This window comes from Paenibacillus sp. BK033, assembly GCF_004345425.1.
Taxonomy (GTDB): Bacteria; Bacillota; Bacilli; order Paenibacillales; family Paenibacillaceae; genus Pristimantibacillus.
Genome location: NZ_SLVP01000004.1, coordinates 344091 through 401567 on the forward strand (window position 1 = coordinate 344091; position 57477 = coordinate 401567).

The 57477-nt window shown below is 54.2% G+C and carries 53 protein-coding genes (1 of these 53 cut by a window edge); 37 read left to right on the forward strand and 16 right to left on the reverse strand.

Going from position 1 to position 57477, the window contains the following annotated elements; all coding sequences use genetic code 11:
* Positions 1-778: the 5' end (the start) of a multicopper oxidase family protein gene (locus EV294_RS16435; protein ID WP_132308626.1), read on the reverse strand. Its footprint begins 1316 nt before the window's first position; only the first 778 of its 2094 coding nucleotides appear in the window; its start codon is at positions 776-778; its stop codon lies off the left edge, out of view.
* Positions 779-1223: 445 nt separating this feature from the next.
* On the opposite strand from EV294_RS16435, the gene EV294_RS16440 reads away from it, so the two are divergent.
* Positions 1224-1553 (forward strand): hypothetical protein, encoded by a 330-nt coding sequence (locus tag EV294_RS16440; RefSeq protein ID WP_132308628.1) that lies wholly within the window; start codon positions 1224-1226, stop codon positions 1551-1553.
* Positions 1519-2337, forward strand: a complete 819-nt coding sequence (gene yidC, locus EV294_RS16445; RefSeq protein WP_132308630.1) for a membrane protein insertase YidC — start codon at positions 1519-1521, stop codon at positions 2335-2337. Before EV294_RS16440 ends, yidC begins: the two co-directional genes overlap by 35 nt.
* Positions 2338-2478: 141 nt before the next feature.
* Here the strand turns inward: yidC and EV294_RS30310 are convergent, their stop codons facing one another.
* Positions 2479-2655 (reverse strand): hypothetical protein, encoded by a 177-nt coding sequence (locus EV294_RS30310; RefSeq protein WP_165930701.1) that lies wholly within the window; start codon positions 2653-2655, stop codon positions 2479-2481.
* A 184-nt stretch (positions 2656-2839) separates the two neighbouring features.
* Between EV294_RS30310 and EV294_RS16450 the strand changes: the two genes are divergently transcribed.
* The 4 genes from EV294_RS16450 to EV294_RS16465 all read left to right on the forward strand — a co-directional run bounded on the left by EV294_RS16450 (position 2840) and on the right by EV294_RS16465 (position 5681).
* On the forward strand, positions 2840-3538 hold the full coding sequence (locus EV294_RS16450) for a pirin family protein (RefSeq protein ID WP_132308632.1): 699 nt from the start codon (positions 2840-2842) through the stop codon (positions 3536-3538).
* A 59-nt stretch (positions 3539-3597) separates the two neighbouring features.
* Entirely contained in the window at positions 3598-3933 is a 336-nt protein-coding gene (locus EV294_RS16455) for a hypothetical protein (protein ID WP_132308634.1), read from the forward strand.
* Between the two features lie 186 nt (positions 3934-4119).
* Positions 4120-4350 carry a cold-shock protein gene (locus EV294_RS16460; RefSeq protein WP_132308636.1) on the forward strand — a complete coding sequence of 77 codons (231 nt, stop codon included), beginning with the start codon at positions 4120-4122 and terminating at the stop codon, positions 4348-4350.
* Positions 4351-4463: 113 nt separating this feature from the next.
* On the forward strand, positions 4464-5681 hold the full coding sequence (locus tag EV294_RS16465; RefSeq protein ID WP_132308638.1) for a multidrug effflux MFS transporter: 1218 nt from the start codon (positions 4464-4466) through the stop codon (positions 5679-5681).
* A gap of 468 nt (positions 5682-6149) precedes the next feature.
* Here the strand turns inward: EV294_RS16465 and EV294_RS16470 are convergent, their stop codons facing one another.
* On the reverse strand, positions 6150-7208 hold the full coding sequence (locus EV294_RS16470) for an anthranilate phosphoribosyltransferase (RefSeq protein ID WP_132308640.1): 1059 nt from the start codon (positions 7206-7208) through the stop codon (positions 6150-6152).
* A gap of 13 nt (positions 7209-7221) precedes the next feature.
* Entirely contained in the window at positions 7222-7803 is a 582-nt protein-coding gene (locus tag EV294_RS16475; RefSeq protein ID WP_132308642.1) for an ANTAR domain-containing response regulator, read from the reverse strand.
* A 344-nt stretch (positions 7804-8147) separates the two neighbouring features.
* Between EV294_RS16475 and nirB the strand changes: the two genes are divergently transcribed.
* The 6 genes from nirB (at position 8148) to EV294_RS16505 (ending at position 16858) form a co-directional block, all read left to right on the forward strand.
* A complete protein-coding gene (nirB, locus tag EV294_RS16480; RefSeq protein WP_132308644.1) occupies positions 8148-10589 on the forward strand; it encodes a nitrite reductase large subunit NirB in 2442 nt (813 codons plus the stop codon).
* 13 nt (positions 10590-10602) lie between these two features.
* A complete protein-coding gene (gene nirD, locus EV294_RS16485) occupies positions 10603-10917 on the forward strand; it encodes a nitrite reductase small subunit NirD (protein ID WP_132308646.1) in 315 nt (104 codons plus the stop codon).
* A gap of 117 nt (positions 10918-11034) precedes the next feature.
* Positions 11035-11904 carry a formate/nitrite transporter family protein gene (locus tag EV294_RS16490; RefSeq protein ID WP_132308648.1) on the forward strand — a complete coding sequence of 290 codons (870 nt, stop codon included), beginning with the start codon at positions 11035-11037 and terminating at the stop codon, positions 11902-11904.
* On the forward strand, positions 11904-12674 hold the full coding sequence (cobA, locus tag EV294_RS16495) for a uroporphyrinogen-III C-methyltransferase (RefSeq protein ID WP_132308650.1): 771 nt from the start codon (positions 11904-11906) through the stop codon (positions 12672-12674). Before EV294_RS16490 ends, cobA begins: the two co-directional genes overlap by 1 nt.
* Positions 12675-13062: 388 nt before the next feature.
* Positions 13063-14811: an ABC transporter ATP-binding protein gene (locus EV294_RS16500; RefSeq protein WP_132308651.1), complete on the forward strand. Its 1749-nt coding sequence runs from the start codon at positions 13063-13065 to the stop codon at positions 14809-14811.
* A 22-nt stretch (positions 14812-14833) separates the two neighbouring features.
* Complete coding sequence (locus tag EV294_RS16505; protein ID WP_132308653.1) at positions 14834-16858, forward strand: ABC transporter ATP-binding protein; 2025 nt, start codon at positions 14834-14836, stop codon at positions 16856-16858.
* Positions 16859-16967: 109 nt separating this feature from the next.
* Here the strand turns inward: EV294_RS16505 and EV294_RS16510 are convergent, their stop codons facing one another.
* Positions 16968-18716, reverse strand: a complete 1749-nt coding sequence (locus EV294_RS16510) for a methyl-accepting chemotaxis protein (protein WP_132308655.1) — start codon at positions 18714-18716, stop codon at positions 16968-16970.
* Between the two features lie 290 nt (positions 18717-19006).
* Between EV294_RS16510 and EV294_RS16515 the strand changes: the two genes are divergently transcribed.
* Positions 19007-19876: a hypothetical protein gene (locus EV294_RS16515; protein ID WP_132308657.1), complete on the forward strand. Its 870-nt coding sequence runs from the start codon at positions 19007-19009 to the stop codon at positions 19874-19876.
* Positions 19877-20087: 211 nt separating this feature from the next.
* Here EV294_RS16515 and EV294_RS16520 read toward each other — a convergent pair whose 3' ends face one another.
* Positions 20088-20651: an FAD-dependent oxidoreductase gene (locus EV294_RS16520; protein ID WP_132308961.1), complete on the reverse strand. Its 564-nt coding sequence runs from the start codon at positions 20649-20651 to the stop codon at positions 20088-20090.
* A gap of 208 nt (positions 20652-20859) precedes the next feature.
* On the opposite strand from EV294_RS16520, the gene EV294_RS16525 reads away from it, so the two are divergent.
* Positions 20860-21336 (forward strand): MarR family winged helix-turn-helix transcriptional regulator, encoded by a 477-nt coding sequence (locus EV294_RS16525; RefSeq protein WP_207918156.1) that lies wholly within the window; start codon positions 20860-20862, stop codon positions 21334-21336.
* Positions 21333-24521 (forward strand): MMPL family transporter, encoded by a 3189-nt coding sequence (locus tag EV294_RS16530; protein WP_132308659.1) that lies wholly within the window; start codon positions 21333-21335, stop codon positions 24519-24521. Before EV294_RS16525 ends, EV294_RS16530 begins: the two co-directional genes overlap by 4 nt.
* Before the next feature lie 408 nt (positions 24522-24929).
* Here EV294_RS16530 and chrA read toward each other — a convergent pair whose 3' ends face one another.
* From chrA to chrS, 3 genes are read right to left on the reverse strand one after another with little or no spacing between them, the layout of a single operon-like run.
* Positions 24930-25466 carry a chromate efflux transporter ChrA gene (gene chrA, locus EV294_RS16535; protein ID WP_132308661.1) on the reverse strand — a complete coding sequence of 179 codons (537 nt, stop codon included), beginning with the start codon at positions 25464-25466 and terminating at the stop codon, positions 24930-24932.
* On the reverse strand, positions 25466-26125 hold the full coding sequence (chrB, locus tag EV294_RS16540) for a chromate efflux transporter ChrB (protein ID WP_481856076.1): 660 nt from the start codon (positions 26123-26125) through the stop codon (positions 25466-25468). Before chrB ends, chrA begins: the two co-directional genes overlap by 1 nt.
* 1 nt (position 26126) lies before the next feature.
* Entirely contained in the window at positions 26127-26609 is a 483-nt protein-coding gene (chrS, locus tag EV294_RS16545; protein WP_132308663.1) for a chromate efflux transcriptional regulator ChrS, read from the reverse strand.
* 210 nt (positions 26610-26819) lie between these two features.
* Here chrS and ggt point away from each other — a divergent pair, with 210 nt between their 5' ends.
* The 5 genes from ggt (at position 26820) to bcp (ending at position 32152) form a co-directional block, all read left to right on the forward strand.
* Positions 26820-28400, forward strand: a complete 1581-nt coding sequence (gene ggt / locus EV294_RS16550) for a gamma-glutamyltransferase (RefSeq protein ID WP_132308665.1) — start codon at positions 26820-26822, stop codon at positions 28398-28400.
* Between the two features lie 34 nt (positions 28401-28434).
* Positions 28435-29622 (forward strand): amidase, encoded by a 1188-nt coding sequence (locus EV294_RS16555; protein ID WP_132308668.1) that lies wholly within the window; start codon positions 28435-28437, stop codon positions 29620-29622.
* Between the two features lie 3 nt (positions 29623-29625).
* Positions 29626-30480, forward strand: coding sequence for a fumarylacetoacetate hydrolase family protein (locus tag EV294_RS16560; protein ID WP_132308670.1), 855 nt, complete (start codon positions 29626-29628; stop codon positions 30478-30480).
* A gap of 109 nt (positions 30481-30589) precedes the next feature.
* Positions 30590-31663, forward strand: coding sequence for an asparaginase (locus EV294_RS16565; protein WP_165930702.1), 1074 nt, complete (start codon positions 30590-30592; stop codon positions 31661-31663).
* A gap of 27 nt (positions 31664-31690) precedes the next feature.
* Positions 31691-32152, forward strand: a complete 462-nt coding sequence (gene bcp / locus EV294_RS16570) for a thioredoxin-dependent thiol peroxidase (protein ID WP_132308674.1) — start codon at positions 31691-31693, stop codon at positions 32150-32152.
* A gap of 65 nt (positions 32153-32217) precedes the next feature.
* Here the strand turns inward: bcp and EV294_RS16575 are convergent, their stop codons facing one another.
* Positions 32218-32601, reverse strand: coding sequence for a VOC family protein (locus EV294_RS16575; RefSeq protein WP_164775512.1), 384 nt, complete (start codon positions 32599-32601; stop codon positions 32218-32220).
* A 152-nt stretch (positions 32602-32753) separates the two neighbouring features.
* On the opposite strand from EV294_RS16575, the gene EV294_RS16580 reads away from it, so the two are divergent.
* A complete protein-coding gene (locus EV294_RS16580; protein WP_132308676.1) occupies positions 32754-33713 on the forward strand; it encodes an aldo/keto reductase in 960 nt (319 codons plus the stop codon).
* Positions 33714-33752: 39 nt separating this feature from the next.
* On the opposite strand, the gene EV294_RS16585 is transcribed toward EV294_RS16580, so the two are convergent.
* Both EV294_RS16585 and EV294_RS16590 read right to left on the reverse strand, forming a co-directional pair.
* Positions 33753-34850, reverse strand: a complete 1098-nt coding sequence (locus tag EV294_RS16585) for an S-layer homology domain-containing protein (protein WP_132308678.1) — start codon at positions 34848-34850, stop codon at positions 33753-33755.
* A gap of 180 nt (positions 34851-35030) precedes the next feature.
* Positions 35031-36902 carry an LTA synthase family protein gene (locus EV294_RS16590; protein WP_132308680.1) on the reverse strand — a complete coding sequence of 624 codons (1872 nt, stop codon included), beginning with the start codon at positions 36900-36902 and terminating at the stop codon, positions 35031-35033.
* 242 nt (positions 36903-37144) lie between these two features.
* Here EV294_RS16590 and EV294_RS16595 point away from each other — a divergent pair, with 242 nt between their 5' ends.
* On the forward strand, positions 37145-38053 hold the full coding sequence (locus tag EV294_RS16595; RefSeq protein WP_132308682.1) for a M15 family metallopeptidase: 909 nt from the start codon (positions 37145-37147) through the stop codon (positions 38051-38053).
* Positions 38054-38134: 81 nt separating this feature from the next.
* On the opposite strand, the gene EV294_RS16600 is transcribed toward EV294_RS16595, so the two are convergent.
* On the reverse strand, positions 38135-38290 hold the full coding sequence (locus EV294_RS16600) for a DUF1540 domain-containing protein (protein ID WP_132308684.1): 156 nt from the start codon (positions 38288-38290) through the stop codon (positions 38135-38137).
* A 126-nt stretch (positions 38291-38416) separates the two neighbouring features.
* On the opposite strand from EV294_RS16600, the gene EV294_RS16605 reads away from it, so the two are divergent.
* Entirely contained in the window at positions 38417-39382 is a 966-nt protein-coding gene (locus EV294_RS16605) for a nucleoside hydrolase (protein WP_132308686.1), read from the forward strand.
* On the opposite strand, the gene EV294_RS16610 is transcribed toward EV294_RS16605, so the two are convergent.
* Positions 39383-40699, reverse strand: a complete 1317-nt coding sequence (locus tag EV294_RS16610; protein ID WP_132308688.1) for a deoxyguanosinetriphosphate triphosphohydrolase family protein — start codon at positions 40697-40699, stop codon at positions 39383-39385.
* A 154-nt stretch (positions 40700-40853) separates the two neighbouring features.
* On the opposite strand from EV294_RS16610, the gene cls reads away from it, so the two are divergent.
* The 7 genes from cls to EV294_RS16645 all read left to right on the forward strand — a co-directional run bounded on the left by cls (position 40854) and on the right by EV294_RS16645 (position 47884).
* Positions 40854-42302 (forward strand): cardiolipin synthase, encoded by a 1449-nt coding sequence (gene cls, locus EV294_RS16615; RefSeq protein ID WP_132308690.1) that lies wholly within the window; start codon positions 40854-40856, stop codon positions 42300-42302.
* Between the two features lie 451 nt (positions 42303-42753).
* Complete coding sequence (locus EV294_RS16620) at positions 42754-43140, forward strand: Fur family transcriptional regulator (RefSeq protein WP_132308692.1); 387 nt, start codon at positions 42754-42756, stop codon at positions 43138-43140.
* Complete coding sequence (locus EV294_RS16625; RefSeq protein ID WP_165930703.1) at positions 43125-43892, forward strand: winged helix-turn-helix domain-containing protein; 768 nt, start codon at positions 43125-43127, stop codon at positions 43890-43892. Before EV294_RS16620 ends, EV294_RS16625 begins: the two co-directional genes overlap by 16 nt.
* A gap of 139 nt (positions 43893-44031) precedes the next feature.
* A complete protein-coding gene (locus EV294_RS16630; protein ID WP_132308696.1) occupies positions 44032-45468 on the forward strand; it encodes a catalase in 1437 nt (478 codons plus the stop codon).
* A 103-nt stretch (positions 45469-45571) separates the two neighbouring features.
* Positions 45572-46552, forward strand: coding sequence for an aldo/keto reductase (locus EV294_RS16635; protein ID WP_132308698.1), 981 nt, complete (start codon positions 45572-45574; stop codon positions 46550-46552).
* Positions 46553-46661: 109 nt separating this feature from the next.
* Complete coding sequence (locus EV294_RS16640) at positions 46662-47147, forward strand: CcdC family protein (RefSeq protein WP_132308700.1); 486 nt, start codon at positions 46662-46664, stop codon at positions 47145-47147.
* Between the two features lie 191 nt (positions 47148-47338).
* Positions 47339-47884 carry a glutathione peroxidase gene (locus EV294_RS16645; RefSeq protein ID WP_132308702.1) on the forward strand — a complete coding sequence of 182 codons (546 nt, stop codon included), beginning with the start codon at positions 47339-47341 and terminating at the stop codon, positions 47882-47884.
* A 388-nt stretch (positions 47885-48272) separates the two neighbouring features.
* Here EV294_RS16645 and EV294_RS16650 read toward each other — a convergent pair whose 3' ends face one another.
* Positions 48273-49025 (reverse strand): glycosyltransferase, encoded by a 753-nt coding sequence (locus EV294_RS16650; RefSeq protein WP_132308704.1) that lies wholly within the window; start codon positions 49023-49025, stop codon positions 48273-48275.
* A gap of 7 nt (positions 49026-49032) precedes the next feature.
* Positions 49033-49293, reverse strand: coding sequence for a hypothetical protein (locus EV294_RS16655; RefSeq protein ID WP_132308706.1), 261 nt, complete (start codon positions 49291-49293; stop codon positions 49033-49035).
* A gap of 152 nt (positions 49294-49445) precedes the next feature.
* Here EV294_RS16655 and EV294_RS16660 point away from each other — a divergent pair, with 152 nt between their 5' ends.
* From EV294_RS16660 to EV294_RS16690, 7 genes are all read left to right on the forward strand, one after another.
* Positions 49446-50807, forward strand: coding sequence for a sodium-dependent transporter (locus EV294_RS16660; RefSeq protein ID WP_132308708.1), 1362 nt, complete (start codon positions 49446-49448; stop codon positions 50805-50807).
* Between the two features lie 102 nt (positions 50808-50909).
* On the forward strand, positions 50910-52571 hold the full coding sequence (locus EV294_RS16665) for a glutamine--tRNA ligase/YqeY domain fusion protein (protein WP_132308967.1): 1662 nt from the start codon (positions 50910-50912) through the stop codon (positions 52569-52571).
* 229 nt (positions 52572-52800) lie between these two features.
* Entirely contained in the window at positions 52801-53208 is a 408-nt protein-coding gene (locus EV294_RS16670) for an RDD family protein (RefSeq protein WP_132308710.1), read from the forward strand.
* A 222-nt stretch (positions 53209-53430) separates the two neighbouring features.
* Entirely contained in the window at positions 53431-53931 is a 501-nt protein-coding gene (locus tag EV294_RS16675; RefSeq protein WP_132308712.1) for a GNAT family N-acetyltransferase, read from the forward strand.
* A gap of 80 nt (positions 53932-54011) precedes the next feature.
* Positions 54012-55076, forward strand: coding sequence for a histidinol-phosphate transaminase (gene hisC / locus EV294_RS16680; RefSeq protein ID WP_132308714.1), 1065 nt, complete (start codon positions 54012-54014; stop codon positions 55074-55076).
* The gene (locus tag EV294_RS16685; protein ID WP_132308716.1) at positions 55076-55507 is read left to right on the forward strand and encodes a hypothetical protein; all 432 of its coding nucleotides are present in this window, start codon (positions 55076-55078) and stop codon (positions 55505-55507) included. The genes hisC and EV294_RS16685 overlap by 1 nt, the downstream gene beginning before the upstream one ends.
* Positions 55508-55721: 214 nt before the next feature.
* Positions 55722-57401, forward strand: coding sequence for a ribonuclease J (locus EV294_RS16690; protein ID WP_132308718.1), 1680 nt, complete (start codon positions 55722-55724; stop codon positions 57399-57401).
* The last annotated feature ends 76 nt before the right edge of the window (positions 57402-57477 follow it).

The window sequence follows — 57477 nt, forward strand, 5'->3', positions numbered from 1 at the left end:
GCTTAGCCGATGCGGTAACCGCGCCGCTATGATGGTTATGGGCAAGCATCGTACCCGTTCCGTTATCCATCGGCCCTTCCGTCATGGAGATCGTCTCCGGCAGCTTGCTGGCCGTAAGTCCGCCATAAAACGGAATGCTCCCTAATGCCAGGACAATAGCCAATACAGTCAGCCGGCGCAGGAATCGAATCAAGGGCCGGTTAACCGGCTTTGTTCCGTTCAAGCTGACTCTCGAGCTTCGGTTAAGATGGGTAAGCCATAGGACCATGCCCGCGATAAGGAGCAGCACCAGCGGGATAGTGCCGTTCATAACGTCGAACGGAATCGTGGTCGTAAACGTCCAATACATGCCGGTTAAGGAACCAAGCGCCACGAATTGATAAGGCGCCACAAGCACCGGCTGCGAAGCCCGGCTCAGCAGTCTCACGTCAAGGGGCGAGTCGGTCTTGCGCATGGTCGCCTGCCGGATGCGGCGAAGGCGGGGCAGAGCGCCAAGCCAGATCATCAGCATGGGAACAATAAGGACAGGCGGAATGAGCAGGCGGTCCCGCCAGAAGACGGAATCCGTAGCCGCCATAAGCCAGATAATGCCTGCAAGAACGCCCGCGCAGGAGATGGACAGGAAGACAGCCCAAGTCGTTAATTTACGTGCTTTTCGGTTCAAATTCGCTTCTGTCCCGCTGAATAACAGGGCGGATGCCTTGTTACCGGCAATCCAGGCGAGCAGCAGGGTAAGAAGTAGGAAGCCCCTTGCAACGCTGATAGCTGCAAAATACATACAATCGATTCCTCCGTCCCGGACGTTGCCGCGGAAAATTGTGCATCGGATTCCAAGAAGCCAAGGAAGCTATCCTGTCCGCGATGTGATAATATAGTCATAGTTCATTGTAGCGCGGGCGGACACCCGTCTTAACCGTCCTGAGAATGGACTCGAACTAGACTTTGGGCCGGGAGAAGAAACGTTTCCGGCTGTTAGCCGTATGTGAATATACAAATCTTTAGCTCATGCTTACGAGGCAAGAATTGCACGAAAAGGTTGAAGTACAACCATTTGAATATACAATTCTTTAGCTCATGCTTACGAGGCAAGAATTGCACGAAAAGGTTGAAGTACAACCATTTGAATATACAATTCTTTAGCTCATGCTTACGAGGTAAGAATTGCACGAAATGGTTGAAGCACAACCATTTGAATATACAATTCTTTTAAGGAGGTGAATGCATTGTTAGAGCTGCAGGATTTAATCCCGTATTTTTTCTCGATCAGTATTTTATGCTCGATGGCTTATCTGGCTTATTTTGCCCATCAGAGCGTTGACGCGGAGTTTAATACCTTGCTGAAGCGGGTCGTATGGGAGCCGATTGTTCCGATCGTCGTCGTCATCAGCAGGCTGGAGAGGATCCAGCATTGGCTGGCCCGAAGGATAAAGCGCAAAGAAGCGCCGGATGGTGAATTAGCGGATTGTTGCCCTTCGTTTGTGGAGATTACCGAGCACGCACACAAACGAGGAGGCTATTATGAGCACAAACAATGCATTCACCGCTTTTACTAAAAAATACAGAATTTTCGCAGCCATCGCGATCCTGGTGATCGTCAGCGGCTGCGGCGCCAAGGGAACGATTGATTCGGACACGCCGGGCTTTTTCAACCACTATGTCGTATTTCCGTTCTCGTATCTGATTCAGCACATCGCCTCTTTCTTTGGCGACAGCTACGGCATGGCCGTTATCGTCATGACGCTGCTCGTGCGGATCGTTCTGTTGCCTCTGATGCTGCGGCAGTATAAAGGCCAGCAGGGCATGAAGCAGAAGATGAGCGTCATTCAGCCGGAGCTGAACAAGCTGAAAGAGAAGTACAAAGAGAAGACGCCCGAGAACCAGGCCAAGCTGCAAAAAGAAACGATGGAGCTCTACAGCAAGCATCAGTTTAACCCGATGGCGATTGGCTGTCTGCCCATGCTGATTCAAATGCCGATCCTGACCGGCCTTTATTATGCGATCAAGATGACGCCGGAGCTTGCCCAGCACTCGTTCCTGTGGTTCCAGCTTGGCACGCCGGATCATATTCTGCCGTTCCTGGCCGCGGCGATTTATTACGTGCAGTTCCGCGTATCGCAGATTGGCGTGGACTCCGCCCAGCAGAAGCAAATGGCGATGCTTGGCTTGCTCTCGCCGGTCATGATGGGGATTTTCTCCTTCAGCGCTCCGGCTGCGGTTCCGCTGTATTGGGTTGTCGGGGGAACGTTTATGATCATCCAGACCCTTGTATCGAAGAAGCTTTACCCGACGCTGCCTGCGGCGGGAGCTAACGAAACGCCAGCGGTTTCTGCAAAATAATGCTTCGCGTGAAATAAAGAGAAAGGACGCATAACCTGTATGTGCAGGCGAATGCGTCCTTTTATTTTCCCGTATATGGCGATATTTCGCCGTAAGGGGCTGTTTACCTCACTCCGTAAATGCTATACTTGATATAGCTCCTTACCGCGAGCCGTCAGCCGGTCCGCTGGGAGGCGGCGCTGTTGCGCCCTTTTTCGGATACCTATCGATCAGTTTGCTTGATGCGTCCGGCAAGACGGTTTGCCGCATCTCCTCTGTAAATAAGCCGAAATTCGGATCGATATCTCTCTCCGTAACGAGATCATCCTTGTTGTCCATCGCCCGTTCACTCCCTTTTTTCAGCTCCTGCCGTTAGATTGCCCTATATTTAAACTTACCATTACGATTACATAAGGTCTTTGCGAGCCTGTCCGGCGTATTTTTGGTATACCTGCCTGCCTGAGGTTACAATAAAAGGAGGATATGGCTCGGAATATGGATTGAAAAAGGAGGCGTTTTTTCGATGATGAAACATTTTCCGGCAAGTGCCCGCCATTCTGTCGATTTGGGATGGCTCCGCAGCGCGATGAGCTTCTCGTTTGGGGAGTATTTCGATCCCGACAACTCGAGCTTTGGCGTCATGCGCGTATTAAACGACGATACGATTGCGCCGGGTCGCGGCTTTGGCGCGCATCCGCACAGCGAGATGGAGATTGTGACGATTCCGCTAGCGGGAAGACTGAAGCATGAAGACAATCTTGGCAATATTGAAGTAACATCGGCTGGCGAAGTTCAGCGCATGTCGGCGGGAACGGGAATTATTCACGCGGAATACAACGATTCGGATACAGAGGAAGGAAAGTTCCTGCAATTGTGGTTTATGCCGAAAGAACGGGGGCTCGCTCCCTCCTACGAAATGGCCAGCTACGATGAAGAAAAGCTCCAGAATGCGCTGCTGCCGGTTGTAACGCCGGATGGTGCGGGAGATACGGCAAGCATCAATCAGGATATGACGATCTATCTGGGGAGGCTGCAGCCGGGCAGAAGGATCTTTTTTAATCAGAAAACCGGACGCCGCGCCTTTGTTATGGTGCTGGAAGGAAACTTGAATGTGAACGGCATTGCGATGGGACCGAAAGATTCGATCCGCGCGGAATTCGAGCCCGATTTTGTGCTGTCCGCGGAAGAATCCGCGTTTGTTATGCTGATTGATCTGCCATAGGGCAAGGCTTGCGAAATGCGGCTGAAAGCGAGCTATACGCTTTTTAGGAGGGTTCAACCATGAAAGAACAATTACTCATCAAACACGCCGTAGGCGGCCGGACCTTTGTGGATTCATCCAAGCAATCGGTGTCTTACGAGGTCGCGCATGAGGATGGGCAGTGGCTATTCGCCGTTAACGCGCCAAAGCATGCCGGAATAGACGAGATCCTAAAGTGGAAGCAGGAGCTGAACGTGTTTATCTTTCGGAATTACGAAGACGGTCGGCCGACGCTGAAGATTTGGTACTCGGTTGCTTCGGATACGGTTAAATATGATGCGGCAGGGGAAAGGCTGACGTTTACCGCGATCTCCTGCATTGAATATATTCCAAACGAATTCGGCTATAAGCTGTAAATAAAGCTTCCAAACCCTGCATATTACAAGCTCTTTCGCTTCCTGACCGAGGCGGGGGAGCTTTTTTTGCGCCTGCTTTGCCGTTTCTGAATTTCATGTATGAAATTGGCGGTTAAAGGCACTCTAAAGTGGCGGGGTTCATGAAGTCCGTACCAGATTAATCTGTAGAAGGAGGCATACATACCTATGTACAACAGGAAAAAGATTCAAGAAGAAATCCCGGAGGTCATCACGAAAATTTGGTCATGCGCAAGCGAGGACTGCAATGGCTGGATGCGGGCCAACTTCTCTTTTGACCAGACGCCGACCTGCGTCCTGTGCCAATCTCCTATGATCAGCGGGGAGCGGATGCTTCCTTTGATTGTGAATTTGAATGATCCGGTAAAGCTGAGCGCTGTCGTCACTACGGCCGAGTAGTTGGATCGCGCGGGAGGATGCCTATAGAGGCATCCTCTTTTTCGTTTCCTTGACAGGGGTGGGGAACGTCATTAGAATGGTTGCGATAAAACGGTTCGGGAGTGGTTGTCATCATGGTAAAAGGTACGGATGCCTCGCCGGCGCAGGCACCGAGAGCTGTCCTATGGATGGCTTTGCTGCTTGGTTCGCTTTCGGCGTTTGCTCCTCTCTCCATCGATATGTATTTACCGGCATTGCCGGAGCTTGCGGGCGACTTCCGCGCGGGAACCTCGATGTCCCAGCTCAGCTTAACGGCATGTCTGCTTGGCATTTCGCTTGGGCAGCTGTTTATTGGTCCGATCAGTGATGTGAGAGGCCGGCGGAAGCCCTTGTTAATTGGACTTATCGTTTATATTGCGGCTTCGATGCTATGCGTGGCGGCGCCGTCCATCGAGACCTTTGTTCTATTGCGTTTCGTGCAGGGCTTTGGCGGCGCGGCGGGGATTGTCATTTCGCGTGCGGTCGTCCGGGATTTATTCGAGGGAGCGGGAATGACCCGGTTCTTCTCCATGCTTATGCTGGTGAACGGGGTAGCTCCAATCGCGGCTCCGATTGCCGGGGGACAGATTCTGAAATGGACGGAATGGCGGGGCGTGTTTATGGTTCTGACCGTAATCGGCGCGGTTATGCTTGCGGCGGTATGGCTGGGGATGAAGGAATCCCTTCAGGAGAGGAACCGCTCGCAGGGCGGTATCGGCAACATGCTGATGAAATTCCGCGGATTGCTGACGGACCGCGTATTTATGGGCTACGCGCTGACGCAGGGCTTTGTGGTCGCCGCGATGTTCGCCTACATCTCGGGCTCGCCGTTTGTGATCCAGAACCTGTTTGGCGTTTCTCCGCAAGGCTACAGCTTATGCTTTGCCATTAACGGGCTTGGCATTATTGCGGCCAGCCAGATCGCCGGGCGGCTTGCCGGCAAGGTAAGCGCGCCGAAGCTGCTTGTTGCGGGACTTAGCCTAGCGTTTGCGGGCGGTCTCGTGCTGCTGATTGGTATTGTAGCCGGCTGGGGGTTGTTCGCCGTGCTGGTGCCTTTATTCTTCGTGGTTGCCAGCGTCGGCATCGTGCAGACGGCAAGCTTCTCGCTTGCGATGCAGAACCAGCAGCAGGCGGCAGGCAGCGCATCGGCGCTGCTTGGTTTGCTGTCCTTTGTTTTTGGCGCCTGCATGGCGCCGCTTGTGGGGCTTGGCGGCAGCGAAGCCGCGCTGCCGATGGGGATTGTGATCGCCGCGTCGGAGACCGCGGCCGTACTCAGCTATGTGCTGCTCGTACGGCGGGCTCGCTCGCGTTAGGGTGCCGGCCGATAAGGCGGGTTAGCGGCGATAATACCCTGTGGGGGCCTTCTGGACCTGCTTTTGCCCTGATGGCAGACTTTAACGCCCTCGCAGGGTTTTATTTTTTCCCAGCGGCGTTTTATGCCACTTTGGCGGCTGCAATGTTGCGATAAGGCCCCTAAGGGGCCTTAACCATGAAAACTAGCTACACTCTCCTGGCCTTTAAGGTCCCCTAGAGACCTTAAACCGTCCCTAACTGCCGCTGTCCGCCGCCACTAGGTTAAGGCCCGTTAGAGGCCTTAACCTACCTATAGTGTTAGCCTCTGGCTGCGTTGGCGGAGTTAAGAATATAGGATTGCCCGCTTAAGAAGGCGGATTGAAAAAGAGCTTCTGATGGCCGTTCGGGCCTTCAGAAGCTCTTGATTATGACGATCTTAGGGAAGATAGAGGGGGAGGCTGCCCTGCTGCAGCACCGCTTATGTCACGTTACTTTACACCGCCGATTGGGGCGGGGGTTCCTTCGCCAAGCAGGCTGCCGCGCCAAGCCATGTAACGCTTCCATGCGGCGCCGCTGTCGAGCAGCTCTTTGCATTGGTACAATGCCTCTTCGACGGATTCGGCACGGTCGGCCAGGCGTAGCCGAACGGCCGCGTTAAGCAGGACCTGGTTTACGTAGCCGATATGCGCCGTTCCCTGCAGGACAGCCTCTACGTTTTCAACCTGTTCGGCAGCGCTCCATTCCTTTTTCTCCGGCAGCGTTGCTTCCATGCCGAATTGTTCCGGATCGATAACATGCAGCCGCGCCTCGCCGTTCTCCACGATGTACGTGCGGGTAGGACGCTCGATGTACAGGTCCTCGGAGCCCTCCGTCCCTTGCACGATAAGGGCCCGGCGGTATTTCAAATCGGTGAGCAGCTTGCTCATCCGGTCAAAGACGGTATTATGGAAAACGCCAAAGACGAGGTACGGCGAATGCGAGAAATCGATCAGCTTCTCCGCGGTGTTCAGCACCGTGCGCATGCCAAGCTCTTCGCGGATGCTCCGAAGCTCGCCGAGCGGCGGACACCATTCCTCCGTGTCCACGAACAGCACGCCGGTTGCCTTAGCCGCCTGCACGACGCGGTCCCGCGTCAGCTGCGCTTTGCCGATGCCGAGCTCGGCGAGCATATCCGGCAGCGTTACGCCCCATTTCGGCGGCAGCGACTTTGCGCCGTGCAGTGTAACGGGAAGCCCGGCCGAAGCAAGCACGAAGGCCGTAGCGAAGGAAGCGAAGAAGGTTTTTACCCGCCCGTCGTATGGTCCCGCGCAGTCCAGCCCTTCTTGAATGGGAGCGCGGTAGGCGTTGTCCCGGCATACGTGTACGAACGCTTCCAGCTCCTCGACGCTTTCCATCTTAATCCGTTCGGCAATAAAAAAGGCGCCCATCTGGGCAGGGGACGCTTTCCGGTTCATGATCCAGTCGGCCGCTTCCAGCGCCTCTTCATAGGTTAAGTCCCTGGCGCCTCTTTTCCCGCGGCCGACTTCTTTTAATAGTGTGGTAAACATCGTCAGCACCCCTTTATTTCTGCTCTTGCAGCAGCTGATAGACTTTCACGATGGATGTCGCCACATCCACGATCCGCTTCCGCTCGTTCATCGCCTGCTTGCGCAGCAGGTCGTAAGCTTCCGCCTCGGATACCTGCTTTATTTTACATAGGATACCCTTTGCCATGTCAATCCACTTCCGCTCTTCGAGCCGCGCCTCCAGCTGCTTGCGCTCATTCAGCCACTGCTGCCGCTCGAAGCAGGCCTTCGAACCGAAATGAAGCGCCCAGTGGAGCTCCTGCTCGCTCATCGATGGCGCGAGAATACCGTCGATCGGCAGATCGTCCTCGCAAAAGGCGGCGGACATCGTTGCCGTATCGGCGCTGCACCACCAGAGCATGGGGAGCCTCTTGCGCTGCAACAGCCGGTTGCCCCAAGCCTTCACTTCGCCCAACGGCAGATGAAAAATGACGGCATCGGCTTTCGGCAGATGGTTTTTGGCCGTATCATCCGAGCTTGCATACAATACCGAATACCCGTATGCCTCCAGCATTTGCTCCAGCGACTGCGCTTCAGCATTTCCCCCGGCATTGTCGATCACTAACAGAGAACGCATGTCATCCTCCTCTTCCCCTACAAACGAATATCATTTGTTATTATATATAACATGAATTGTGTAAAACTGTCGATACGCACAAATGTTCATTTTTTATGTTAAGTATGTTGACATGAATGTCATGCCATTGTATAGTAGCGGTAACACACCGACAAAGCTTACGGTTTTGAGGTACGAAAATTCAATCTTTCATGAATACAATGGCGTATTCATTTGAAGCGGCAATGAAGCCTGACTTCGTCTTTTGCGGGAATGCACAAGTGCGTCCTCGCGGAATCCGAAGCAGGCTTTTTCTATTTTTCCATACAGATTAGAGGCTGGAGAGAGTGGAGAGGAGAATGACAATGGCGGATCGGAAGAAATTGGTGCTGGTTGGCAACGGAATGGCGGGGGTGCGGGCAATCGAGCATTTGATCAAGCTCGCTCCGGATGCATATAGCATTACGATTTTCGGAGCGGAGCCGTACCCGAACTATAATCGGATTATGTTGTCCTCGGTCCTTGCGGGCGGAACGGACATGAAGGATATCGTCATTAACGACTGGGACTGGTACGCGGACAATCATATCCAGCTGCATGCCGGACACACGGTCACGAAGATCGATACGAAGCGGAAAAAAGTGTATTCCCAGCAAGGGATTGAAGCGGACTACGATGTGCTCGTGATGGCGACGGGCTCGAATCCGTTTATGCTGCCTCTGCCTGGCGCGAACAAAGAAGGCGTAATCGGCTTCCGGGATATCCGCGACACCGAGATTATGCAGGAGACTTCTCAAAAGTATAAAAAAGCAGCCGTAATCGGCGGCGGCCTGCTGGGGCTTGAAGCGGCGCGGGGGCTACTGAATCTGGGGATGGACGTCCATGTTGTTCATATCAACGGCATTCTGATGAACCGCGAGCTGGATGAGCCGGCGGCGCGGATGCTGCAGCGCGAGCTCGAAGCGCAAGGCATGAAGTTCCTGCTGAGCAAGCAATCGGCCTCCATTACGGGCAGACGCCGCGTAAAGGCTCTGCAATTCGCGGACGGCAGCGAGGTTGAAGCGGATCTTATCGTGATGGCGGTGGGGATCCGCCCGAACGTTGATTTAGCGAAGGCTTCCGGCATTGAAGTCGGCCGCGGGATTATCGTTGACGATTTCATGCGGACGAATATTCCGGATGTATACGCCGTTGGCGAATGCGCCGAGCACCGGGGGATCGCCTACGGCCTTGTCGCTCCGCTGTATGAGCAGGGTGCCGTTTTGGCGAAGCTGCTGGCCGGCATTGAGACGGAAGGCTACCAAGGCTCCGTTACTTCAACGAAGCTGAAGGTATCCGGTGTCGACGTGTTCTCGGCAGGCCAATTCAACGAAGGACCGGGAACAAGAGCCCTGCGTATTCAAGATGATGTAGCGGGCACATACAAGAAGATTGTGATCAAAAACGGCAAGCTGGTGGGGGCGGTACTGTTTGGAGATACTTCCGACGGCGCCGAGCTGTTCTCGATTATGAAGAAGGGCGAATCGATCGAAGGCAAGGAGAAGGAGCTGCTGCTCGGCTTCTCGCCTGCGGCAGGAGGAGGCGCTTCCTCCGCGGCGGACCGGCTGGCGGCGATGCCCGACGATGAAATCGTCTGCGGCTGCAACGGCGTATCGAAGGGCGCTATTGCCGATGCCGTTCAGAATAAAGGCTGCAATACGATGGCCAGTCTCAAAGGCTGCACGAAAGCTTCCGCTTCCTGCGGCGGTTGCAAGCCTCAAGTGGAAGGCTTGCTGAAGCTGTACGCCGGCGATGCGGCAGGCGCTCCGGTAAAGGAAGGCATCTGCGGCTGCACGGAGCATTCCCGCGACGAGATTGTTGCGGCAATCAAGGAAATGCGTCTCATGACCGTCAAGGAAGTCATGAACGTGCTGGGATGGAAGAACGAAGGGGGCTGCACGAAATGCCGCCCGTCGCTGAACTACTATCTTGGCATGCTGTGGCCGGGAGAATACGAGGACCAGAAGGAATCGCGCTTCACGAACGAGCGCTACCACGCGAACATTCAGAAGGACGGCACCTATTCGGTTGTGCCTCGCGTCTACGGCGGCGTGACCACGCCGGCCGACCTGATCAAAATCGCTACCGTCGCCGAGAAGTACGAGGTACCGATGGTGAAGTTCACCGGCGGACAACGGCTTGACCTGCTCGGCGTGAAGAAGGAAGACCTGCCGAAGATTTGGGAAGAGCTTGATATGCCTTCCGGCCATGCCTACGGCAAGACCCTCCGCACGGTAAAAACCTGCGTCGGCAACACCTTCTGCCGCTTCGGCACGCAGGACTCGATCGCCATGGGGATCCGGATGGAGAAAGCCTACGAGCGAATGACGGCTCCTGCGAAAGTAAAGCTTGCCGTATCCGGCTGTCCGCGCAACTGCGCGGAAGCAACGATCAAGGATCTTGGCGTTGTCGCCATCGACGGTGCTTGGGAGCTTCACGTCGGCGGCAACGGCGGCATACACGTCCGCGCGACCGAACTGCTCTGCACCGTGAAGACGGAGGATGAAGTGATGGAATGGTCCTCGGCTTACCTGCAATATTACCGCGAGAATGCGACATGGAACGAACGTACCGCGCAATGGATTGAACGCGTTGGCCTGGATCATGTCAAGAAAGCGCTGGAGAAACGCGAGGACCGTCTGGCCTTGGTCGAACGTCTGGAGAAGACGCTTAGCTATACAACGGATCCATGGAAAGAAATTATCGAGAACAAAGAGCTGCGCAAAAACTTCGAGGAATTATCCAGTCCGCAGCCGGTGCAAGGATAGGGGGGGCTACCATATGGTGACAAAGGTGCTTGTAGCGAAATTAACGGATATCGACGTATTAGGCTCTCGTACGGTGCAGATTGACAACACGGACGTGGCGATTTTCCGCCTGGCGGACGGCAGCGTGAAAGCAGTCGAGAACAAATGCCCGCATAAGGGCGGCAGGCTGTCGGAGGGGATGGTGTGCGGCACGGCCGTGCACTGCCCGCTGCATGATTGGAAGATTGACCTGAAGAGCGGACGCGTGCATGAGCCCGATGACGGCTGCATCAAGACGTTCGAGACGGAGATTGACCCGGGCAGCGGCGACATCTATATCACCCTGTAGAAGAGAGATAACAATTGCGGTGATCATTCATTAGGTGGATGCTCGCGAAGTATGAATCATCACGATAACCCGTACACGGGCTATTACGGTGATCATTCATTTTAGGAGGAATGGAACATGGACTACGTGAAACCGGCTGAAGTACTGGAATCGATGGTGGAGGCGGGGACGGCGAAGGCGGAAATGAGCGCCTCGCAAATGCTGATGAGAGGTTTTTTGGGCGGCGGCATCCTGGCCTTTGCGACAACGCTCGCCTATACGGCGACAACGCAGACTTCGCTCCCATTAACGGGGGCAATTATTTTCCCGATTGGCTTTGTTATCATCGTTCTTCTGGGGCTTGAGCTTGTGACCGGCAGCTTTGCGCTTATTCCTCTATCGGTCTTCAAACGGAAAACAACGCTGACCCGCATGCTGGCCAACTATGGGCTTGTCATTATCGGTCATCTGATCGGCTGCGCGGTATATGCGGCTTTATACGGCATGGCGGTTACGAAGATGGGGACGGATATGTCCAATCCGCTAGCTCAAATGCTCATTCAAGTCAGCGAGACCAAGACATTGGGGTATCAAAAAATGGGCTTCGACGGCATCATTCTCGTGTTCATCAAGGCGATCCTGTGCAACTGGATGGTAACGCTTGGCGTGGTGATGGCGATGACCTCGAAATCGACCCTGGGCAAAATCGTCGCGATGTGGCTGCCGATTCTGATGTTCTTCGAGCAAGGTTTCGAGCATGCGGTCGTTAATATGTTCGTCATCCCGGCCGGCATGATGCTTGGCGCGGACGTGTCTGTAGCGGACTGGTGGCTGTGGAACCAAATTCCGGTATTGCTCGGCAACTTTGTCGGCGGCGCTTTGTTTACCGGCTTTATGTTCTACTGGTCGCATAACAAGAAGGCAAAAGACTCCGAAAGCTCTTCTTCTTCCGCAAAGTCGGGTCTTTCGGCCAAACCGGCGCTTGCAGCCGAGAAAAGCGGCCTGTAATGGAGGCGGCAGGCAAGGTATTTATTGTTGGGGCAGGCCCCGGTGACCCGGAGCTGATTACGGTGAAGGCGATGCGGCGAATCGGGCTGGCGGATGTCATCCTGTACGACCGGCTCGTGAACGAAGAGCTGCTCGCGTACGCCCGCCCGGATGCGGAGCTGGTGTACTGCGGCAAAGCGCCTAATGCGCATGCGATGCCGCAGGAACAAATTAATGCGGCGCTTGTCGCCTACGCCAAGCAAGGGAAAACGGTCGTCCGCCTCAAAGGGGGCGACCCCTTCGTCTTCGGGCGCGGCGGCGAGGAGGCGCTGGAGCTGGCCGAGCACGGCATCGAGTGGGAGATCGTGGCGGGGGTCACGTCCGCAATCGGCGCGGCGGCCTCGGCGGCGATCCCGCTGACGCATCGCGGGAAGGCGGCATCCTTCGCCTGCGTGACCGGCAACCGCTGTCACGGCGACCAGGAGCCTGTGCGCTGGGATTTGCTTGCGCATAGCGTGGATACGCTGGCGATCTATATGGGCGTCAGCCAGCTCGCCGTCATCCGCGGGGAGCTGCTGAAGCACGGCAAGGCGGCAACCACGCCGGTTGCGATTATCGAGCGCGGCACAACAAGCAAACAGCGCGTTATTACGGGAACGCTGGCTGACATTCATAAGCTGGCGGTGTCTTTCAAAGTGGTCAACCCGGCCCTTATCATCGTGGGCGAAGTGGTCAAGGTTCGCGAGCAGCTTCTGCTGGCGGAGCGGCAGGCGGAAGCTTGGGTCATGTGATCATTCTCCAAAATAGGCGGGGTTTTACAAAAAAACGGATTGACAGTTATTTCTTCGGATGGTAAAGTGACAAATATCTTAAACAAATCGAAAGGAGGATTACGGCATGAATCCAATTGTAGGCGTCCATCAACCATTTAACCAAATGCATACTAAATTTATGAGCGTAATCCATCCGCGCGTCGAATCTCTTTGATCTTTAGGGGTATCCCATTAGAATCAAAGGCGCATGGTTACGTAACCGTAACCGTGCGCCTTTTTTGATGCAGCGGGCCAATTTGCGCCCGCCTGCTGCCAAAGGAAGCGTATCGTTATCTTACGGTGCGCTTCCTTTTTTTGCGGTGGGGGAAGATGCTTGGATGGAAACGGGAGGTGTCAAACGGAAACTATGTTTATTGTACTTAAGAAGCTTCGATGGTTTTTCGCAATGAATTGGAAAAGATATACGCTAGCCTGCGTACTGCTGATCATCACGGGCTTTCTCGACGTGATTCCGCCTTGGCTGATCGGCCATACGATTGACGGCATTCATCAGGGCAGGCTGGACGCGACGGGCTTTATGCAGGTCGTGGCCGGCTGGATCGCCGTGACGGTGGTCGGCTACGCGATCACTTACGTGTGGCATTATAAGCTGTTTGGAGGTGCCTTCGTTCTGGAGCGGCTGCTCCGTTCGAGGCTGATGCGCCACTTCCTGAAGATGTCGCCAACCTTCTATGAACGGAACCGGACGGGCGACCTGATGGCCCGCTCCACGAATGACTTGAATGCGGTTGCCACGACGGCCGGCTTCGGCATTCTGACGCTGATTGACTCGACCTTCTTCATGCTGACGATTCTCGGCATTATGGCGGCGATGATCAGCGTTAAGCTGACGCTGGCGGCGCTTCTGCCGCTGCCGTTTATCGCGCTTGCGATGAAGCATTTCGGGGGTAAAATCCACGAGCGGTTTATGCAGTCGCAAGACGCTTTCGGCGAATTAAACGACCAGGTGCTGGAATCGGTATCGGGGGTGCGGGTTATCCGCGCTTTCGTGCAGGAGGAAGCAAGCCAGGATCAATTCCGCAAGAAAACAGATGAGGTCTTTCAGAAAAATATCGAGGTGGCCAAGATCGATGCGCTCTTCGAGCCAACGATCAAAATATTGGTCGGCCTCAGTTACCTGATCGGCTTGTGCTACGGCGGTTATCTCGTATTCCACAGCGAGATTACGCTTGGCGAGCTGGTCTCCTTCAACGTCTACCTCGGGATGCTGATCTGGCCGATGTTCGCAATCGGCGAGCTGATCAACATTATGCAGCGGGGCAACGCTTCGCTTGACCGGGTAGATGAAACGCTTGGCTACAAGCCGGATGTGCAGGACGCGGAGAACACCGTCGACGTGACCTCTCCGGCAACGATTGCTTTCGACGATGTGACGTTCCGTTATCCATCGTCGGTGGTAGACAACTTGAGCGACGTGAACGTCAGTCTGCGCCAAGGCCAGACGCTGGGCATTGTCGGCCGCACGGGCAGCGGCAAAACAACGCTGCTCAAGCAGCTGCTGCGCGAATATCCGGTTGGCGCCGGCGCAATCAAGATTACCGGCCAGCCGCTGGAGAAGCTGCCAATGGAGCGGCTCCTTGGCTGGATCGGGTACGTGCCGCAGCAGCCGATTCTGTTCTCGAAGACGATTCGCGAGAATATTATGTTCGGCAAGAAGGGCGAGGCGACGGAAGAAGATCTGCAGCGCGCGCTTGCAAGGGCATCGTTTGCCAAGGATATTCAATTCCTGCCTGACGGGCTGGAAACGATGGTCGGCGAGAAGGGCGTTGCGCTCTCCGGCGGCCAGAAGCAGCGGGTCAGCATTGCGCGCGCGCTTATCGCAGATCCGGAAATATTGATGCTGGACGACGCGTTGTCCGCGGTAGACGGACGGACGGAAGCCGAGATTATCGAAGGCATCCGGACGGAACGAGCAGGCAAAACGACACTGATCACGACACACCGGCTGTCCGCGGTGCAGCACGCTGACCACATCATCGTGCTGGACGAAGGACGCATTGTTCAGCAGGGTACCCATGACCATCTTGTGAAGCAGGATGGCTGGTACAAAGAGCAGTACGAGCGGCAGCAGCTGGAGTCGCTGATTGAATCATAGGAAAGAGAGGCGTTTACGAACAATGGGTCAAACAGGTAAACGATTGTTTCAATACGCCATGCTTTATAAAAAACCGATCATCGGAGCGTTGGTTCTGCTCCTGCTGGCCGTATGCGCGGAGCTGGCGGGACCGTTTATCGCGAAGCGGATGATCGATCAGAATATTCTCGGCATCGAGAAGAGCTGGTACGAGGTTGCGGGGGATGAGCCCTACGCGGTCTCTTATAAAGATAAATGGTATAAACGCGAAGACCACTTCGCAGCCGGCGAGGCCAGAGGCACCGAGGTGCATCTGCTTCAGGCCGGCAGAAAATTTTACTGGCATGAAGGCACCCTTCCCGCAGTGGAGGGCGTGCGCAAGGTGACGGACGGCCAGATGACCGTCACCGACAAAACAACCGGAGAGAGTGCCGCATTCCCGGTTGCCCTGATTTCGGCGAAGGAGCTGTACCAGTTCTACAGCCCGGAAATTCCAAGCCTGATGAAGCTGGCCGGCCTTTATGTCGGACTGCTCGTGCTTGGCGCGGTATTCACTTACGGACAGCGGCTCCTGCTGCAGACCTCCGCGAATCGGATTGTCCGGCGCATGCGAAATGACGTATTCGCCCATACGCAGCGGCTTCCGGTGAACTACTTCGATACGCTGGCCGCCGGGCAGGTCGTCTCCCGGATTACGAACGATACGGAGGCCATCCGCGAGCTGTACGTCGCGGTACTGGCAAACTTCTTCTCCGCGATCGTATACATGACGGCGATCTACGGAGCATTGTTCCTGCTGGATCCAAGGCTTGCGCTGTTTGCGCTGCCGCTGGTACCTATCCTGCTCGTATGGATTAATCTGTACCGGCGCTTTGCTGCCCGTTACAACCGGATTATCCGGACGAAGCTGAGCGAGATTAACGCGATGATCAACGAATCCATCCAGGGGATGGCGATTATCCAGGCGTTCCGCCGTCAGAAAGAGACCTTTAAAGAATTCGACGAGTTGAACGAGCATTATTTTACGTATCAGAACAAGCTGCTGAGCTTGAACTCGATTACGTCGCATAACCTGGTCAACGTGGTCCGGAACATCATCTTCCTTATCGTGATTTGGTTCTTCTGGGGCGACTGGTTTGGCGCCGCCATCGGGGTAGGCGTGCTGTATGCGTTCGTCGATCTGATGAACCGGATGTTCCAGCCGATCGTTGGCGTCGTGAACCAGCTGTCCAATCTGGAGACGGCAAGGGTATCCGCTGAGCGGGTATTTACCCTGATGGATCAGCCTGGCGTTGAGGTTGAGCCGGGCACAATGGAGCGTTACAAGGGCGAAGTGAAATTCGATAACGTTTCGTTTGCCTACAAGAAGGATGAATACGTGCTGCGAAATATCTCCTTCACCGCCCGCCAAGGCGATACGGTAGCGTTGGTTGGCCATACCGGATCCGGTAAAAGCTCGATTATGAACCTGCTGTTCCGGTTCTACGATTCGAATGAAGGCAGCATCGTAATCGACGGCAAGGATGTGCTGAATATTCCGAAGCAGCATTTGCGCCAGCATATGGGCATCGTTCTGCAGGATCCGTTCCTATTCACCGGTACGATCGCCTCTAACATCAGCTTGAACAATCCGGCGATCAGCCGGGAGCGGGTGGAGCAGGCGCTTCGCGACGTTGGCGCCTACGACATGTTCGCGCAGCTGCCGGGCGGCATCGATGCGGAAGTGATCGAGAAGGGCAGCACGCTGTCCGCCGGCCAACGCCAGCTGATCTCGTTCGCGCGGGCGCTCGCCTATGATCCCGCGATTCTGATTCTGGATGAAGCAACGGCAAGCATCGATACGGAGACGGAGGCCATTATTCAAGAAGCGCTGGACGTGCTGAAGAAGGGCCGCACGACGTTTGTCATTGCCCACCGCTTATCCACCATCCGACAGGCGGATCAGATTCTGGTGCTGGACCGCGGCCGCATCGTCGAACGCGGCAATCACGACCAGCTAATGGATCACCGCGGCAAATATTTCGCGATGTACCAGCTGCAGCAAGGCTCGGCTGTTACCGCATCCTAATTCATGACGGATCGGGGAAGGGTTCTCTCCGTTTCCGGTTATGGTTATGAAAAAGCACCTCCATGCAGCCGTTTGGCTTGATGGAGGTGCTTTTGTCGTTTGCGCGAATTTATTGCGTCTTGAAGGTATCGATCGCTTTGTTCAGTTCGGTGGCAAGTTTGCGAAGCTGCGCGGATGAGCTTGCAACCTCCTGCATGGAAGCGAGCTGCTCCTCGGATGCCGCGGCCACGCGCTGGGACTGTATGGAGGATGCCTCGGCGATATGCTCCAGCTGATCAAGCGAGGCCGCGATTTCCTCGCTGCCCGCCGACATCTGCTCGGATGCCGCGGAAACCTCCTGGATTTGAGAAGACACCTGGCGGATAGCCTCATGGATCGAGCGGAACGATTCGCCGGCCTGATGGGAGACGGAGCTGCCCTCGCGCGCGCCTTCCGCCGCTTTTTCCATCGAGAGAACGGCTTCGCTAGTCCGGCTGCTGATGCCGCTCAGAATTTCGCCGATCTGATCGGAGGACTCCTTCGAGCGTTCGGCCAGCTTGCGGATCTCATGGGCAACAACGGCAAAGCCTTTGCCATGCTCCCCTGCGCGGGCTGCTTCAATAGATGCGTTAAGAGCGAGCAGGTTCGTCTGCTTGGATACCTCGCCGATCATCTCCAGAATGGAGCCGATCTGGCTGTTCATTTGCTGCAGCTCCTGCATAACGGTTACCGTTTCGCTGACATTTTGCTCGATCACCCGCATTTGGCTGACTGTCCGGTTAATAACCGTATCGCCCGCATTGGCAAGCTCGGAGGCGTCGGCGGCAAGCTCGGACACGGAAGAAGAGGACTCCGCAATCCGCTGGATGCCGACGGTCATCTCGTTCATCGCGCGCTGGCATTCCTGGAAGCTCTGCAGCTGCGTATCCGCTCCCGCGGCAACCTCATGAATGGCGTTAGCGACTTCCTCCGTTGCGCGAGAGGTCTGCTCGGCGCTTTCCTGCATCATGGAGGATGAACCGGCAACCTCGCTGGAGGTGGAACGAATATGGCTGGCCAACTGGCGCAGGCTGGCTATCATCTCATTAAAGGCATGAGAGGCCTGCCCAATCTCATTGCCGGTAGTGACCGGGACGGTGACGGTCAAGTCGCCTTTTGCGGCAAGAGCGGCTACCTGGCTGAGGCGCTTCAACGGTTTTACGGCAAAACGAACGATCAATACGATGAGGATAATGGCGATGACATCGCAGGCGATCCCCACGTTAAGGACCTGCCACATTCTCCGGTCGAGCTCCGCTTGCACGTTGTCGTAGTCGAAGTCGGCGCCCAATATCGCGACCGTTTTATTGGAGTTGTCTTTAATCGCCATCAGGTAAGACACCCATGTGCCCATTTCATCTTCGTAGGTAGCCACTCTGGCGAAGCCGTCTTTCATTGCCTTATCGTAGCCCTTTACAAAGGAAGGAGAGAGCTCGTACGGAGTGCCCGGCGTAAGACCTGCTTGCGTAAGCGCTCCGGTGCCCTGCAGCGTGGTGAGATAGGTTTTTCCGTCCTTCTCTACTTTATCCGGCTGCAAAACGTATACGTTGGAGACTTGGTCGTTGGAGTTCATGGCCTCCAGAAATAACGATAAGTTGTAAAAGTCCGTGGAGCCTTGCGTCTTTCCTTTATTCAGCTGCTCCTGCGCAGAGGTGATCAGGTCGATTTTGGCGCTGGTAATATTGCCAAGGGTCTGGACCGTACGGGACATTTCTTCGAAATAGGCATCCTTCTGATTGTTTGTCGTGATGGATACCATTGCCCCGATTGTGGCCAGAAACAGAAGGGCAAGCACAACGGAAAGGACGAGCGCTAGACTGGTTTTTCTCTTCTTGAACATTCATGATCCCTCGTTCTTTAGGAAGTTGATCGGCTGCCTGAGCAAAGTTGTCTTCATCTTATAACCAACTATAACAGCCAAATATTAGGTAAGTTCGCGTGGCCGTGTTAGAAAAGTATTTGGCAGCGGTACTTACTCTATTTTTCGGTGTTTGGCGGGTTAGAGTTTAGTTCTGAGACAATTCTCATCCTTGGCAATCCGCTAATTACTAGCGATGTTCAAAATCTGTTCATAGAAGAGGGATACAATGGAGGGGTAATTGAAATTCCTGAATAGAAAGGCGGTATATCATGCGAAGAAGCAAAGCAATCGCGGCAAGCCTGATGGCGCTGACCCTTGCGCTTGGCGGGGGATTGGCTTACGCGGCCGGCTCCGACTCGTCGGCGTCGGCTTCAGCGGCAATGTCATCGGACCAGTCGCCGGCAGGAGGGCAGCAGGATAAACACGGTAAGCTTGCCGGCAAGCGCGGCTTTATCGGACTGGCCGGTATGGAAGGTAAGCTGGCGGACTATCTGAAGCTGTCTGCCGAAGAGCTGAAGAGCAAGCTCGTGACGTCCACCTTGGCTGAGGTTGGGGCAGCCCAAGGCATCAGCCGCGAGGACTTGAAAGCGAAGCTGGTGGAGTGGATCGATGCCGCGGCAGCGGCTGCGCCGAAGAAGGATGATACGGCTGCAGGGGGTGATTCGGTCAAAAGGCTTGATAGCGCGGCGATTGCCGACAAGCTGCTTGATTCGAAAGGCTTTGCAGGCAAAGGGCAAGGGCATGGTCGTGCTTTCGCGTTTGGCGATAAAGAAGCACTCGCCAAGCTGCTTGGGTTAACGTCGGCGGAGCTTAAGGCGGCAGTGAAGGATGGTCAGACACTTGCCGCAATTGCGGACAAGCAAGGCGTAAGCGTGCAGAGCGTGATTGACCTTGAAGTAAACGCCGTGAAAGCCAAGCTTGACGAAGCACTCGAAAGCGGCAAGCTTGCGCAAGAGGAATACGACGTCAAGTTGAAAGCGGTCACGGACGAGGTAACGAAACGAGTAAACGGCGAATGGGAAGCGCCTAAGGGCGGACGCGGCGGCTTTGAGGGCGGCGCCCGTTTCGGCTTCGGCAAGCGGCAAGGTGAAGCCGGGCAGCAGGCAGCGCCATCGGCTTCAAGCTCAGCTACAGCTTAATAGAAAACGGGGTACGCACAGGTAACTGGCGTACCCCGTTTTTATCTCTGCCCCTTGGCGAGGTGTGGAGCAACGGATACGCGGGCAAAAGCAGCGCAATAAGGCGGTTTTTCCGTGTTACGGCGCCAGCCGCGCAACAGCGGCGCTCGCCAACCGCCGCAAGCGAAACCAAAAAAAGGACGGAGCAGCTTCTGCTCCGTCCTTTGCTTATTTAAGCTTTCAGCACGTCATGGTCGACGTAACGCTCGCCGTTCAGCTCGCTGATGATGTTAATCGCGACTTTGGCGCCGTCGCCTGCTGTGATAACCGCATGCACGCTGACGCCTGCAACCGTACCGGCTGCCCATACGCCTGGGATGCTGGTGCGGCCGGCGGGGTCAACATCGACCACGGTTTTGATGCGCGGCTCCGTGCCGGGCTTTGTCGCTGCGCCAATGTGCTGTGCCAGATCAACCAAAGCGCCGGTTGCCAGCAGTACATGCTTAGCTTCGTAAGTGCCTTGATCCGTTACAACGGACAAGCCGCCTTCGATTGGCGATACGCCGGTAACGGTCTCTTCTTTTAATTCTGCGCCAAGCCGGATGGCCTGCTTCTTGCCTGTATCCACAAGATCGGGGCCGCCAATCTCGGTAATGCCGTAATAGTTCTCGAACCAAGCCCGCTTGGTCATGCCTTTGTTGTTCTCGAGCAGTAACGTTTGCTTGCCTGCTTTTGCCGTAAAGATTGCTGCGCTTGCACCGGCAGGACCGGCGCCAATAACGATGATATCGTACATCATTCCAGCCTCCTACGTAACAATAATAAGTTTCACCAATATTATAAGTCCGGCCGGCAGGGACAAGCAATCGCTCCAATCTTTTCATAAAATTTTCAAAATATTGGCTGCATCTGGGTTGACTGACGACTAATCCTTTTGCTATAGTTCTACTGTCTAATAGTTCGACAGTGAAACTAATGAGTTGGAAAACGAGAGGGATATAGACATGGGGATAGACAACGATATGCTGGGGCGGATCATCCGCCGTTACGAAGGGGCGCATTTTACCGTTGAACGCAGGCTGACGGCCATGTTCCGCGATCTGATGCCGGAGGAGCTGACCTTTGAGCAGTCATCGACGCTTCGTTATTTGCGGACGGTAGGGGTATGCACCTCGACGGAGCTTGCGGATACCTTTTGCGTGGGAAAGAGCTCGATCACCGCGATAATTACGCGGTTATTCGATAAACAGCTGCTGGAGAGATTGCCGGACGAGAAGGACCGCCGCGTCACGCTGCTGCGGCTGACCGATGAAGGCATGCGGATGGCCGATGCGGTGGAGAGCAAAATCCAGGAGCTGATCGCGAAGTATTTGAAGCATTTTGACGAACGGGAAGCACTTGCGTTTATTGAGACTTATGAGAAGCTGGCCATGGTTATGTCACAACCGCCGGGAGACGGAGAGGAGTTAGAGAAAAAATGAAGACGGTAATCAAAGCAAGATGGATTCTTCTAGTTGTCTGGATTGCGGTAATGGCGGGGCTTATGCTAAGCGCGCCTAATATGCAGGATCTTGTCCGCGAGAAAGGGCAGGTAAACGTGCCGGACGGCTATTCCTCCACAATCGCCGCAGACATGGAGAAGGCCATCGGCACGAAGGACTCCGGGGGCGGCGGTGCTTCCACGGTGCTCGTCTTTCATAAAGACGGCGGGTTATCGGACGAAGACCTGGCCGGCATACAAGGCGGCATCAACAAGCTGAAGGAAGAGAAAGACGAGCTGCGCATCACTTCGCTGACGACGCATTTCGATACGCCGGAGCTGGCGAAGCAAATGGTGGCGGAGGACGGTTCCACCGTGCTGGTGCTCGTCAACGTGAACCTGGACGGAGCGGAGCTCGCGCAGGTCCGCGATCATCTGTACGACGCGCTGAAAGACGTCAAGATTGAGCATTATTACACCGGCAACTGGCTAATTTCGGAGGATGTCGTCACCAGCTCTCAGGAAGGGCTGAAGAAAACCGAATTCATTACCGTCGGTTTTATTCTTATTATTCTGTTCGTGGTGTTCCGTTCGGCAGTGGCGCCGATCGTGCCGCTTCTGACGGTTGGCTTTACTTACATGGTGACGCAGTCCATCGTTGCTTTTCTCGTCAAATACACGGACTTCCCGCTCTCCAACTTTACGCAGATATTTCTCGTTGCCGTGTTGTTCGGGATCGGGACGGACTACTGCATTTTGCTGATCAGCCGATTTAAGGAAGAGCTGTCGCACCGCGGCGGCAATATTCCGGAATCGATTGTAGCTACTTACAAAACGGCGGGCCGAACGGTTCTCTTCTCCGGCTTGGCCGTATTGGTCGGCTTCGCCTCCATTGGCTTCTCGACCTTTATTCTGTACCGCTCCGCGGTGGCGGTAGCCGTCGGGATCGCCGTGCTGCTGCTGGCCTTGTTTACGATCGTGCCGTTCTTTATGGCGACGCTTGGACCTAAGCTCTTCTGGCCTTCGAAAGGCTCGCTGGAGCATAAGCCCAGCGGCCTCTGGGGCGCGGTCGGCAGCTTCTCGCTGAAACGTCCGCTTTGGGCGCTTGTTATTTTGGCGGTGCTGGTCGTTCCGTTCCTTACGGCATACAAGGGCTCTCTGTCGTTTAACTCGCTCGACGAGATTGGCGACAAATACGATTCGGTCAAGGCGTTTAACATGATCGCGGACAGCTTTGGTCCGGGCGAATCGCTGCCAACCACGGTCGTCATGAAATCCGATGAACCGCTTGATACGTCGGACGGTCTTGCGGCGCTCGAGCAGATCAGCCGGGAGCTTGGCAAGGTTGACGGCGTAAAAGCGGTCCGCAGCGCGACGCGCCCGACTGGCGAAGCGATGGACGATTTCCTCGTGTCCGATCAGGTCGGCCAGCTTACGGACGGACTTGGCCAAAGCAATGACGGGCTTGGCAAAATCGGCTCCGGCTTATCCGATGCCAGCTCCGAGCTTAGCAAAAACGGACCAAAGCTGAACGATGCGGCCGCCGGCGCCGGCAAGCTGGTGGAAGGCACCAACGCGCTGAAGAGCGGCATCGGCCAGCTGGGTACCGGACTAAAGCAGATTGAACGCGGTCTGCAGGACGGTTCAGCCGGGGCTAAAGAATTAACGGCCGGGCTGAAGCAGGCTAAGGCAAGCGCCGATCAGCTTGCGGCGGCAAGCCGGGATTTACTGAAGGGCTATCAGCAGGCGGGCAGCGGATTAACGCAGCTTACGCGGGCCTATCAGTCGGTTGCATCCGAGCAGGCGAAGCTTGCGGACGGATTGTCGAGTCTAGAGCAAGGCATCTCGGGACTTAGCGCAACCCATCCGGAGCTTGCGGAGGATGCGGCTTACCAGCAGGCATTAAGCTCGGTGAAGCAGCTTGGTCAGCAGGCTTCCGGCCTGAGCGGGCAGCTGTCGCAGCTGAACGCGCAGCTAACCGGCGTGAGCGGCGGGCTGGACAAAGCCAATGCCGGCTATAAGCAAGCGGCTGACGGGCAAGCGGCGCTTGCGGCGGGACTCGCCAAGCTGGCAAGCGGCATTGCCGACCTGCAGAAAGGCATTGAGCAGGCGGCAAGCGGCCAAGGGCAGATCGTTTCGAAGCTGCCTGGCGTTACGCAAGGTCTGGATCAGCTGTCGAACGGACAGAAGGAGCTGCAGTCCGGCTTTACGGAGCTGAACAGCCAGCTAGGTCAACTGACGGATGGGCTGGATCAGAGCGTCGACGGCTTGTCGCAGGTAACGAACGGCTTGTCTTCGGCGAAAGGGTATCTAAATGAGCTGTCTTCCTCGCCGAACAAACAGATGACCGGTTGGTTCATCCCGGGTGAAGCGATCAAGAATGACGAGTTCCAGCAGGCGCTGAACGTTTATTTGTCCGAAGACCGCAAGTCGGCGAAGTTTGACGTCGTCTTCAGCGGCAACCCGTACGAAGAAGAAACGATGTCGCAGATTGACGATCTGGAGGCGGCAGTGGGCCGCGGCGTGCAAGGCACTCCTTTTGCCGGTCATGTGACTTACGCGGTTGGCGGCGTTTCCAGCATGAACAACGATTTGAGCAATATTTCGAACGAGGACTATTCCCGCACGGTTATGCTCATGATTATCGGCATCGCGATTATTCTCATTATCTTGTTCCGTTCCGTCATTATGCCGCTGTATATGATTGCTTCGCTGCTCGTGACGTTCTATACGTCCATGGCGATTACCGAAGTTATTTTCGTGCGGATGCTTGGACATACCGGCATCAGCTGGGCGGTTCCTTTCTTCGGCTTCGTTATGCTGGTGGCGCTGGGTATCGACTACAGCATCTTCCTGATGGACCGCTTCAAGGAGTACCGCGATCAGCTGTCTCCTGCCGAAGCGATTCTGGCGGCGATGAAAAACATGGGCACCGTCATTATGTCGGCAGCCGTTATTCTGGGCGGCACCTTTGCGGCGATGCTTCCTTCGGGGGTTATGTCGCTCCTGCAGATTGCCACAATCGTGCTCTGCGGCCTGTTCCTGTACGCGCTGGTGATGCTGCCGCTGTTCATTCCGGTTATGGTGCGGGTGTTCGGCAAAGCGAACTACTGGCCGTTTATGAAGTCCGATGAGGAATACGTGCCGGCGGGACGCGAGGTCCATACTCATTCGAAAGAGATGTAAAAAAGAGCGGCTGCGCCGGGATAACCCTAGCGCAGCCGCCATTTTATAGGGGAAGGCTTCCGCTGCTCGCGTACATTCATTGTACAGAATACAACATATTGGCCTTATGAGCCCAGTAATCGGTAATATCCTGCACGGAATGCAGCATAATGGCCCAAACTAATCTATTATGACTTAAATCGGTGAAATATCCTGCACTCCATGCAATATAATGCTTTAGACCATCCGATATTGGGCAAATATACTGTATTTCGTGCAGGGGAGTTCGGCTGACCACGACCACGGATAATTTGAATAGCTTGCCCCAAACGGTGGACATGACCGGATAATGAACTCCAGCCTGGCTAACCACAACAGGAGCCCTCCCATCGCTCAAAATGACGCATGGGAGGGCTTCTGATCTTCTTCTTAGATATGCGCCAGCACCGTGCCGCCGTAAACAAAGGCGATACAGATGACGATTGCGGGATGGATCTTTTTGCGCTCCATCAGCCAGTAAGCCACGGCCGCAATGCCAAGCGTCTGCCACAGGTTGGTGGAATGGATCGACGTATCGACCATCTGCCAGGTGAGCAGCACCATCATGATGGCGACAACCGGCTGAACAAGCAAGGTCATCCCCTTTACAATCGGGGATTGGCGGTGCTTCTGCAGCAGCTTAAGCAGGAAAATCAGCGCTACGGCGGAAGGGATGATCGTAGCCGCAAGCGCAACGACTAGGCCCGGCCAGCCGGCAACGTCATAGCCGATAAACGCGGCGATCTTGGTTGCGATTGGTCCGGGCAAGGCGTTGCCGAGCGCAAGGATATTCGAGAATTCGGCGTCGTTCGTCCAGCCGTAATGCGTAACGATCTGGTTGTACATAAGCGGGATGGACGCAGGGCCGCCGCCATACCCAAGCACGTTGGCAACGAAGAAGCCGATAATAAGGTCAAGCCAGTCCATTAATCGCTGCCTCCTTCAGAGCGTGCGCGCAGTTTGTTTCTTCGCTTGGCAACCCAGCCGGCCGCTTTGAAATGGACGGCTCCGTACGCAAGAAAGGCGACGATAACGATTGCGTCTTCAATATTAATAATTTGCAGAAGGAGAAAGGCAACCGCAAACATGGCGAAGCCCATCCATTTGCCAAGCCCTTTGACGGCGCGGTTCGCAAATTCGTAAGCCATGACGCCAAGCATAACGGCAATGACCGGAATAACCGCGGAGATCATCCCTTGTATGACGGCCGAACCGCTCAAATATTGCACCACCGACAGCAGCGCGATCATCGCGATGGCCGAAGGCAGGATGTGGGCCAGAACGGAAACGACGGCGCCAAGCCAGCCCTTGCGGCGGTAGCCGAGATAAGCGGCCATTTTGGTGGCGATAGGTCCCGGGAGAGCGTTAGCCAGCGCCAAAATCTCGGCGAATTCATCATCCTCGATCCAATGATAGCGGGTAACGGCCTCATAACGGATTAGCGGAATAACCGACGGTCCGCCGCCATAGCCTAATACACCGGTTTTGACCATGGCCCATGCGATGTGGCCGTAGTCGGTTAAACCGGAAGGCCTTCCGGTCCGGGGCGGGCTCTTGCCCGGCTCCAAAGACGTTGTTGTTTCCATATTACAGCCTCATTCCCATCCGACTTTTGTATCGGTTAATCAGTACCTGGCAGTCGACGCCCATAATGCCGGGCAGCGGATACAGCTTCTCCCGCATAAAGGTCTCCATCTCCTGATTGCTCGCGAACAGTCCGTGCATATGCAGCTTGCTTGGGCCGGTCATATGATACAGGCTGGTCACAACCGGTTCGTCGGCTAAGCGGTCCGCCGCTTCATGAAGATACTTGGGCTCTACCTCCACGTTAAAAAAAGCGCTGACCGTAATGCCGATCTTCTCCGGATTAATAACGGCGGTGAATCGCTCGATGACGCCCTCTTCCATTAACGTATTGATGCGGGCCTGCACCGCGACGCGGGATAAGCCGATGTCTTTGGCCAGGTCGGTGTAAGAAATTCTGCCGTTCTGATGCAGGGCGGAAATGATTTTGCGATCGATTTCGTCGATCTGCACGTTCTCGATTGGACTTGAAGTGCGGTGCTGCATGTTTAGTCTATCTCCTCTCTAATGCTCCTGTATATGCAAAAGGTATGTAAAATCGAAAGATTCATTACCATATGCATAAATATATAGCGTTTTTTGTTCATCATCAACAAAAAAAGAGGGGTCGGCTTTCTTTTCCGTTGCCGGAGGCATGGGGGCGTGTTATGTTGAATCTATAATGTTAGTAAACCTGACTTGCGAGGTGGCATGGGGATGAAGAAGCCGGTTACGGGTACGAAAGCGATGGTTGTAAGTCCGCATCATTTGGCAACGGCGGCAGGCGCTCGCGTATTGGAGCGGGGAGGCAACGCGTTTGACGCTGCGGTTGCGGTCAGCGCTTGTCTGGCGGTTGTCTATCCGCATATGACGGGCGTTGGGGGAGATGCTTTTTTCCTCTCCTATCACGCTTCGGACGGGGAAGTGCGGGCTTACAACGCAAGCGGCCGGTCGGGAGGCGAAGCAGCCATTGAAGCTTTTGCAGGCGCGGAGGCGATTCCGACAAGAGGACCCCGCAGCGCCATTACGGTGCCCGGCATGGTCGACGGCTGGCATGCGGTGCAGAACCGGTACGGCCGCTTAACGTTTGCGGAAGTGCTGGAGCCGGCGATTTCGTATGCGTCGGAGGGCTTCCCGATGTCACCCGATCAATATGAACACACCAAGCAGCATGCCGGTATGCTGGGGGAGCATCCGGCTACGGCTGCGATCTATATGCCGGGCGGGCGAGTAATACCTGCCGGAGAAAGGTTTGTCCAGTCAAAGCTGGCGGCAACCTTAAGCGCCATTGCGGAAAAAGGAAGGGACGGCTTCTATCACGGTGAAGTAGCCGCGGAGATTGTCCGGTTCCTCCAAGCCGAAGGCGGGCTGCTGACGGAGGACGATTTCGCGCAGCATAGCGGGGAATGGGCGGAGCCCATCCGCGGTTCTTACCGCGGTTACGAACTTTATCAGGTGCCGCCGAATTCGCAGGGCTTCACCGGAATAATGGCTTTGCAAATCCTTGAACGGTTTGATCTGGCGGCTATGGGGCATGGCTCTTACGAGTATTATCATGTGCTGACGGAGGCGCTGAAGCTGAGCTTCCGCGACCGGAACCGGTATTTGACGGATCCCGCCTTCTCGGCTGTTCCGCTTGACCGGCTGCTCAGCAAGGAATACGCGGCAGAGCTTGCGGCGTCGATTAAGAGGGAGGCTGCCGCGGACATTAACAGCCAGCCCGTTGGCAGCGATACCGCTTATGCGGCTGTTGTCGATGAGGACGGCAATGCGGTTTCATTTATCCAAAGCTTGTATTTCGAGTTTGGCTCGGGCGTTGTCGCGGGTAATACCGGCGTGCTGCTGCAGAACCGCGGCTCGTTCTTCTCGCTTGATCCGAGCCATATCAACCGGCTGGAGCCGCGCAAGCGGACCTTCCATACGCTTATGCCGGCAATGGCTTGCCTGAACGGCAAACCGGGCTTTTTGTACGGCACGCAGGGCGGGGAAGGACAGCCGCAGACGCAGACGCTTATGCTGACGCGGATGATCGACTTCGGCATGAATCCGCAGCAGGCGGTCAGCGAACCGCGTTTTGTATGGGGACGCACTTGGGGAGCGCCAACGCAGGAGCTGAAGCTCGAAGGACGGATTTCGGAAGAGACAGCCGAGAAGCTGGAGGAGGCGGGGCATCTTGTCCGCAGGCTACCCGATTTCGACGGGATAATGGGGCATGCCCATGCCATAGCGATAAGCAAGGACGGTCTGCTGAGCGGCGGCGCCGATCCGCGCTGCGACGGTTCGGCCATCGGCTGGTAGCCGAATTGCTGGATAGAGAGGGAGGGATTATTCCATGATCGATACGTACAACGCGTTTGTGCAGCCGGAGCTGGAGCTACCGCCCACCGGGGAGGGAGCGCTTAGCGGCCTGACATTTGCCGTAAAGGATGTATTTGCGATAAAAGGGTACGCGAGCGGGGCCGGCAATCCGGATTGGCAACGTACGCATTCGCCTTGGGAGAAGACGGCCTCCTCGATTAGCAAGCTGCTTGCATCGGGTGCCCGTTTGACCGGCACAACTCATACCGATGAATTGATGTACAGCATTAACGGTCAAAACGAACATTACGGCACGCCGGTTAATCCGAAGGCGCCGGACCGCATTCCGGGCGGCTCGTCCAGCGGCTCGGCGGTTGCGGTGGCGGCGGGCGCCGTCGACTTCGCGCTTGGCACGGATACGGGCGGCTCGGTCCGCGTGCCCGCCGCTTATTGCGGAATATACGGGTTCCGGCCGACGCATAACTTTGTGTCCATTGACGGAGTTATTCCGCTCGCCCCAAGCTATGATACCGTCGGCTGGATGGCAAGGGACATCTCTCTGCTGCGCCAGGTGGGAGGGGTCTTGTTAGCCGAGACTAACGATGAGGAAGCGCTGCGGCATGATTTTCGCAGGCTGATCTTTGCCGAGGAAGCGTGGGAGAAGGCGGAGCCTTCCTGCCGCAAGGCGCTGGAGAGCGTCTGCATACAGCTTGTACAGACGGAAGGCATGACGCAGGAGTGGCGATCGGTCGCGCCGGAGGGTCTGGAAGCCTGGAGCCATGCGTTCCGCACGACGCAAGGGCGGGAAATCTGGCAGACGCATGGCGAATGGATCGTCCGGGAGAAGCCGGTATTTGGCGAGAGCATCGGCGCGAGATTTGCTTCGGCAAGCACGATATCGGACGCGGAAGCCGACAGGGACGGAGTGCTCCGAAGGGCTGTCGGGGAACGGCTGCGGGAGCTTCTTGGCGCTGACGGACTGCTCGTCATACCGACGATTCCGGGCACCGCGCCTAGCCGGACCATACATGGACCTGCCGTGGAGGAACGCCGGTTCCGCACGATGCAGCTGTCCTGCATAGCAGGGCTGTCGGGGCTTCCGCAGGTCACGATTCCGGCAGGCGAGGTTGAAGGGGCTCCTATCGCGCTGTCGGTTATAGCGGGCGCGAAGCAGGACCTTAACCTGCTGCGCTGGGCGGAACAATTCGAGAAGGGGCGGTAGGCGATGAAGCTGGCGACGATTGTGCATGACGGTGTAGAGCAGGGCAGCATAGCTGTGCCCGAAGGATATGTTACGCTGGCGGAGCTGAATCGCGGCACGGGAGCAGACTGGCCGACGGATGTATTTGGCCTGATTGCAAGCGGCCGGTTGAAGGAGCTAACGGCCTGGTATAACGAAGGCGGCCAAGAGAGATTGGCCGCATTGCCGGTCATTCCGGCTGGGCAAGCAAGCCCAGCGCCGCTTTACCGCCATCCCCGCAAAATATGGGGAATCGGCATGAATTACACGGCGGACGCGAGCCAGCTTGCTGCTCTTCGGGAAGAGGAGCCGGTCAGCTTCATGAAGCCGGATACGTCCATAATCGGGAGCGGCGAGGATATTGTGCTGCCTGCCCAATCCGAGCGGGTGACGGCCGAAGCGGAGCTGGCGATTATTATCGGCCGGACATGCCGGAACGTATCGGAGGATGAAGCGCTGCTCGCTATCGCGGGTTTTGCGGCGGCAATCGATACGACGGCGGCGGACATTCATGCCCGGCATATGCGGTATTTGACCCGGGCGAAAAGCTTTGACACGTTCTTTACCTTTGGCTCCGAGCTGATTACGCCGGATGAGGCGGGAGAGCTGATGGAGCTTCAGGTGGAGACGTGGCATAACGGCGGGCTGGCGCATGCGGCCAAGCTGGCGAATATGATTTTTCCGCCTGCCTACCTGATTGACTTCCACTCGCAGGTAATGACGCTGCTGCCGGGAGACGTTATTCTGACCGGTACGCCGGGCGCCGCCGTCCTTCGGAGCGGCGATGTCGTCGAGTGCCGCATCCAGGGTCTGTCGCCGCTGCGGAGCGGGGTTCGTTAAACGCTTGCTTGCAAGCCTCAAGTCCGGTTTAGTATGATTTAGGTTGCATATGGGGACGAATGAGTAGTGGAACCATATGCCAATCGCTGAAACGGAGAGGGAGTTACTGATGAGCCAAATACTTGTGATGTTCACCGGCGGAACAATCGGCAGCAAAAACGATAACGGCGCGATTTCGGTGAATGAAGCGGGCTCTTACCATTTGATTGATGCTTACATGGCGAGCGAGCTGAAGCGGGAAGCGGACCTTGAAACGGTTCAACCGATGAATATATTGAGCGAAAATATCGTGCCGTCGGACTGGAATACATTGATCTCGGCGATCAGGGCCGTCGATCAATCCAAATACGACGGCATTATTGTGACGCATGGCTCGGATACGCTTGCCTTTTCGGCGGCGCTTCTCAGCTTTGTTTTGTGCGACCTGACGATCCCGCTGGTCCTTGTAGCCAGCAACTATCCGCTTGGCGATGAGCGGGCAAACGGACTGAGCAATTTCGCCGCGGCAGTAGACTTTATTTCGGAGGATGCGGCCCCCGGCGTATTTGTCATTTACCGCAATGACAAAGGGGAATCGGTCGTTTATCTCGGCAGCCGCATTACGCAATGCGAGTCGTTCACCGACCAGTTCGACAGTCCTTACAGCGTGCCTTACGGCACCATGACCGGCGGAAGATTGGTCCGTTACGACCATCCGTTCAATCCAACCCATGAGGAGCTGCGCGCGCGCCAGCCGGAGAGCAGTCCATGGCTGGAGGACGGCGAAGGCATCCAGTCCGGCATGCTGTATATCCGTCCTTTTCCGGGGCTGAATTATTCGTATTACGATTTCTCCGTACATAAACCAAAGGCCGTGCTGCATGACCTGTTCCACTCCGGAACGGCCAATGCAAGCGGGGCGGATTCCCATTCTCTTCTGCAGTTTGCCGAGTATTGCGCGGAGCATGGCGTCGACCTGTATCTATGCCCGCTTAAGGACAGCAGCGAAGCGATGTATGCTTCGTCTATCCGCCTGCTGGAGGCGGGAGCGGTCTTTATCGAGAACATGTCCGTCGAAGCCGCGCTTATGAAGCTGACGTTGGCTTACTCGCTGCCGCTCGGCAGAGAAGAGATTCATTCCTTTGTTATGGAGCAGCCGCTGTTCTTCGAATTTGTGGCTAATCGTGGTAAACTTGGCGTATAAAACGTTTTCGAGGAGAGGTGTTCATTTATGGCGCAAGTGCAAGCAGGACAAGCGGTACCGGATTTCACTCTGCCGGCTTCAACTGGAGGCAATATTTCGCTGTCCGACTACAAGGGCAAAAAGCTGGTGATTTATTTCTATCCGAAGGATAATACGCCGGGCTGCACGGTGGAGTCCTGCGATTTCCGCGATTACAACGGGCAGTTCAAATCGTATAACACGGAAGTGATCGGCATCAGCCCGGACGACCTGGCGTCGCATGATACCTTCATTAACGACTTCCAGCTTCCTTTTCCGCTGCTGGCCGATACGGAGCATGAAGTATCCGAGTTGTTCGGCGTCTGGAAGGAGCGGTCCTGGAACGGCGAAACGTTCATGGGAATCGAGCGCTCGACGTTCATGATCGACGAGAACGGCGTACTGGCGCGCGAATGGCGCAGCGTATCGGTAGACGGCCACGTTCTTGAAGTGCTCGAAGCGGTAAAATAACAATAAGAAAAGCCTCCAAATCCACGAACGGTGGAGATGGAGGCTTCTTATTTGGGCGTTATGTATTAACGCTGGAAAAATTCGATCCGTTCGCCTTCCGGTCCGCTGATGAAGAAGTAACGGTAGCCGTTAGGCAGCGTTGTAATATCCTCGTCGATGAACGTTACGCTTGTCTCCTTCAAACGTGCGAATTCGGCATCCACATCGTCCACATGAATCGCGAAGTGGTGAACGCGGCCTTCAACGGGCAGCTCGCCGTTGTAATGCTGGACTAATTCGATTTCCGTCTCGTCGGAATCCCCGAAGCCAAGGAAAGCCAGTTCAATAACGCCGTTTGTATGAGTCAGACGGCCTTTCAGGGTCAATCCCACAAACTCCTCGTAGAAGCGGATGGTTGCTTCCATATCCCTTACCATGATTCCAACGTGATCGACGCGTTTGCGTGCCATTTGCATTGCTCCTTCTCCTCTAGGTTGACCCCATCATAGGCATTCATTCTTTCGTTGTCAAGCAACGGGAGGAAGAGTATAATGAGAAATAATTCCAAGTAAGTAAATAGGTATTCTATGATAAAAATCGCCGGATAAAAGGAGGCAGGAGGATGGAAACAAGAAGGCTGGGCGCAAGCGAGCTGTACCCGTCGGTTATTGGTTTCGGAGCATGGGCTGCGGGCCGGAACGGCTGGGGACATGTAGAGGAGGAGGAGATCCGGCAGGCGATAGATCGAGCCCTTGATCTCGGGATTACCTTTTTCGATACGGCTCCGGTATACGGATTCGGGGAATCGGAGAGAGTCCTGGGAAAAGCGCTTAGGTCCGTACGGGATAAAGTGATTATTGCCACCAAATGCGGTCTTGTCTGGGATGACCGTTACCAGGTCGATATCGACTTGTCCGGAGCAAGCCTTATCCGCGAGGTGGACGACAGTCTCCTTCGGCTCGATACCGATTATATCGATCTTTACCAGGTGCATTGGCCGGATCCTAAAGGCAAGGTGCCCATCGAGGAGACATTTTCGGTTCTGAACGGGCTTGTCCAGGCGGGTAAAATCCGCAGCATCGGCGTATCGAATTTCTCCGTTCATCAGCTTGTGGCGGCGCAGTCCGTTGCACCCGTCGTCTCGCTTCAATCTCCGTACAACCTGCTGCAAAGGCAAGTCGAGTATGCCGAGCTTCCTTATTCCGAGAAACAGCAGCTGGGCTTTATCCCGTACAGTCCTTTGGCGCAAGGGCTGCTCACCGGCAAGTTCAACGAGGTAACGAAGTTCCGGGATGACGATATCCGCTCCTACGGCAATCACCTCTACAAGCGCGGTCAGTTCGAGGGGAATGTGCTCAAGGTGGAGCTGCTGCAAGGAATCGCAAGGTCCATCGGCAAGCCGCTTAGCCAGATTGCGATCAATTGGCTGCTCTATAATAAGGCGGTTACAACGGTTATCGCCGGCGCCAAGACGGCTGCCCAGGTACAGGAAAATGCCGCCGCTTCCCGCTGGAAGCTGACCCGCGAGGATTACGAGCAGATCAGCCGCTTGTTTGAACCGGATTCTTCATACGTCATTTAACAGAAGAGGCTTGCGGATATCCGCAAGCCTTCTTCCTTTTTATTCCGCGATTTCGTCAGTGCCGGATGCGTCATCCGCATCGGAAGCAAACAGATAGATTTTCCAGCTGTTGTCTTCCATTTTCTTCAGCAGGTAGTAGCCGTCTCTAGGAACCGTCTGCGTTTGCGTATCGGCGTCGGTTTGGCCTTTAACCGTTACTTTGTACGTGCTGCCTGTTGCATGAATGGTGGCGAAACGGTCTGTTTTCAATTCGATCTCATACTTTTGCGGAGTCAGCTTTTCCAAAGTAAGGGTGTAGCCTTCCTTGGCCAGCTCCGAATAATCCTGATATTCAAAAGCGCTCTCGGCTTTAGCGTAACCCGTCATGTATTTATCCAGAACGTCGCCAAGCTTAGCGAAGTCCTGCGAGTTAACAACCTCGGCTTCTTGTTTCTCGTATTCATCAATCAAAGCGGTAAGCGTCGCGTCTTCCGGCAGATTGCCCGCTTGCAGATCCAGCGCGCGTTGAACCATTACGACAGCTTCCGCGCGGGTTGCGTTAGCGTATGGTTTAAACGTTGTTGCAGTAGCGCCGCGAACGATGCCCGCTTGGCTAGCTTTTGCAATGAACGGAGTTGCAAAGTATTCCGGTACGTCGGAGAAGGTCTTCGCTTCGCCTTCAAACTTGACGGAGGATTCGAATGCGCGAACGACCATTGTAGCGATTTCGCCGCGTTTGATCAATTCGTTTGGACCAAAGGTCGTCTCGGTCAGACCGTTAACGATACCGAGGGAGCTGGCGATGCGAATCGGCTCGGAGAACCATTTGCCGGCAGGAACGTCAGCGAAGGTTTTTCCTGTATCGGTTGTAGTCAAGCCAAGCGCGCGAACCAGAATGGCCACGAATTCCGCACGGCTGACGGACAGATCCGGTTTAATCATCGTATTGCCTTCCGAATCAAGGGTGCCTTTAAGCAAATCGGCATTAACGAAGTTGTCGAGCTCGTCATAAGCCCAGTGATCGTCGATATCACCCGGGAAGTATGTGCTCAGCGTGTCTTCCGCGGACGCAGCGTTTGCCGTGGAAGCTTGAAACGGAAGCGCGAGCAGCACAAAGGCCGCCAGGAAAACAATAAAACTACGGGAAAAAGTTTTCATTTCATATTCCTCTCTTATGTAAGAATTTTGTAAATTGACCCTTATTGATACTATCAGATGAGAGAGAATTGTACTAGAGAAATTTAGTGGATTTCGCCCTTAATAGCTAAAATAAATCCTTTGAACCAGCGCGCAAAAAAACCGATCCTTATTAACTAAGGATCGGTTTTTTGTGTCGAATCATTTCCAATTGGGAAGCTGGCTGACATAGCTGTCGGACAACTTCAGCAGCTCCAGCGCGCGGTTGAATTCGTCCTCCGAGTCAAGAGACACGGTGCTGGCTCCCGGGAGCGGAAGATGCGTGCCGTCCTCATAGCCGCTGCCGGAGAGGAACAGCTCGTCGCTGCTGACGAAGGAGCCCGTCGGCAGATAATAACGCTGCGGCAGCAGGTTAACCGAAGCATTGTTCAGGATATCCTGGCCGAAATGAATCTGCCGGTCGAGCGGGAAGCCGAACAGGTTCGCTACCGTAGGCAGAATATCAACCTGGCCGCCAAGCTGGTTGAATACTTTCGGCTCGGTGATGCCGGATCCCGAAATAATAAGCGGGATGTTAATCATTTCGGCAGAGCCGTAGTCATGCCCGTATATCTCTTTCATTAATTCCTTGTCATCGCGGTCCAGCGAGTAAATGGGCAAGCCAAGATGATCGCCGTACAGCACGATAACGCTGTTATCCCAGATGCCGCGCTGCTTTAGATCGTCAATGAACAGGCCTAGCGCGTAATCGGCATAGTTCTGGGCGCGAATGTAGTCCCCCACGAAGGTATTCTCGTAGCGCTTTGGGAGCTCCATCTTATACTTCCGCTCCGGTATAGTGAACGGATGATGGGAAGACATGGAGATGACGTGCGCATAGAACGGCTTGTCGCCTTGATCCATCTTCGCAAGCTCGGCTGCCGTCTTCGCGTACAGCACCTCATCGGAAGCAGCGAAGAAGACGGAATCCTCTTCGCCGAAAAACTGTTTGTCATAGTAACGGTTGAAGCCAAGCGCCTTGTACAGCTCGCTGCGGTTCCAGAATTCCACGACGTTGGTATGGAAGGTCGCCGTGTCATAGCCATGCTGCTGCATCAGCCTTGGAAGGCTTGGCAGCTCTTTCTTCGGGTAGACCTGGGTAGCCGCGCCGTTTGGCGGTATATAATAAGAAGTGTTAACGATAAATTCGGCATCCGACGTATTGCCTTGACCAACGCCTTGATAGAAATTGTTGAAGTAATAGCTTTCGTTGGCAAGCTTGTTCATGTTGGGCGTGATTTCCTGCCCGTCGATTTTCAGATTGATAAGGAAGTTTTGGAACGATTCCATCTGGATAATAATCAGATTTTTGCCCGAAGCCGCATTCCACAACTGAGGGGCTGCCGGTTTTTCGATTTGCTTTAATTTATCGATCCTGGCCTGCGTAATTTCGGTAGGCTTGACGAGCTCCTGCTTTTTGTTGGATAAAATCGTATAAGCCTCATAGTTGAGTATGCCCATCTGCTCCGCTTTGACGATCTCGTTCATGCTTGCGCGGTTCGGCAAAATATTAAACAGGCAAAGCGCAAGGGAGATGCCAAACAAGGCAGCAAGCACGCTCCGGCTGACGCGTTTTTGGCTGGCCGCCTTCCAGTACTGCCCCTTCCGGCGCCGGATTAAATAATAACCCATGACGACAATGTCGATGAAGACGAGCAAATAGTAAGGGTCCATCAGCGAGAAAACGCTGTTGCTGACCGCCGTAACCTGATTAACCTGATTGAGGGCTGAGTAGGTAACGATAACGCCATAATATTTGTAATACATAAGAACCGCGAACAGGATTCCGGTCATGAGCAGGTTAGCGCTTAAATAATAGACCAGCTTTCGTTTGGTAGCGAACCATTCAATCAGACAGAACACGATTAACGCAAACGGGACTTCCTTGAGCAGGGTTGTCCAGTTGGGACCACCAAAGACGACCATCCAGGTTAGAAAGCTCTTAAGTAGAACAATCAGTGAGAATGCGAGAATGGGTCGTTTGCTGAAAAGCCTTTTTGGTGCTAGATTTGACACGTTTTCGCCGCCCTTCATAATAAAACAGGCTTCTCACTAAGCAGCCTGTTCCATAATGTCTTATATCTCTGTTGTAATCATTATGCTTGGCTGGAAGAGGAATGTCAAAGGCGGGGCCGCTCTGCCGGAGATGGCAAAATGACGCAACAAATGTTGCAACTTTTTAAGACATTATCGAGTCTATTCGTTTATAGTAGAGAGGAAAGAACGATCACGTTCCTGCACAAAAACAAAAAACAAGCATAATTAAGGAGAGCAGCATGAGAAGAAACGTACAAAGACGAAAAAGACGCGGATTAGCTTTTCTGGCGGTATGCGTGGTTGCTATAGCAGTCATTCTGTTTATCCGCTACGAAAATTTGACGGCCGAAGCTCCGGAAGAGACAGCGGCTAATAGCCAGACTTCAGAACAACCTTCTCCTACGGCATCGGATGAGCCTGTAGCTTCTGCTTCAGAGGAGCCAGCGGATACGCCAACGGACACCCCTTCCGATACGCCGTCCGAGACGGACAAGCCTGCTAACACACCGGCTGACAAGCCTGCGATTGCTACGGCGGGAGAAGAGGATGGCTACGCGGTTGTCGCTCAGCCTGCAAGCATAGCCGTGCTGGTGGACAAGCAATACAAGCTTCCTGACAACTACGAGCCGAAGGATCTCGTTTATCCGGATGTGCGCTTTACGTTCAGCGAGAAAATCGACAAACGCAAAATGCGCAAGGAAGCCGCTGGCGCTCTGGAGGACTTGTTTGCCGGCGCGGAGAAAGACGGCATTTACCTGGCCGGCGTCTCGGCTTACCGTTCGCAAGCAACGCAGAAGGCGCTTTTCAATAACTACGTGAAAAAAGACGGCATGGAAAAGGCGCTAACCTACAGTGCATTCCCGGGTACAAGCGAGCATCAGACCGGTCTGGCCATTGACGTATCGGGCAGCGACGGCAAATGCGCGGCGACGGATTGCTTCGGCGGTACTCCCGAAGCGGAATGGCTGGCGGCTCATGCGCCGGAGTACGGATTCATTATCCGTTATCCGGAAGGCAAGGATGACATTACGGGCTACAAGTACGAGCCTTGGCATCTCCGCTATGTAGGCAAGGAGCTGGCTAAGGAGATAGATGATAAAGACTTGACTCTGGAGGAGTATTATAACGCAGTTCCGGTATCAAAATAATAGATGTCGAATGGAACGGCGCTCAGCATCCAATGCATGTATTTATAAATGGCAGAGGGCTGTGCGCCGTTATCCGTTCTTTTAGATCTTTGGCTCAAACGTTTTGCAGTCGGTTTCTTCCGAGTTGCTGGCTTGTTTGGAACGGTTGTTCACTACATAAATCGAAGAAGCAGCGCAATGATTGCCTGCAGCCCAATACTTGCAGGAGTTTACTTCGCACAGTACATCTTTAGCCATGGAAAATCACCATCCTTAAAAAAATATGGCCCAAGCGGCCGTTTCGGGCCGGTTAGAGAGCTTGGGCTCTTTCTTAGGATGGACAAACGCAAACCCGTTTTATACTTATGAAAGGATGGAACAACAATGGGAAACAAGCTGTATTTTAATCATGACGCGGGGGTTGACGATCTTGTATCGTTGTTTCTCGTTCTGCAGATGAAGGATGTCGAGCTGATCGGGGTATCGGTAATTCCGGCCGACGGATATTTGGAGCCGGGGATGGCGGCAAGCCGCAAAATCATTGACCGCTTTGGAGCGCCGGGAACAAGCGGCAAAGTTGAGGTTGCCCGCTCGAATTCGAGAGGACGCAACCCGTTTCCGGCGGAATGGCGGATGCATACGTTTTTTGTGGACGCGCTGCCGATTCTGAACGAACCTGGCGTTATCCATACGCGCGAGGCGGAAGTGCCTGCCCATAAGCATATGATTCAGCGGCTTCTCGCGTCCGATGAGCCGGTAACTCTGCTGTTCACCGGTCCGCTCACGGACTTGGCGAGAGCGCTTGACGAAGCGCCGGAGATCGAGAAGAAGATCGGCAAGCTCGTCTGGATGGGCGGTACCTTTAACGAAAAAGGAAACGTTCAGGAGCCGGAGCATGACGGTACGGCGGAATGGAACGCCTTCTGGGATCCCGAAGCGGTTGGCCGCGTATGGAGCAGCGGAATCAAGATAGAGCTCGTAGCGCTGGAGAGCACGAATAAAGTGCCCCTTACCGTGCCGGTGCGCAACCGCTGGGCATCGCTCCGGAGGCATGCCGGACTGGACTTCGTGGGGCAATGTTATGCCGCTTGTCCGCCTCTTGTCTATATGGAAACCAATTCCACTTATTACTTGTGGGATGTTCTGACGACAGCGGTCGCAGGGGATCCAAGCCTGGTCGAAATGAAGACCGTCCACAGCGCGGTTATCGCTGACGGCCCAAGCCAAGGCCGAACAGTCGAGACGGCGGATGGACGGCCGGTGAGCCTTGTTTATGACGTGGAGCCGGAACGGTTCTTCGATTACATTACGTCGCTGTCGCAGAACGCCGTTCTGAATCCCGCGGAATAGTTAATCCATTTCGTAAATCGAACCGGATTTACTCGCGTACAGCTCGGCATAGACCTTCTCCGCGTACGCATCGGTCATGCCGGAAATATAGTCCGCGATAAAGCGGGCCCAGGTCCAATTGTGCTTGTGCTGCTCGAAGCTTGCCACCCAGTCCGGCGGCAGAATCAGGCGGCCTTGCTCGGGCCTCATGAAGCTGTCCCACAGACGGCGGATCATGATTTCGCTGCGCATTTGCAGCCGCTGTACGCGGAAATCCTTAATCAGCGTTACCCACGCCAGCTTCTTCAATATCTCCATCGTGCGCAGCAGGTCGATATCCTGCTGGCCTTCCAGCACGAACGTCACCTTCTTCCAGCCTCTTGCCGGATCCTCGATAATCCCTACACGCCCGGCAAAGACGCTGACCCACCGGGCTTTCATCTCTCTGCGCGTTCTGGACGATTCATGATCGTACAGGGCATACAGCTCTTCCCATTGCTGCAGATAAGCAGCGAGCACGCGCTTCACCATCGCCGGAATATCCACCTGATCCCAGCCTACGTCCATGTTGCCTTGATCCTCTACGATTTCCTGCACCAGATTGTCGATCAGCCGCTGATCCTCGAAAAACGTGCGGTTCATTTGTATTTTGCCGGCGCGGATGCCGTCTTCAATATCATGAGTGGAATAAGCGATGTCATCGCATAAATCCATCAATTGAGCTTCCAGCGTGGAACAGCCTGCAGGCATCGCCCATTGCTGGCGGATATGGTGAATGGCATGCCATTCGGAGCTGTACAGCCCCTTCAGCCTGCCCGGTTCGTCCAGGGAATAAGGGTATTTGTTAACCGCAAGCAGCACGGCTGCCGTCAGATCCAGGCCGCTGCCGCTGCCGGCGCGTTTCTCCAGAAACATGAGAATGCGGAAGTTTTGCGCGTTGCCCTCGTACGCGAGGCCATGCTCCTCCAGCAATAGGCGGTTCAACACCTCTTCGCCTTTATGGCCAAACGGCGGATGCCCGAGGTCATGGGCAAGCGCCGCGATTTCCACGACGGATGGATCCATGATGAGGCCGGGATGCTCTTTTTTGCTCAGAAAAGGGTACTGCGTCCCCAGGCGTCTCGCCACTTCGCGCGCGATCTGCGATACCTCGAGGGAATGGGTTAATCTCGTTCGGTAATAATCGCCCGATCCGGCGCCAAACACTTGGGATTTACCCTGGAGCCGCCGGAAAGCGGGGGATTGAATAAGCCTTGCGTAATCCCGTTCGTATTCGTCGCGTTCTTCGCTGAATGTGCCGAGCGCTGGTTCGTCTAATCGAAATTTGCGTAAATCCATGGTTCTTCCTCCTATGCCGCCCGCACTTTTTTTCTGAAAATTGTAACATATTTGATTCTTAATAAGAATGTTTGTGTAAGGTTTGAACATCTTTCCTGCTTGAGGTATGCTCTAGTTAACGTTTTTATCCATATATTGAGGGGCTCGTCTAGCTATGAATGTCTTACAGGATATTTCAACGGTCTTTATCGTCTTGAATATATTGCTGGCACTGACCGTTATTTTCCTCGAGCGAAAGGATGCAAGGTCGACGTGGGCCTGGCTGATGGTGCTTTATTTCCTGCCAGGGGTCGGATTCGTGCTCTATCTTATTCTCGGACAGCGACTGCGCAAACGGAAGCTGAACAAGATGCTGCTCGAAAGCCAGCGTATTATTGAGGACTCCATTGAAGCTCAGAAGCTTCAATTGGAGGAGCGGCATATTATTTTTAACGATCCCGCTACCATTAACTATCAGAGCATGATTCACATGAATCTGGTGGGCAGCTATTCCTTGTATACGCAGAACAATGCGGTGCAGATCTTTACAACGGGGAAAAGCAAGTTCGACGCGCTGCTGCGCGATATCGAGTCCGCACAACATCATATTCACCTTGTCTATTACATTGTGCGCGACGATAAGCTTGGCAACCGCCTGATTCAAGCGTTGGTGGAAAAAGCCAGGCAAGGGGTACAGGTCCGGTTTCTGTATGACCATATCGGCAGCAAGGGCCTTCCGCGGAAATTTTTCAAGGAGCTGCGGGAAGCCGGCGGGCAGGCGGCAGCTTTTTTCCCTTCCCGGATTCCTTATTTGAATCTCAAGATCAATTTCCGGAATCACCGCAAGCTTGTTATCGTGGACGGGCGGATCGGCTATATCGGAGGCTTTAATATCGGGGACGAGTACATGGGCCGCGACAAGTATTTCGGCGAATGGCGGGATACGCATCTGCGGCTGGAGGGACGGACCGTTCTGCAGATGCAGGCGCAGTTCCTGATGGACTGGAATCTGGCCTCCTCGGGCATGGTGGACCTTGATTATCATTACTTCCCGCGCCACTTCCAGGCCGTGGGCACGATCGGCATGCAGGTCGTGGCAAGCGGGCCGGATTCGGAATCCCAGCAGATTAAGGACGCATACATCAAGATGATTTATTTCGCGAGAAAAAGCATCTGTCTGCAGACGCCTTATTTTGTCCCGGACGAGAGTCTGATGACCGCGCTTAAGACGGCCGCTATGTCGGGAATCGAAGTGAAGGTCATGCTGCCGGGCAAGCCCGATCATTTCTTCGTGTACTGGGCGACCCATTCGTATTTGAACGAACTGCTTGCCGCGGGCGGCAAATGCTACATTTACGAACGGGGCTTTCTGCACGCGAAGACGCTTGTCATTGACGGTCAGCTTGCTTCCGTCGGTACGGCCAATATCGATAACCGCAGCTTTAAGCTGAACTTCGAGATGAATGCTTTTATCTATGACAGCGCCACGGCAGGCGAGCTCGAGAGACTGTTTGAGCTTGACCTCCAGGATTGCCACGAGCTGACCTTCCAGGATTATTTGAAGCGGCCGCTGATGAACAAGTTCAAGGAGTCCATCGCCCGGCTGTTATCGCCGATTCTATAAAAATACGCACGAAAAAAGGGATTCCGCTTATCAATGATAACCGGAATCCCTTTACCTTTCTGAATCGCAATTATTCAATTTCGTAACGCTCCATTCTACAACTTGCGTTGCCTTAATTTTGCTTCGGATAAGTATGAGTCGGATCCTTGCGACAAGAGACGAATTTGAGTTCCCGCATGTCCGGTTTACCTTGCGATATCTCCTTCCCGGAAATAGTGAGGACACGCTTCGCTAACCTACTTCAATGGTCTATCCCCTTTCGTTTGGTGTAGGTCTATCATAAACTATTATTTAAATTTTGTAAATATTCTGATAATTATTTTTCGTAAAGTTTGGCTACTTGTTCTAGGACGGAAAAATGGCGCATACAGGCAGAGAGTCGCGGTTGATCTTCCTTTTATTTAGATTTATACTTAGTCTAAATTAACTTGCATTGAAGGAATGATTAAGGATGACCAAGATAAATTTAACCGTGCAGCGCAAAACGATTCTCGAAGCGATCCAGGCGTCCCATGATCACCCGACGGCGGCGGATATTATTGAGAGATTACGCGACAAGGGCATCAGCTTCGCGTACGGAACGGTATACAATTCGCTCCGTTATTTGACCGATGCCGGTCTGATCCGGGAGCTTAAGCTAGGCGAGGCCGTCAGCCGATATGATGCCAGAATGGACGATCACCATCATATTGTGTGCAAGGAGTGCGGCCGCGTAGAGGAAGTGTTGACCGAGCTGCCCGAGGAATGGCTGAAGAAAATCGCCGCGGAAACGAAGTTTAAGGTTCAGGACGCACATGTTGTATTAGAGGGGGTATGCGAATTATGCGCCAGCAAGTAGAAGACAACCGTATGGAGGGGCAGCCATCCGGCGAGTCGATTGAGGGGAAGGCTTGTTCCCTGACCAAACGGATTATGACGGTAAGTCCTTTTCCCGAACGGATGAACAGCCTTCTGCATCTACTCACGGCGGAATGCTTCGATCTGTTCACGCTCCACGACTTGAACAAGGCATTCGTCAGCAGCCTGCAGCCGGAGCTGATCATTTACGACGCGACCCCGCATCCGCTTATTCCGGATGCCGTAGATGCCCTTCATGCGGCGATGAGGCAAACCTCTCCTATTAACGGCGCCTCGCTTCTGTATCTGGTTCACGAGGATGCCCGGGTGATGGCAGCGTCTATTCCGAAAAATGCCGAGCTGCTCGCATGGCCTTCGAATCCGCAGGAAGCCCTTAACCGGATCAACCGGATGCTCGGCGAATGGAAGGCTCCCGAACTGTCCAGCTACCGCTTCAAGGACCTGACCGTCGATCTGAAGAAAATGGCGGTGTTCCGCGGTGTCGAGCGGATTGAGCTGACCAAGACGGAATATGACCTTCTTCTGATGTTTTTGACCTCTGGCGGAGCGGTACTAACGCGCGAAGCGATGTTTGACGCGGTATGGGGAAGCCAGTATTTCGGGGGAAGCAACGTCGTGGACGTGCATATCAAGACGCTCCGCCGCAAGCTGAAGGACAGCGCGGTAGCGCCTCATTATATCGCGACCGTGCGCGGAGTCGGCTACCGGCTTGTAGAAGAACGCAGCAATTAAGAGGGCGAGTCAGGTTTCGTCTTCATCCGTTCTTCATCAGCTTTTCATTTAACGTTCATGACAGGGTTGATCGGTAACCTTACAATAGGATTATAAGATTTAGATCAAGTCTAAATATAAATAATCCGGAGGTACCGATATGATCAACCGTTTAACGACTAATCAAGGCACGCCAGTAGGGGATAATCAAAACTCCAGAACAGCCGGACAGCACGGCCCGGCCCTGCTGGAGGATTACCATCTGATCGAGAAGATCGCCCATTTCGACCGGGAGCGCATTCCGGAACGCGTGGTGCATGCGCGCGGGGCTGGCGCGCATGGCGTATTCCGGGTTGCAAACAGCATGAGCGCGCATACGAAGGCGGCGTTCCTGCGGGAAGCGGGGAAGGAAACGGATGTATTCGTCCGGTTCTCCACCGTGATCCACGGAACGGGTTCGCCGGAGACGGCGCGCGACCCGCGCGGTTTTGCCGTGAAATTCTACACGGAGGAAGGCAATCTGGATATCGTCGGCAACCATTTGCCGGTCTTCTTCATCCGCGATGCGATCAAATTTCCGGATATGGTGCACTCGCTTAAGCCTTCTCCCCGCACGAATATTCAAGAGCCGGAGCGTTATTGGGATTTCATGACGTTGTCTCCGGAATCGACCCGTATGCTCACCTGGCTCTTTTCGGATGATGGAACGCCCGCTTCCTACCGGGAAATGGACGGCTTTGGCGTTCATGCGTTCAAGTGGATCAACGAACAAGGGAACGTCACGTCGAAGCAGGGAGTACGCAACTTCACGGCCGCCGAAGCCGGCGAGACGCAAGGCAAAGACTTTAGTCACGCCACCCGGGATTTGCACGATTCCATCGAGCTGGGCCGTTATCCGGAATGGGATCTGCATGTGCAGCTGATGCCGCCGGAGCATCTGGACCGTTATTCCTTCGATCCGCTGGATCCCACTAAGATCTGGCCGGAGGATATGTATCCGCTGCAGCTTGTTGGCACGATGCAGCTGAACCGCAATCCGGACAATTATTTTGCCGAAGTCGAGCAGTCTGCCTTTTCTCCGGGCGCCCTTGTGCCCGGCATCGAGCCTTCGGAAGATAAGCTGCTTCAAGGCCGCCTGTTCTCGTACCCGGATGCGCAGCGCTACCGTCTCGGCGCGAATTACCTGCACATTCCGGTCAATTGTCCATACGCGCCGGTTCGTAACCATCAACGCGATGGCGCGATGACGATGAAGGCCGATCCGCAGGCGGTCAACTATGAGCCAAACAGCTCGCCCACCAGCCCGCGGGAAGCGCCTGAGTACAAGGACAGCTATGCGCTTTTGCATGGCTCCGCAGGGCGTCAGAAGATCGACAAGACCGATGATTTCACGCAGGCCGGGGAGCGATATCTGTCGCTGCCCTTGGAGCGGCGAGAGAATCTGGTAAGCAATTTGGTGAACGACCTGAAGCAAACAAGCGAAAATATCCAGCTGCGTGCCGTATGCAACTTCTTCCGCGCTAACGCGGAGCTTGGCATCCGCCTTTCGAAGGGGCTTGGCGTAGATATCAGCGCATACATGCAGCACCAGCGTTAATCATAGAAAAGTTAAGCGGCCGAAGCCGATCGAATGACGATTGGGCTCCGGCCGTTTTTTTGTTACACTATTCTCGTAACCGATTACATAACGAGGTGAGAAGATGCAATATCGCGGGTTAGGTTCATCGGAATTGAAAGTAAGCGAGATCAGCTTCGGAACATGGGCGATTGGCGGTGCCTGGGGCAACGTCAACGATAAAGAGTCCCTCTTGGCGCTTGAAGCAGCCATCGATAAAGGCGTCAACTTCTTTGATACGGCCGATGTGTACGGCGACGGTCATAGCGAGAGGCTGCTAGCTCAGGCAACCAAAGGCCGCGAGGACGAGATCCATATCGCTACGAAGTTTTGCCGCGCGGGAGATATTCACGATCCGGCGACTTATTCGGAAGCTTCGGTCCGCGCTTATTGCGAAGCAAGCCTGAAGCGTCTGGAGCGCGAGCGGATCGATCTGTACCAGATCCATTGCCCGCCGATGCCGATCCTGAAGAATGGAAGCGTGTTCGAGGTGCTGGACAAGCTGCAGCAGGAGGGCAAGATCCGTCATTACGGCGTAAGCGTGGAGTCGGTGGAGGAAGGTCTCTTCTGCCTGGAGCAGCCGAACGTGCGCGCGCTCCAGGTCATCTATAATATTTTCCGCCAGAAGCCGCTTGAGCTGCTGAATGAAGCGCATCGCCGCGGCGTCGGCATCCTGGTCCGGCTGCCGCTTGCCAGCGGTCTTCTGACGGGTAAGTTCACGGCCTCGTCCACCTTCGAGGCGGATGACCACCGCCGCTTTAACGAGAACGGAGAAGCGTTTAACGTGGGCGAAACCTTCGCCGGTCTAGGCTTTGCCAAAGGCGTCGAGCTGGCTGACCAGCTGCGCTGGATTGCGGAAGGCCGCGGCAATATGACGCGCGCTTCGCTGCGCTGGCTGCTTGATCATGAAGCCGTTACTTGCGTGATTCCGGGCTTCCGCAACGTTCGTCAGGTGGAAGACAATCTGGCGGCTCTAGACGTGCCTTCTTTTACGGCGGACGAGCGGGAACGGCTTGCGGCTTTCTACGAGGAACAGGTTCATCCGTTTATCCGCGGGTCCTATTAATCGGATTGTCCGGAAGGCAAAACTTGCGGGCTTCGGAGGGTTTGCACTGTTTAAAATTTTGCAGTACGATGGGTGTAGTTAACCTATTTTGAAATGAGGATAGATAACGATGCTATCTGCGCATACGCATCTCATTCAAGTGGCGTCCATCGTTTTTTCGGTTTGTGCCGGTCTGACGCTTATCGTTCTTCGCATGCGGGCGGGCAAACAGCCAACGAACCTGCGCAAAATTATCGCCCCGCCGCTTGGCATGTCGACGGGCTTTATCATGTTTGCTTTTCCCGTAACCCATATCCACTGGCTGTGGGGGTTATCGGCGTTTGGCACGGGGATGCTGATCTTTTCGTTTCCTCTTATCGTCACAACGCGTCTCGAGAGAGTCGAATCCGATATATTCGTCCGCCGTTCCAAGGCGTTTATCTTTATCATGCTGACCTTGCTGGCAATCCGGCTTGCGCTGCACAGCGTAGTCGAGCAATATATGTCGATCCCGCAGACCGGTGCCTTGTTCTACCTGCTCGCGTTTGGGATGATTCTCCCGTGGCGTTTCGCCATGGTTGGCGATTATATGCGTTTGCAAAGAGCCGAAATGTAACGAAAGGGGCGTGCCATGGGGCACGTCCTATTTTTTGATCACAAGGAACAAGGGCAATAAGACGGAAGGTTCCTCCTATTTATGTTTGTTCGTATAACAGCTATTCAGCGTTTGACACGGAGTACCGCAGTATGATATAAATTGTATACAATTTAATTTAACAAAATCATTTGGTAAGAGGAGGATTCATTATGAGCGTTTATTCATTTGAAGCGGATACAATTAGAGGGCAGCACGTCAGCCTGGAGGATTACAAGGGCAAGGTGCTGGTCATCGTAAATACGGCGAGCAAATGCGGCTTTACGCCTCAGTATTCCGATCTGCAGAAGGTATACGAGCAATACAAGGATCAAGGACTCGAAATTCTGGGCTTCCCAAGCAATCAGTTCGGCGAGCAGGAGCCTGGTTCGAACTCGGATGTGCAGGAATTCTGCCAGATCAACTACGGCGTAACCTTCCCGCTGTTTGCGAAGACGGATGTCCGTGAAGAAACGGCTCATCCTTTGTTCAAATATTTGACGGAGCAAGCGCCGTTCCACGGCTTTGATACCTCGGAGCCAAGCGGCAAGATGCTTCATGCTTTCCTGTCGGAGAAGCTGCCTCATTACCTGGAGGGCAATGACGTGAAATGGAACTTCACGAAGTTCCTCATTGACCGCGAGGGCAATGTAATCAAACGGTTCGAATCGACGGACGAGCCGCTGAATATGGTCGAAGATATTCAAAAACTGCTGTAATCCAATACGGCGATAATGAAAAGCTCATGCTGCCCGCATAAGGCCGCAGGGGCTTTTTTGCTGTTGATTTCACGTTATCAGGGAGAAAATCATGAGCAGCTTGTCCGTTTCCGGGAGACGGAGCAGGATACCTTCATGCTGGATGTGGACGGTCCGCTATACAGCTTGTAAGCTCTTTTGCATTCCATTGCAGGTAATTACAGTGTAATTTGTTCTTATAGCCCAGTTACTGCAATTATGATGCATGTTCTGCAGGATATTGCGCTTACACGCATCTTAATAAATCAATCTCAGGATTGTATGCCAGAAGCAGCGGCATAGATAAGCGGGCTTTTCGCGGATTCCGCCATCCGCTCGAAAGCTCACGGGATTCGGTTTTGCCTTGGGCCTATTCATCGCGGCGCTCCCTCTCCTGCCAGCGGACCAGTCTTGGATTCGGATCCAGTATGGAAGCGTAGCGGCCGAGACTGCCCCATTGTCCCTGAGGGTCCAGCTTCATATAACGGTCGTATTTCGCCCGCCGTTCCTCGGCGCTTCCCGCCCAGCCGTAATGCTTGATCCGAAGGCCGGTATCGAGGCCCGGCAAAGCGTTGTAGGTAAAAGGAAGCCGGGTGGCGTGATGCGCCCGCTTCGGATAGGCATAATGATAGCCGGGCAGGTAACGGACAAGCGTCATCATAGGCCGCTTATGGAGATTCCACCAATCGTCCTCGCGGTAGTGGGTGACCGAGTCCCAGAAATCGTACATCCGGAAGGAGACGGTATCGTAATCATCCTGATTAATAAGCTCCCTCATGGCCGCCTTCGCGCTATCCTCGTAAAATTCATCCGCATCCACGGCCAGCAGCCAATCCGGCGAGGTTTCTTCCGCCGTCCGCCACAGCTGCTCGCGCAGCAACCATTCTTTATGAAACAGCGAATCCTTATTCCGTACAAGCTTCACCACCTTCTCGAACGATGCGGCGAGCTCCGGCGTATCGTCCGTGCTCCCGTCGTCCACGATGACAATCTCGTCTACAAAGCCGGACAAATCCGCAAGGGCCGCTTCCAGATAACGTCCGGCTTCGTTGCGGACCTGCATGATGGCGGTCAATTTGTTGCCCGTTTTTTTTCTTCCGTCTTTTCCGAGACCGCTGGCCATTCTTTAGTCAGCCTCCTTTCCTTATATCCGGTGTCAGCTCCCTCGCAACGCCATCCCTCACGGCCAGCTCAATCAAGCCGTTCAGTTCCTCCTGCCTATGCCCGCCGGCCGCCAGAAAGCAGTGGATGGCCTCGATTCCGCTCGGAGCATCGTCCGCTAATGCGAGAAGCTTTCTCTTCGCGGCTAACTCCTCCAGCCAGCCCCGAACGCCGGACGGAATTCCGCGCCTGCCGCCGGGAGGGAAGACGATAATCGGTTGCGCTTCCATGGCGCGATCACTATCCGTTCCGCTCTTTTGGTTCTTGTATGAACGTATGAAAAATAGTACGATAACCATTCCGGTTTTTTTCTAGAACTGGGAGTAAATAATAGGCATTGACTACATCAAGTAAAGACACAAGGAAAGAGGTAGGTTGCAAGATGGTTGGACACAAACAAGGGGAAGGCTCGAAGCCGAACGGGGGAGATCAGTTCTCCAAATCCGGCTTTATATTCGCTGCGATCGGAAGTGCCGTGGGCCTCGGCAACATGTGGAAATTCCCGTACATTACAGGCAAATACGGCGGAGCGGCATTTTTCCTCCTGTTCATTATTTGTCTGCTCGCGGTGGGACTGCCCGTCCTTATGGCCGAGCTTACGATCGGCAAAGGCGGCAGGGGGAGCGTATCGACGTCCTTTAACCGGCTGACCCGCCAAAAAGGCTGGGGAGCCATTGGTTTTCTTATGGTTATCGCCCCGTTTTTAATATTATCCTTCTATTCCGTCGTTGCGGGCTGGACGATGTACTATGCCGTGCAGTCGTTTACCGGGCATTTATTCAACAGCACCGATTACGGCGGGCAATTCGGAGCCTTTATCGGCAGCTGGCAGCCTGTATGGTGGCAGCTTCTCGCGATGGTGCTTACCGCGGCCGTCATTATTAAAGGCGTATCCGGCGGCATTGAAAAATTCAACAAGGTTCTGATTCCGGGCCTCGTTATTTTGCTTCTTGCGCTGGTTGTCCGGGCCTTGACGCTTGGCGGCGCCGGAGAAGGGGTGAAGTTCTTTCTCAATCCGGACTTCAGCAAGCTTTCGGCCGAGTCGGCTCTTGTTGCGCTTGGACATGCGTTCTTCTCGCTGTCGCTTGGCATGGGGACGATGATTACGTACGGCGCTTACGTGGACAGAAGACAATCGCTGGGCGTCGCGACGATTGCGATCGGTCTTGGGGACTTGCTGTATGCTTTCCTGGCGGGACTTATTATTTTCCCCACGTCATTTGCCTACGGAATAGAGCCTTCGCAAGGAGCGGGGCTGGTGTTCGTGGCGCTGCCGGCCGCTTTTGCCGCAATGCCGTTTGGCAGCCTCTTTGGCGGTTTGTTCTTTGTATTGCTTGCTTTCGCGGCTTTAACGTCGACGGTCGGCTTGCTTGAGGTACCGGTAGCTTATGTAAGAGAAAAGTTCGGATGGAGCAGAAGCCTCTCGGTTATTGTCATTACTTTGCTTGTCTTTCTCGTCGGCATCCCTTCCGCGGTATCGGTAGGCGGGGCAGTCGGCGGTCTGCAGTTTGGCGATAAGACGTTTTTTGACTGGATGGACTTCATCTGCTCCAACATTCTGCTGCCGCTTGGCGGTTTGATTGTTACGATCTTTGTCGGCTGGGTATGGAAAAACGCGGCCGAGGACGCCGGCCTTACGGCGGCATGGTTCCGCATATGGCTGTTTATGGTGCGCTTTATTGCGCCGATCCTGGTCGTGCTGGTTCTGCTCTACTCGACCGGAGCCTTGAATTTTTTATTTTAGAGGGTGGTTCGCGGCGGCAGCAGACAGTGTATTTTCTCGTAAATTTGTGTATGATAGGAAGATAATTATTTACGGGAAAGGTTGGTCGCCGTGGAAAACACAGTGGAGAATAAGGTATCATCCTCTAACTTTATCAAGAACATCGTCGTCGAAGATTTGAAAGAAGGCCACGTGCAGGATATCGTGACCCGCTTTCCGCCGGAGCCTAACGGATATTTGCACATCGGACATGCCAAGTCGATCTGCCTGAACTTCGAGCTTGCCGATGAATTCAAAGGACGGACAAATCTGCGCTTCGACGATACGAATCCGGTAAAGGAAGACACGGAATACGTAGAGTCGATTAAGGAAGACGTGCGCTGGCTCGGCTTTGACTGGGATGATCTTCGCTTCGCATCCGACTATTTCGAAGAACTGTACAACCGCGCCGTTCTATTGATCCGCAAAGGGAAAGCTTACGTCTGCGACCTGAATGCCGAGCAAATCCGCGAGACGCGCGGTACACTGACGCAGCCGGGGCAAGACAGCCCTTACCGGGACCGCAGCGTGGAAGAGAATCTCGATCTGTTCGCTCGAATGCGGGCCGGCGAATTCAAGGACGGCGAGAAGGTGCTGCGCGCGAAGATCGATATGGCTTCGCCGAACATCAATTTCCGCGACCCGGTTCTGTACCGGATTGCTCATGCGCATCATCACCGCACGGGAGACGCGTGGTGCATCTACCCGATGTACGACTACGCGCATCCGATCAGCGACGCCATTGAAGGCATCACGCATTCGATCTGCACGCTCGAATTTGCGGACCACCGTCCGCTCTATGACTGGGTAGTTGCGGAATGCGAGATGGTTGACGTTCCGAAGCAATACGAGTTCGCCCGTCTGAACATTACGAACACCGTGATGAGCAAGAGAAAGCTGAAGCTTCTTGTGGACGAAGGCGTCGTAACCGCTTGGGATGACCCTCGCATGCCAACGATCAGCGGTCTGCGCCGCAAGGGCTATACGCCGGAAGCGATCCGCGCGTTCTGCCGTGAGATTGGCGTGGCGAAAGCAAACAGCACCGTGGATGAGCGGATGCTGGAGCATTTTATCCGGGAAGACCTGAAGCTGAAGGCGCTTCGCACGATGGCCGTATTGCAGCCGCTGAAGGTTGTTATTACGAACTATCCGGAAGGTCAGGTCGAGATGCTTGAAGCGGAGAACAATGCCGAGAACGAGGAAATGGGCACGCGCCAAATTCCGTTCTCCCGCGAAATCTATATCGAGCAGGACGATTTCATGGAGAATCCTCCGGCCAAGTACTTCCGCCTGTTCCCCGGCAACGAAGTGCGTCTGAAGCATGCCTACTTCATTACGTGCCAGGAAGTCATCAAGGATGCGGACGGCAATGTGATCGAGCTGCGCTGTACGTATGATCCGGCAACGAAGAGCGGTTCGGGCTTTAACGCCCGCAAAGTAAAAGGCACCATCCACTGGGTGGAAGCCTCGCAAGCCGTGCCTGCCGATTTCCGGCTGTACGAGCCGCTTATTACGAATGAAGCGGAAGAGGAAGGCAAGCCGTTCCTCGAATGCATCAACCCAAACAACGAGCAAGTGCTTCACGGCTTTGTAGAGCCGAACATGAAGGACGCGAAGGGCCATGACAAGTTCCAGTTCTTCCGCCACGGCTATTTCAACGTGGATCCGAAGGATTCGACGGGAGAGAAGCTGGTGTTCAACCGGATCGTTTCCCTGAAGAGCTCGTTTGATCCGTCCAAAGCTTAAATAAACGTATTTCTAGCCGGGTTGTCCGCACAAGACAGCCTGGCTTTTTTGTCGCAATAGAAGAGGAATTCTATTAAAAAATGGAAAAAGAAAAGGGAATTGTAGAATTATGGCGAACTTTCAAGTAAACACCGGGGCTTTAAGCGGGAGTCATAAGCCCAAACAGGCGGTAATAGGCTAAAGAAAGCGCAAAAGCCATTAGAGAAAGAGAAAAATAGGGAGGAACAACATGGATAATTATTACCGGGCAGGATTCTGGAGACGGTTAGGCGCCAATATTTTGGACGGCCTCATTATCGGCATTCCGCTTACCATTCTGGCCTTTATCATTTCGGGCGAGAGGGAGAATTCGTTTACGAACATTATTTCCTTCCTGTACTCCTTGCTTATTCCCGTTATTTGGAACGGCTATACGATCGGGAAAAAGATTTGCGGCATTCAGATCCGCCGCCTGGACGGCCGGCCGCCGGGCATCGGCACGATGCTGCTGCGCAATGTCGTGGGCGGGCTTGTCTATGCCGTTACCATTGGCATTGCCGCGGTTGTCAGCGCGTTTATGGTTGGCATGAGGGAGGACAAACGCGCCATTCACGATTTTATAGCGGGCACCATTGTGGTTCACGACGGGGATGAGTAAACGGTTAAGCAGGCACTTAAGGCCCTCTGGGGACCTTAAGTGCCTTTGTTTTTGCCCTTGAAGCGCCGGATAAGGCTCCTAAGGCGCCTTAACTGCGGGGAGGCAGGGTTTTTGGTGCGTTTTTTAAGGGGAGGAGACGGTTAAATTATTTACACGTGCGCAAAAATCGTACAGGCTGTACAATCAAATAAAGGAAACATGAGGTCAAGGAGAGAACTATTTATGATCAATGATTTTACGATCCGAGATGCAGGGGTAGAGGATCTGCCCCGCATCGTCGATATATACAACTCTACTATCGCATCCCGCCAGGTAACGGCTGATCTGGAGCCCGTATCGGTGGAGAGCAGAATGAGATGGTATGACGAGCATTCACCGGATTTTCGCCCGTTATGGGTGCTGGAGGAAGACGGAAAAATAATCGCATGGCTGAGTTTCCAGTCGTTCTACGGACGCCCGGCTTACAACGCGACGGCCGAGATCAGCATTTATATCGATCAGGATTACCGCGCGCGCGGTATCGGCTCGTTCCTGATTCAGAAGGCGCTTGAAGCCAGCCCGGGACTTGGTCTTCGCACGCTGCTCGGGTTTGTATTTGGCCATAATGAGCCTAGCCTTGCCCTGCTCCGGAAATTCGGCTTCGAAGAGTGGGCGAACCTGCCGAAGGTAGCCGAGCTCGACGGGGTGGAGCGGGACTTGATTATTGTCGGACGCAAGCTTTAATAACGGCTGAATTTGGTTATTCCTGCCAAATGATTTATGCTGGAGCAATAGGATGATAAGACGACAGGGGAGAATGAACATTGAGTAAGTTTTGGAGTCCGCTTACGGCTTCTTTAGTTCCTTACGTTCCTGGGGAGCAGCCGAAGGACAAAAAATACATTAAGCTGAACACCAACGAAAACCCGTACCCGCCTTCGCCTCAAGTGCTGGAGGCCATCCGGTCGGTGACAAACGACGATTTAAGGCTTTATCCCGATCCCACCTGCGATGCGCTTGTCCGGAGAATCGCCGGATATTTCGAGGTTGCCCCGAATCAAGTATTTGTAGGCAACGGTTCCGACGAAGTACTCGCCTTCGCTTTTGCGGCTTTCTTTAATCCGGCCAAACCGGTCGCGTTCGCGGACATTACATACAGCTTCTATAAGGTGTACGCGGAGTTCTTCCAGCTGAAGGCCGACATAATTCCGCTTGGCGAGCAGTTCGAGCTGCCGCTCGACGAATTCGGCCGCCGGGATACCGGAGGCATTGTTATTCCGAACCCGAATGCGCCCACGGCAATGCTGATCTCGCTTGACGATATTCGCGCTTTGCTCGCGAGAAACCCCGATCAGGTTGTCCTGATCGACGAGGCGTATATCGATTTCGGAGGCGAGTCGGCGGCAAAGCTGGTGAACGAATATCCGAATCTGCTTGTCGTACAGACGCTTTCGAAGTCCCGCTCGCTTGCGGGTCTGCGGGTAGGCTGGGCGCTGGGCAGCGAAGAGCTGATCGACGGGCTGAACCGCGTTAAAAATTCGTTCAATTCTTATACGCTGGACCGTCTTGCGCTTGCTGGCGCGGTAGCGGCGTTTGAGGACGAGGCTTATTTCCGGGAGACCACGGCAAAGGTAATCGCGACACGCGAAGCGGTGACGAAGGAATTGAAAGAGCTGGGCTTTATCGTGACCGACTCGGCGGCGAACTTTGTCTTCATCTCCCATCCGGAGCATGCGGCAGAGTTTCTGTTCCAGCAGCTGCGCGAACGAGGCGTGCTTGTCCGGTATTTCAAACAGCCCCGGATTGACCAATATTTGCGCGTTACGGTTGGCACCGACGAAGAGATGGCGGCTTTTGCAGAGGCACTCAGGGAGATCATTAAGGGATAATGAAGCCGCAGGCAAAACCAGGCTATCAGCGGGCTGCATTTTTCGTTGTTCTCTTGAGCGTTATTTATGCGGTAATCGGGAATACTTTTTTTCAACTGGCCTATCGCTATAGTGCCGCTATAGATGAGGCGTATATCGTTTTTGCAATAACCTCGGCAGTATATGCGTTGCCTGTTATAGGACTGTTCCGCCGTAAATATTGGTATTTTGCTTTGTTTATCCCTGTTATTTGGGTGCCGATGCTAATGATTACCGGTTATCTGATGGGTGCGGTTTTTCCGATTCCCGAGGATGATTACGGCGCAGGCATGCTGCTATTGTTCATTCACGGACTGAATTTGGCAGCGGTCGTGCTTGGCGTGGCGCTTGGATTAACCGTGAACGCGGCGATTGCGGCTTGGAGGAAGTTCAGCGGGGACCAGCTAAAATAGCTGCACCTTTCTTGGAAGGGCGGCATACGTTTTGCGGGTGAAATACAAGCATAGTGCAGAGAATACCTGCACTGTCTTCTATTCAGAAAAAGGCTAAATAAGCCTATTTCCATTTTGTTATTTTTTCGTGCTATAATGGTGGCAAGTGACTGGTTCGGATTTTTAAGTTTGATGTATAACAATCGTCGTCAGTCTTATAAATAGGAGGATTATTTTGAATAACCATAAAACAGAAAAGAAACTATCCATTTTTGCCTTGGGCGGCGTAGGCGAAATTGGCAAGAACATGTACGCGGTACAATACGCGAACGACATTATTGTAATTGATTGCGGTTCCAAATTCCCGGATGAGGAGCTTCTCGGCATCGACATCATCGTGCCGGACATTACGTACCTCATCGAGAACAAGGACAAGGTAAGAGCCTTGCTCATCACGCACGGCCATGAGGATCACATCGGCGGCCTGCCGTACATTCTGAAGCAGCTAAGCATGCCCGTCTATGCTAGCCGTCTCACAATGGGATTGATCGAAGGGAAACTGAAGGAAGCCGGACTTCTCGGTTCGACGGAACGGCATCTGATTCATTCCGATTCGGAGATCAAGCTGGGAACGATGAAGGCGTCATTCTTCAAGACGAACCACAGTATTCCGGACTCCCTCGGCATCGTATTGGATACGCCGGAAGGCGTCGTTGTCCATACGGGCGACTTCAAGTTCGATCAAACCCCGGTAGGCGACTATCATGCGGATATTCACCGGATGGCCGAGATTGGGAAGAAAGGCGTCCTCGCTTTGCTATCGGAGAGCACAAATGCCGAACGTCCAGGCTTTACGCCATCGGAACGGATCGTCGGCGCGAACTTCATTGATGCTTTCCGCAAGGCGGAACGCCGCGTGATCGTCTCTACCTTCGCCTCGAACGTGCACCGTCTGCAGCAGGTTGTGGATGCAGCGGCGGCATCGGGACGGAAGCTGGCGATTATCGGACGCAGTATGGTCAACATGATTACCATTGCTTCGGAGCTGGGCTATCTCGATATCCCGGACGGCATGCTGATCGAGACGAACGAAGTGAACCGCTATGCGGATAATCAAGTCGTTATTCTTTGCACAGGCAGCCAAGGCGAGCCCATGTCCGCTCTTACGCGGATGGCCCGTTCGAATCACCGTCAGGTGGAAATTCTGGAAGGCGATACGGTTATTATTTCGGCAACGCCAATTCCGGGTAACGAACGCAGCATCGGACGTACGGTGGACGAGCTGTTCCGCCTCGGCGCGAATGTGATTTACGGCTCCGGCACGCAAACAGGCATGCACGTATCCGGCCACGGCAGCCAGGAAGAGCTGAAGCTGATGCTTCAATTGATGGCTCCCAAGTATTTCATTCCGATTCACGGGGAATACCGGATGCAGCTCCATCACAAGAAGCTGGCTGAAGCCGTTGGCGTCGAGCAAGGCAATACCTTCATCGTGGATAACGGTGAAATCGTAGAAATCGTAAACGGCGATGCACGCAAATCCGGCAAAGTGCCGGCTGGCAATACGTATATCGACGGACTTGGTATCGGAGACGTTGGCAATATCGTACTTCGTGACCGCAAGCACCTGTCCCAGGACGGCATTCTTGTTGTTGTCGTAACTATCAGCAAGCAGGACAAGACGATTAAGTCGGGACCGGATATTATCTCCCGCGGCTTCGTCTATGTACGGGAGTCGGAAGGACTGCTTGAGGAAGCAGGCAGAATTGTGACAAGAACGATTACGAAATCCATCAGCGATAACGTAAACCAATGGACAACACTTAAATCAAACGTAAAAGACGCGCTTGGACGATTCTTATATGAACAAACGAAAAGAAAGCCGATGATCCTTCCTATCATCATGGAAGTGTAATCGGCACCTAACCAGTCCACTTCTTTTTGTTTAGTGAGCCGATATACACACTAAAGGGGCTGTCCCGTTAGCTGAT

Excerpts from the sequence above, each read along its gene's own strand:
- chrS (WP_132308663.1), bottom strand. The coding sequence starts at position 26,609 with ATGCAGCACCGCACTTCAAGTCCAATCGAGAACGTGCAGATCGACGAA.
- EV294_RS16470 (WP_132308640.1), bottom strand. The coding sequence starts at position 7,208 with ATGTTTACCACACTATTAAAAGAAGTCGGCCGCGGGAAAAGAGGCGCC.
- ggt (WP_132308665.1), top strand. The coding sequence starts at position 26,820 with ATGAAGAAGCCGGTTACGGGTACGAAAGCGATGGTTGTAAGTCCGCAT.
- EV294_RS16595 (WP_132308682.1), top strand. The coding sequence starts at position 37,145 with ATGAGAAGAAACGTACAAAGACGAAAAAGACGCGGATTAGCTTTTCTG.
- EV294_RS16505 (WP_132308653.1), top strand. The coding sequence starts at position 14,834 with ATGGGTCAAACAGGTAAACGATTGTTTCAATACGCCATGCTTTATAAA.
- EV294_RS16460 (WP_132308636.1), top strand. The coding sequence starts at position 4,120 with ATGTACAACAGGAAAAAGATTCAAGAAGAAATCCCGGAGGTCATCACG.
- EV294_RS16455 (WP_132308634.1), top strand. The coding sequence starts at position 3,598 with ATGAAAGAACAATTACTCATCAAACACGCCGTAGGCGGCCGGACCTTT.
- EV294_RS16605 (WP_132308686.1), top strand. The coding sequence starts at position 38,417 with ATGGGAAACAAGCTGTATTTTAATCATGACGCGGGGGTTGACGATCTT.
- cls (WP_132308690.1), top strand. The coding sequence starts at position 40,854 with ATGAATGTCTTACAGGATATTTCAACGGTCTTTATCGTCTTGAATATA.
- EV294_RS16630 (WP_132308696.1), top strand. The coding sequence starts at position 44,032 with ATGATCAACCGTTTAACGACTAATCAAGGCACGCCAGTAGGGGATAAT.
- EV294_RS30310 (WP_165930701.1), bottom strand. The coding sequence starts at position 2,655 with ATGGACAACAAGGATGATCTCGTTACGGAGAGAGATATCGATCCGAAT.
- EV294_RS16640 (WP_132308700.1), top strand. The coding sequence starts at position 46,662 with ATGCTATCTGCGCATACGCATCTCATTCAAGTGGCGTCCATCGTTTTT.
- EV294_RS16500 (WP_132308651.1), top strand. The coding sequence starts at position 13,063 with ATGTTTATTGTACTTAAGAAGCTTCGATGGTTTTTCGCAATGAATTGG.
- EV294_RS16685 (WP_132308716.1), top strand. The coding sequence starts at position 55,076 with ATGAAGCCGCAGGCAAAACCAGGCTATCAGCGGGCTGCATTTTTCGTT.
- EV294_RS16510 (WP_132308655.1), bottom strand. The coding sequence starts at position 18,716 with ATGTTCAAGAAGAGAAAAACCAGTCTAGCGCTCGTCCTTTCCGTTGTG.
- nirD (WP_132308646.1), top strand. The coding sequence starts at position 10,603 with ATGGTGACAAAGGTGCTTGTAGCGAAATTAACGGATATCGACGTATTA.
- EV294_RS16520 (WP_132308961.1), bottom strand. The coding sequence starts at position 20,651 with ATGTACGATATCATCGTTATTGGCGCCGGTCCTGCCGGTGCAAGCGCA.
- EV294_RS16450 (WP_132308632.1), top strand. The coding sequence starts at position 2,840 with ATGATGAAACATTTTCCGGCAAGTGCCCGCCATTCTGTCGATTTGGGA.
- EV294_RS16465 (WP_132308638.1), top strand. The coding sequence starts at position 4,464 with ATGGTAAAAGGTACGGATGCCTCGCCGGCGCAGGCACCGAGAGCTGTC.
- nirB (WP_132308644.1), top strand. The coding sequence starts at position 8,148 with ATGGCGGATCGGAAGAAATTGGTGCTGGTTGGCAACGGAATGGCGGGG.
- EV294_RS16530 (WP_132308659.1), top strand. The coding sequence starts at position 21,333 with ATGAAGACGGTAATCAAAGCAAGATGGATTCTTCTAGTTGTCTGGATT.
- chrA (WP_132308661.1), bottom strand. The coding sequence starts at position 25,466 with ATGGACTGGCTTGACCTTATTATCGGCTTCTTCGTTGCCAACGTGCTT.
- EV294_RS16490 (WP_132308648.1), top strand. The coding sequence starts at position 11,035 with ATGGACTACGTGAAACCGGCTGAAGTACTGGAATCGATGGTGGAGGCG.
- EV294_RS16635 (WP_132308698.1), top strand. The coding sequence starts at position 45,572 with ATGCAATATCGCGGGTTAGGTTCATCGGAATTGAAAGTAAGCGAGATC.
- EV294_RS16565 (WP_165930702.1), top strand. The coding sequence starts at position 30,590 with ATGAGCCAAATACTTGTGATGTTCACCGGCGGAACAATCGGCAGCAAA.
- EV294_RS16600 (WP_132308684.1), bottom strand. The coding sequence starts at position 38,290 with ATGGCTAAAGATGTACTGTGCGAAGTAAACTCCTGCAAGTATTGGGCT.
- EV294_RS16655 (WP_132308706.1), bottom strand. The coding sequence starts at position 49,293 with ATGGAAGCGCAACCGATTATCGTCTTCCCTCCCGGCGGCAGGCGCGGA.
- EV294_RS16585 (WP_132308678.1), bottom strand. The coding sequence starts at position 34,850 with ATGAAAACTTTTTCCCGTAGTTTTATTGTTTTCCTGGCGGCCTTTGTG.
- EV294_RS16575 (WP_164775512.1), bottom strand. The coding sequence starts at position 32,601 with ATGGCACGCAAACGCGTCGATCACGTTGGAATCATGGTAAGGGATATG.
- EV294_RS16555 (WP_132308668.1), top strand. The coding sequence starts at position 28,435 with ATGATCGATACGTACAACGCGTTTGTGCAGCCGGAGCTGGAGCTACCG.
- EV294_RS16660 (WP_132308708.1), top strand. The coding sequence starts at position 49,446 with ATGGTTGGACACAAACAAGGGGAAGGCTCGAAGCCGAACGGGGGAGAT.
- EV294_RS16670 (WP_132308710.1), top strand. The coding sequence starts at position 52,801 with ATGGATAATTATTACCGGGCAGGATTCTGGAGACGGTTAGGCGCCAAT.
- EV294_RS16525 (WP_207918156.1), top strand. The coding sequence starts at position 20,860 with ATGGGGATAGACAACGATATGCTGGGGCGGATCATCCGCCGTTACGAA.
- EV294_RS16650 (WP_132308704.1), bottom strand. The coding sequence starts at position 49,025 with ATGGCCAGCGGTCTCGGAAAAGACGGAAGAAAAAAAACGGGCAACAAA.
- EV294_RS16645 (WP_132308702.1), top strand. The coding sequence starts at position 47,339 with ATGAGCGTTTATTCATTTGAAGCGGATACAATTAGAGGGCAGCACGTC.
- EV294_RS16590 (WP_132308680.1), bottom strand. The coding sequence starts at position 36,902 with ATGAAGGGCGGCGAAAACGTGTCAAATCTAGCACCAAAAAGGCTTTTC.
- EV294_RS16580 (WP_132308676.1), top strand. The coding sequence starts at position 32,754 with ATGGAAACAAGAAGGCTGGGCGCAAGCGAGCTGTACCCGTCGGTTATT.
- EV294_RS16620 (WP_132308692.1), top strand. The coding sequence starts at position 42,754 with ATGACCAAGATAAATTTAACCGTGCAGCGCAAAACGATTCTCGAAGCG.
- EV294_RS16675 (WP_132308712.1), top strand. The coding sequence starts at position 53,431 with ATGATCAATGATTTTACGATCCGAGATGCAGGGGTAGAGGATCTGCCC.
- EV294_RS16475 (WP_132308642.1), bottom strand. The coding sequence starts at position 7,803 with ATGCGTTCTCTGTTAGTGATCGACAATGCCGGGGGAAATGCTGAAGCG.
- EV294_RS16610 (WP_132308688.1), bottom strand. The coding sequence starts at position 40,699 with ATGGATTTACGCAAATTTCGATTAGACGAACCAGCGCTCGGCACATTC.
- EV294_RS16625 (WP_165930703.1), top strand. The coding sequence starts at position 43,125 with ATGCGCCAGCAAGTAGAAGACAACCGTATGGAGGGGCAGCCATCCGGC.
- chrB (WP_481856076.1), bottom strand. The coding sequence starts at position 26,125 with ATGGAAACAACAACGTCTTTGGAGCCGGGCAAGAGCCCGCCCCGGACC.
- EV294_RS16560 (WP_132308670.1), top strand. The coding sequence starts at position 29,626 with ATGAAGCTGGCGACGATTGTGCATGACGGTGTAGAGCAGGGCAGCATA.
- yidC (WP_132308630.1), top strand. The coding sequence starts at position 1,519 with ATGAGCACAAACAATGCATTCACCGCTTTTACTAAAAAATACAGAATT.
- bcp (WP_132308674.1), top strand. The coding sequence starts at position 31,691 with ATGGCGCAAGTGCAAGCAGGACAAGCGGTACCGGATTTCACTCTGCCG.
- EV294_RS16515 (WP_132308657.1), top strand. The coding sequence starts at position 19,007 with ATGCGAAGAAGCAAAGCAATCGCGGCAAGCCTGATGGCGCTGACCCTT.
- cobA (WP_132308650.1), top strand. The coding sequence starts at position 11,904 with ATGGAGGCGGCAGGCAAGGTATTTATTGTTGGGGCAGGCCCCGGTGAC.